Source organism: Alcaligenes sp. NLF5-7, assembly GCF_024266725.1.
GTDB lineage: Bacteria > Pseudomonadota > Gammaproteobacteria > Burkholderiales > Burkholderiaceae_B > Alcaligenes > Alcaligenes phenolicus.
Map to the genome: position 1 here is coordinate 691551 of NZ_CP100755.1, position 57671 is coordinate 749221.

The window sequence follows — 57671 nt, forward strand, 5'->3', positions numbered from 1 at the left end:
GCTGAGCAACAAATCCTCGGAGGCCAAGTAATGAATGCCTCCACGACACAGCCTTTGCTGATTGAACTGTTCACCGAAGAACTGCCCCCCAAAGCGCTGCAACAGCTGGGGCAAGCCTTTAGCGAAGGTCTGCAAAAAGTATTGGGCGAGCAAGCCCTGCTGGCCCCGAACTGTGAAGTGCGCGCCTATGCTACGCCTCGCCGTCTGGCGGCCTGGTTCAGCGCTGCGTACCAGCAAGCCGAAGACCAGCCTTATACCGAAAAGCTGATGCCCGCCCATATTGGCCTGGATGCCAATGGTGAGATCGCTCCGGCACTAGCCAAGCGCCTGGCTGCCAAAGGCCTGGAGCATCTGAAGGCCAGCGACCTGCTGCGCGAATCCGATGGCAAGCAGGATTACCTGTACGCCAGCGGCATTGCCACTGGCGCCGCCCTGAAAGACGGTCTGCAAGAGGCCCTGGAATGGTCCATTACCCACCTGCCCATCCCTAAAGTGATGCGCTATCAGTTGGCCGATGGTGTCAGCAGCGTGCGCTTTGTACGTCCTGCTCACGGTCTGGTCGCCCTGTGGGGGTCGGACATCGTTCCCGTCAGCGCCCTGGGCCTGCAAGCCGGTCGCCAGACACACGGTCACCGCTTCATGTGCGATGCCCCCTTCGACATCCGTGATGCCGATAGCTGGGCCGCACAAGTCCAGGAGCAAGGCTGGGTGGTTCCTTCCTTCGAAGTTCGTCGCGAACAGATTCGCACCGACCTGGAAGCTGAGGCCAAACGCCTGAACTCCACCTTGGGCAACGATCCCGAAGTGGAAGCCCTGCTGAACGAAGTCACCGCTCTGGTCGAATACCCCACCGTGTACGTGGGCCAGTTTGACGAGCAATTCCTGCAAGTGCCTTCCGAATGTCTGATTCTGACCATGCGTCTGAATCAAAAGTATTTCCCGCTGTTTGACCCCGCCACACAAAAGCTGACCAATCGCTTCCTGATCGTCAGCAATATGAAGGTGAACGATCCCAGCAACATCATCGAAGGTAACGAGCGTGTGGTCCGCCCCCGTCTGGCGGACGCCCAATTCTTCTTTGAAACCGATCGCAAGCAAACTCTGGCCGAGCGTGTTCCTACGCTGGCCGGTAGCGTGTACCACAACAAGCTGGGTTCGCAGCTGGACCGCATCGAGCGCCTGCAATCCGTGGCTGGCTACATTGCCAAGCAACTGGGCGCGAATGAAGAGCACGCTCGTCGTGCCGCTTTGCTGGCCAAGGCGGACTTGAACTCCAATATGGTGGGCGAATTCCCCGAGCTGCAAGGCGTGATGGGCGCTTACTACGCCCAAGGCGATGGCGAGCCCGAGGACATCGTGCTGGCTATTCGCGAGCAATACCGTCACCGTCTGGACCAGGCTGTCACAGATGCCAGCCTGACCCAAGCCATTCTGTTCCTGGCCGAGCGCGCCGAAGTTCTGGTCGGTATCTGGGGCATTGGTCTGGCTCCAACTGGCGAACGCGACCCCTACGCCCTGCGCCGTGCGGCTCTGGGCCTGATCAGCGCCTACGAACAACTGCAAGCCGGTTCCCAATTGAAGGCCAATAGCCTGAATCTGGATACGCTGCTGAACACCACCGCTTCCTTCTTCAAGGACGGGGTTCTGGCCGATGACACGGTCGATGCGGTTCAGACCTTCATCTACGAGCGCTACCGCAATCAGCTCTGCAACGATTACGAGCGCAGCGTGGTCGATGCCGTGCTGGCCCTGCGTCCACCGCTGGAACAGGTTCACGCCCGCATTCAGGCTTGCGCCTCTTTTGCCCAACGCCCTGAAGCCGAGAGCCTGGCTGCCGCCAACAAGCGCGTCAGCAATCTGCTCAAGAAAGCCGAAGGCGAACTGGCAACTCTGGACGACCAACTGCTGGTCGAGCCCGCCGAGCGTGAGCTGGCTGCCAAGATTCAGGAATTGCAGCCCGTTGCCCAGGCCCAGTTTGAAGCCGGTGAATTTGACGCTTCCCTGGCCACGCTGGCCCAGGCCCGTGGTGCCGTGGACAACTTCTTCCAGGACGTCATGGTCATGGCCGAAGACCCTGCCATCCGTGCCAATCGCCTGGCCTTGCTGGCCAAGCTGCATGCACTGATGAACCAGGTTGCGGATCTTTCCAGGCTGGCTAACTAGTGAAACTTGCCATCATTGATCGGGACGGTGTCATCAACCATGACAGCGATGCCTTTATCAAAAGCCCACAAGAGTGGGAGGCTATCCCAGGCAGTCTGGAGGCCTTGGCTCGCCTGACCGAAAACGGCTGGAAGGTGGTCATTGCCACCAACCAGTCCGGTCTGGCGCGTGGTTTGTTTTCCATGACCACGCTCAATGCCATCCATGCCAAGATGCGCCGTGAATTGGCCTTGCTGGGTGGCTTTATCGATGCCATCTTTATTTGCCCGCACGGCCCGGATGATGGCTGCACCTGTCGCAAACCGGCCCCCGGCATGTTTCGCGACATTGCACATCGCTATGAAGTGAACCTGCAAACCGTACCCTCGGTGGGCGATTCCTTGCGCGATCTGCAAGCGGCCAGCCAAGCCGGTTGTGCCCCCTGGTTGGTCCAGACCGGCAAAGGCATGCGTACCCTAGAGAAAGGCGGCTTGCCCGAAGGCACGCGCGTCGAGGCCGATCTGGCCGCTGTTGTCGACAAATGGCTCCACGGAAACTGATATGGGCATTATCCGCGCATCACTCTATCAACTCTTTTTGTTGATTACCGTTATCCCCTACGCCTTTGCCTGCCTGATTATTGCGCCACTGCCCCTGGATATACGCTATCGCTTTACCACTGGCTGGCCACGTCTGGCTGTCTGGGGTGCGCGCACGATCCTGGGCATACGCTGGCAGACCAAGGGCTGGGAAAACCTGCCCGATGGCAAGGCCATCATCCTGTCCAAGCACCAGTCGGCCTGGGAAACGCTGTTCTTTCCTTCTTACATGCCGCGTCAGGTGTGCTTTGTGTACAAACGTGAACTGCACAAAGTCCCTTTCTTTGGTTGGGGGCTGGCTTTGCTGCGCATGATTCCTATTGATCGTGCCAAAGGCCGGGATGCCTTTGAACAGGTCATCAAGATCGGGCAGCAGCGCATTGACGAAGGCCGCTGGCCCTTGTTGTTTCCCGAAGGCACCCGTACCGCCCCAGGCTCTACCGGCCGCTACAAGATGGGTGGCGCCTTGCTGGCCAGCCGTACTGGCACGCCCATTATTCCCGTAGCGCATAATGCGGGCGAATGCTGGCGTCGCAATGCCTTTATCAAGACGCCGGGCTTGGTTACTATCTCCTTTGGTCCTCCCATTGATCCTGCCGGGCTGACCCCTGAAGAAGTAAACCAACGCGTACAGACATGGATTGAAACCGAAATGCGCGTCTTGAATCCGGAACGCTATGACGGTCCCCCCACAACTGGCTCTGTTTCCTGACACAGCCTTTCCCCACCCGGCGAAGCGGCAAGAAAAGCCGCCCGCCGGTTCTGCTCTGCCCCCCAAAAGTGCCCTGACTGTCCGGCCCGAAAGCTTGCCGGAAGGTGTGCAATGGCAGCAGGTGGAGCTGGATGGCCACACCATTGGCTATCAGCTCAAACGCTCCCGCCGCCGTACCCTGGGCCTGACCATCAACGACAGTGGCCTGACCGTTGCCCTGCCCTCCTGGGTCAAGATCAGTCAGGCAGAACAAGTGCTGCACAGCAAAAGCGCCTGGATCCTGCGCAAGCTGCGCGAATACCAGCAACGTCGCGAACAACTGGCCTTGCAAAGCCTGCAATGGGTTGATGGCGATACCCTGCCCTTTATGGGGGTGCCCATCCGCCTTAGCCTGAACCCGCAGATTCAGCAGGTACATTTCGACGGACGAGCCGGTCAGGTTCAAGGAGGTCAACGCCTGTCACTCCCCCTGCCCGTCGAGGCCGAACCACAACGTGTTCAGGAACTGACTCAGGCCTGGCTGCAAAAACAAGCCAAACAGTGGTTTGAGCAGCGGCTGCAACATTATTTGAACCTGTCGGGCTTGAGTGCCAGCAAATTGCGGCTGGCGGCCCCCGCCAAACGCTGGGGTTCCTGCAACAGTGACGGCACGATTATGCTGAACTGGCGCCTGATACACTTTCACCCATCCATCATTGATTACGTCGTCGCTCACGAGGTCGCGCATCTGCAAGAGATGAATCACGGCCCACGTTTCTGGGCCTTGGTCGAAACGCTCTACCCTGATTTTGTCAATGCGCGCAATCAGTTACGACAATATGATCCAGGCACCCTGCCCCTGCTTTAAGGCAGGTTGAACTCTAGGAGCTCTACCTTATGCGTATCCTGCACACCATGCTGCGTGTCGGCAATCTGGACCGTTCTCTGGCCTTTTACACCGAAGTGCTGGGCATGAAATTGCTGCGCCAGTCCGACTACCCGGACGGCCGCTTCACCCTGGCTTTTGTTGGCTATCAGGACGAGTCCGAAGCCGCCGTATTGGAGCTGACCCACAACTGGGACACCCCCTCCTACGATCTGGGCGACGGCTATGGCCACATTGCACTGGAAGTGCCTGATGCCTACAAAGCCTGTGAGGACATCAAGGCTCGTGGCGGCAAAGTCGTACGCGAAGCAGGCCCGATGAAGCACGGCACCACCGTGATTGCTTTTGTAGAAGATCCGGACGGCTACAAGATTGAACTGATCCAGGCCAAAGGGCGCGTGGATTAAAGCAAACAGAACCGGCCTTAACTGGCCGGTTTTTTTTATGCTTCCCCCTAATTGTTCAACTTGGCACAAAGGTGCCTGAATCATATTTTGCGACTATTTGTGCCGCTACCCTTACATACCGTAGCCGCTAAAACCCGCCTGTATTCTGCGACAATCTAGCTTGGCTTTTCCCTGCCCTGTTTTCTGCCAACACTATGCTCAATACTCTTTGGCTGTTTTTCTTCCTGATTGCCGCCGTCAGCGGGTTTTACCAGTGGCTGGTCGGGGGAAATAGCGAAATTTTTGCGCAGATGGTGCGCAGCCTGTTCGATATGGCCGCCCTGTCCGTGCAACTGATGCTGCTGCTTTTTGGCACGCTCACCCTGTGGTTGGGTTTCTTGAAGATTGCCGAGAAGGCCGGGCTGATCGACACCCTGGCCCGCTGGCTAGGCCCCTTGTTCAGCCGCCTGATGCCCGGCGTGCCTGCCGGTCACCCCGCTCTGGGGCTGATCACTCTGAACTTCGCGGCCAATGGCCTGGGTCTGGACAATGCCGCCACGCCTATAGGCTTGCGAGCCATGAAGTCCCTGCAAACACTGAACCCGCATCCGGACACCGCGACCAATGCACAGATCCTGTTTCTGGTGCTGAATGCCTCGTCGCTGACGCTGATCCCCATCAGCATCTTCATGTACCGGGCTCAACAAGGTGCACCCGATCCTACAATGGTGTTCCTGCCCATTCTGCTGGCCACCACCGCCTCTTCCCTGGCGGGCTTGCTCAGCGTTGCCCTGGTTCAGCGCCTGCGTTTATTTGATCCCGTTCTGATGCTGTGGTTCGGCGTTTTTGCGCTGATCCTGGGCTCTTTCATGGCCTTGCTGGCAACACTCAGTGCGGCAGCCATCCAGTCGCTGTCCTCTCTGATGGGCAACCTGACCTTGCTGTCCATCATCTGGCTTTTCCTGCTGATGGGCTGGCGACGCAAGATTCCTCTGTATGAGGCCTTTGTAGAAGGTGCTAAAGAAGGCTTTGGCGTCGCCAGGGATCTGTTGCCCTATCTGGTGGCCATGCTGTGCGCTGTGGGCGTGCTACGCAGCTCTGGCGCTCTGGATATCGTGCTGGACGTGATCCGCTGGCTGGTGAACCTGACCGGACTGGATACGCGTTTTATTGATGCCTTGCCTACAGCTCTGGTCAAACCCTTTTCAGCCGGTGCCGCTCGTGCCCTGTTGATTGAAACCATGCAGCATCACGGCGTGGACAGCTTCCCGGCCCTGCTGGGTGCGACCGTGCAGGGCAGCACAGAGACAACTTTCTATGTGCTGGCGGTCTACTTTGGTGCGGTCGGCATCCAACGTGCCCGCCACGCGGTTTCCTGCGCCTTGATTGCTGATCTGGCAGGCGTGCTGGCCTCGATTGCGGTTTGTTATTGGTTCTTTGGCTAGAAGTCAGGGCTCTGCATGAGGGCAGGAAACTCTGCCACTGCAGACTCAACCAGGAATGGCCGATCATTCCGTATGGCCTCAACGGTGTCCCTCATAAAAAAACACCCCAAAACGGAATCTATATCCTGTTTTGGGGTGTCGTTCATTATGGAGTTTTGTCTATCAGGCGGCTTGGATAACGCCCTTATCCATCAGGTGATCGGCCAGGGCAATGTACTGTGCCAGGGACAAATCAGCCGGACGGCTGGTAGGTGCAATTTCCAGCGCCTCCCAGTCGATATGAGCCGTCCAGTCACCCAGGCCACCGCGCAACATCTTGCGTTTTTGCGAGAAGGCCCGCGCCACAACCTGACTGAATACACGCGCGTCACGCGCCTGGGGACGATCTGCCGCCAAAGGCACCATACGCACGACTGCCGACACAACACGCGGTGGTGGGTTGAATGCCTCGGGCGGCACTTCAAACAACTTCACCATGCGATAGCGTGCCTGCAGCATCACCGACAGGCGGCTGTAGTCTGAAGAGCCGGGTTTGGCGACCATGCGATCAATCACTTCGCGTTGCAGCATGAAGTGCTGATCCACCACGGCATCGGCATAGTCCAGCAAATGAAAGAGCAAGGGGCTGGAGATGTTGTACGGCAGATTACCCACAATACGCAGATTCGGGCCTAAAGCACCGAAGTCCACACTCAAGGCATCAGCCTCAATGATTTCCAGCTTGCTGGGCGAATAGTGATTACGCAGACGGGCAGCCAGATCACGGTCAATCTCGACCACACGCAAACGCTCCAGCGCCTGCGTCAGCGGTCGGGTCAGGGCCGAGAGGCCCGGACCAATTTCCACCATATTATCGACAGGCCGAGGGCCAATCGCACGGATGATCTGGTCGATGATGGCCTCATCTTCCAGAAAGTTCTGTCCAAAGCGCTTGCGCGCCTGATGCTGGGCCATACTTATCCTTAGCGACGGCGGGTGCTGGACTCGGGGTCCAAACGGTTATCAATGTAAGCGCGGCCGCGCAGGCTGTTCAGCCAGTCCTCGAAAGCTGGCTCGGCACGCTGCTGGAACAGAGCCTGACGGGCCTGCATGCGCTTGTACTCACCTTCCATATTGCGGGTACGGCGCTCGATCACCTGGATCAGGTGCCAGCCAAACTGGGACTCCACCACGGCGGTATCGTTGCCGGGTTGCAGCTTGTCCATGGCTTGCTCGAACGGAGGCACAGTCTCGCCAGGCGAGAGCCAACCCAAATCACCACCTTGTGGTGCGCTGCTGTCTTCCGAGTACCGCTTGGCCAGATCCTCGAAGGACTCGCCATTGCGCAAACGCACTTGCAGTTGCTCAATACGCTGACGAGCCTGTTCGGAAGTCATAACCTTGGACAGCTTGACCAGAATATGGCGAGCATGAGTCTGCGTCACCATCATGGGACCGGACTGCGCCGATGCCGCACTGGGCACAGGCGAAGTATTGCCAGGCGCAGCACCGCCTCGCTCCAGCACCTTCAGAATATGGAAACCTTGACCACTGCGAATCAGGTCGGAAACCTGGCCGGGGGCCAGGTTATGGACAGCTTGTGCAAATAAGTCAGGCCAGTCGGACAAGGAACGAGTTCCCAACGCACCACCGCTCAGGGCCTCTTGACCATCCGAGTTGGAGGCAGCCAAACCGGCAAAGTCTGCGCCGGAACGAACCTGGGCCAGCAGGCCCTCTGCTTTGGTCCGCAAACGCGCTTCTTCGCTGGAGTTCGCGCCTTCAGGCACTCGCACCAGGATCTGCGCCAGACTGACAGGTGCATTTTGCGCCTGTGCCGCCGATTGCCCCAAATTGCCCAAACCTGCGCCACCTTGAGAGCGCAGGTAAATATCAATGTCGGCGTCCGTAATATTGATGCTGCTGTCGACCGCACGCATGCGCAACTGATCCAGCAGGATTTCCTGCTTCAGATTGGCACGGTACTGCTCCCAGCTAATGCCATTCTTTTCAATCTCGGCTCGCAACTGGGCTTCGGTCATATTGTTGCGCGAAGCAATCATGCGCACACCTTCATCCACTTGCTGTGGACCGACTGAAATCCCCATGGCGCGAGCTTCCTGCTGCTCCAGGCGCTCATTGATCAGCCGTTGCAAAACCTGTTTGCGCAAGATGTCATGATCAGGAGCAGGAATTTTCTGCTGCTTTAACTGTTCCAGCACCTGTGCGGCTTCCAGATCAACCTGACGCAGGGTAATCACCTCGTCATTGACCACGGCAGCAATGCCATCCACAAACTGGGAGGAAGCAGCGGGTGCCGCCTTGGCTGCAGCGGGCTTGGACTGCGCCTGAGCCATTTGAGCCGTGCCCAGCCCCATGACGGCCATCAAAGCCAATGACAGGGTACGGTTTTTCAAGCTGAAACGCATATTATTCATACCTCTCATGAATCATTTTTTCCTGTACGGGATTGGTGACGGGTTCATAGCCAATCACACGGTCACGCAGCATTTTGATAGGGTCGTTGCCAATTCCGCCCAAACCGGATAGCTCCAGCTGGAAGAACAGGGCCTTATTGGTTTCCCTGGCCGAAACCGCATAGCGTTGCATCACCACACGAGCCGCCCAACAACAGTCGCCTTTATACTCCAGCCCCAGCACCGTTTGCGTGCCACGGCTTTCCTGGATGGAATAATCGTAACGTCCCACAGCGTACACCTTGTTGCTCAACGGCCATTGGCCCGTCATGGAGACGTATTCCTTGCCACGATGATCTTCATCAGTCGGCGTGAAGTTGGGGTCAACGACTTGACGGGGGTCACGCTCATAACGATAGTTCACACCCAGTGTTGCCAGGCGTTTAGGACGCCAACGAATACCGGAGGCCAGACGGTTGCGGCGTTTTTCGTCTGGATTGAACTGCGCATCGAAGTTGACCGAGAACGTATTGGTCAAAGCCGCACTGGCACCGACCAGATAGTCTGAGCGGGTGCTGGTACGCGCTTTTTCAGCGCCCAGTGTTACGGTTTGCTTATCAAAATACAAGCGCTGAGCAGCCTGCAGAACCAGACGCTCATAGCCCGTGTCAGCATCCAGCCAGCGGGACGTCAGGCCGACGGTGACCTGGTTTGCATTGGAGATACGGTCCCAACCACCGGAGAAAATGTTTTCACTGAAAGCCTGGGCAAAGTTGAAACTGGCCAGACTGGTGTCGTACAAGGGCAGCGAGGATTGGTCGCGATAAGGCACGTACAGATAGTAAACACGCGGCTCCAGGGTTTGAATGGAGTCGTTGCCAAACAAGGTGGTGTCACGCTCGAAGGTCATGCCGGTATCCAGGGACAGGATAGGCAAAACACGACTTTGCGTACGGGCCCGGTCCGCGAAACGCGCCATATTAGGATCACCCACATACCAGTCTGTCTGGTACTGGCTCATGTGCAGGCCCGCTTTGGGCGTGATGTACCAGCCTGGGCGAACGATAGGATAAGCCACCGTTGTGTAGGACGAGAAACGCGTACCATCTGGAGCCAGACGGGTACTGCGCATGCTGTCAAATTCGCTTAGATTGCCACTGTAAAACGGCAAACGGAAACGGGTTGCGTAGTTATCGCTGACTACATCAAAGCCACCCCAGTTATAACGGGATGCACCCAAATACCACTCAGGCAATTTGTCGTACTGTGGCTGACGATATCCAGTAGAAGAATCCTGCAGGGTCTGATACCGCGTCGCACTGACGTGAGAGCGGAAATACTTGGAACCGCCCCAACCCAGAGTCACCGTACTGGCCAGATCCTGAATGGTGGAATCGTTCAATCCAAAGCTGCTGAAGTCACGGAAGTAATCATCATCCGAGACACGGCGGATATCCGCATTCAAATAGAAGCTGGCAGGCAGGTTCTGGCGATATTGCCCCATGAACAGCCAACGCTTGTAACCCAGCTCCTTGTCATCAGGCAGATAGTTACCGGTCAACTCTCCGGAGAAGCTGTCACCCAGATAACGGAATTCTCCCCCCAACATGGCGCCGCGTTTAGCCATGAAGCGGGGCGTCAGGGTGGCGTCGTAATTAGGGGCCAGATTCAGGTAATACGGCACGCTCAGGTCTACACCACCCCGCGTCGTCATGCCGTAAGTAGGCAAGAGGAAACCGGACTTGCGCTCTTTACGGAGCGGAAAGGTCAGGTAGGGAGAATACAACAGGGGCATACCCTTGAAGTACAAGACGCCATTACGCGCCACCCCTTCGTTTTCCTTGGAATACAGATCAACCTTGGGCGACTGGATATACCAGGCAGGCTCAGGACATGGACAACCCGAGTAATTCACATCGGATAGCCGCATATGGTTGGAACTGAGAATATCAGCCTGCGTCGCGGTACCGCTACCGCCGGTGGCCCCCAGCCAGAACTCCGGGGACGACATGCGCCCTGTATCCGCGTCCAGGTTGTAATCAAACTCCGGGCTGCGCACCAGGGCCCCATCACGCATGATCAGGCCGTTGCCACGTACTTCCACCTGGCCGGTTTTTTCCTGATAGTCGATCCGGTCGCCTTTGACGACAGAATCAATGCGCCGGACCTGAGCACCGCCTTCCAGACGCAAGGTGCCATCTTCCAGTGTTTTCATCTGGTCGCCTATCAGATAGACGGCCATATCCTCTTCCTGGAGCTTGCGCACTTGCAAACCGGGGGACGTCTTTAAAGACGGACGCACGGACGACTGAGCCTGGGCGACCCCCATGCCTGTCATCATCAACACGATATACCACGCCGCAACTCGCACTAAGACTGCGCCTCCAGTTGTGTCCTGCATTTATGTCCTGCATTTGTTCCACCAGAGATGAAAAACCCTGGCGACCCGGTATTATAGTTAAGCCTGCCGTTTAGCGGCACTGCTAAACACTAATCCGTTACGATCTTCTGCTTCCCCTTATTTATGTCTGCTTCTATTTCTGCCGCTACCGACCCTCGTTTGCAGCAAGCAATTACCTGGCTGAACACCCTGAAGTCCCGGTTTGGACTGGATCTGGACAGCCTGCAAGCGGCCTCCAGCGACGCCAGCTTTCGTCGTTACTTTCGCCTGCAAGCCCTGGACCGAACCGTCGTTTTGATGGATGCGCCTCCGGCCACGGAAGACTGCAAGCCCTTTGTGCACGTTACCGAACTGCTGGCACCGACGGGCATCCACGTGCCCGAAATCCTGGCAGCAGACACTGAACAAGGCTTTTTGCTGCTCAGCGATCTGGGTCAGGACAATTTCCAGACCGCACTGAAAACCCCCATGCCGCAAAGCGAGCTGGACAAACTGTACCGCAGTACGCTGTTGACCTTGGTGAAATTGCAACAAGCCGACACCACGGGTTTGCCTCCCTACAACGAACAGCGTTTGCTGGAAGAACTACAGGTGTTCCCCGAGTGGTACATCCAAAAACATCGCCAGTTTGAACTAAGCGAAAAAGATCAGGAGATGTTGCGCAAAACCTTTGCCGAGCTGGTTCAGGCCAATGTGCAAAGCGCTACTGTACTCGTGCACCGGGATTTCCACAGCCCTAATTTGATGATGCCCCTGCCCGGCCAAAGCGAGCCCGGTGTTATCGACTACCAGGACGCCCTGGCTGGCCCCATCACCTATGACATTGCCTCCCTGGTGATGGACGCGCGTGTTACCTGGACGGAAGAGCAGCAACTGGACTGGGCAATTCGCTACTGGCAAGCCGCCATGGAAGCCGGCCTGGATGTGCCTGCCGACTTTGCCGTGTTCCACCAGCAATACGAATGGATGGGCCTGCAACGCAATCTGCGCATTCTGGGTGTGTTTGCCCGCCTCTCTCTGCGTGACGGCAAACATCATTATCTGGACCATATGCCCCGCCTGCTGGGCTATGTACATCAGGTGGCCAGCCGCTACGAGTGCTTTAACGGTTTGCTGCGCCTGCTGAACCGCCTGGAAGGTCGCCAAACTGTTTTGGGCATGACGGTCTGATGCGCGCCATGATTCTGGCGGCCGGTCGAGGCGAGCGCATGCGCCCCTTGACCGACACCTGCCCCAAACCCCTGATTCCGGCAGGTGGTCGGCCTCTCATCGTCTGGCACTTGCGCGCGCTGGCTAAAGCCGGCTTTCGAGAAGTCATCATCAACCACGCCTGGCTGGGTGAGCAGATTGAATCCACTCTGGGTGATGGCAGCCAATGGGGCCTGCGCCTGAGCTACTCGCCTGAATCATCTGCCCTGGAAACTGCCGGTGGCATTGCCAAGGCACTGGATTTTTTCCAGGGCCAGCCTTTCCTGTTAATGAATGGCGATATCTGGTCCGATTGGGATCCTGCCCAAGCCTTTGCCATGGCCGAACGTTTGCAAGCTGCCCCGGAGCAGGCCTGGTTGATCCTGACCCCCAATCCGCCCCACCACCCCGAAGGCGACTTTGGCATGCAAGAAGGACAATTGCACCTATGCGCCAAAACCCTTGCGGGTGCCCGCAGCGCCACCTTGAGCGGCATAGGGGTCTACAAACCCGAACTCTTTGCCCATCTGCCCAAAGATCAGCCTGCCAAAGCCGCCCCCCTGCTGCATGCCGCCATCGAGCGCCGGCAGGTGCTGGGCAGTCTGCATGAAGGTTTCTGGATGGATGTCGGTACCCCCGAACGATTAGCCCAGTTAAACCAACACTTGGAATCGTTAGCACCCTCACAGTAAACTGATATTTTCCAGGCTAGCTGGCAGACGTTTCCAAGCACAACAAAGGGCAACAAAGCCAGCCATCCCGCCTCCATAGCCCCAATGACGTCTATGCTAATGGGTTTTGTAATCGGGACTTGATTTGCTTTGAGTCCCTTGTCTGACAGGAACGTCTGTTCTCATGCTTGGTTCCTCCAAACGCACCGTATTCAAACCCACCGCCTACGGCTCCAGCCGTCGAAAACGCCGTATTCCACGCTGGTTTGTCCTGCTTTTGACAGGTATTACCCTAGGTGCTGGTGGCCTGCTGTTCTTGCAAAAAAGTTATGGCCCTACGCGCCTGACCGTGGAGCAGTCGGAACAACTGCACTATGACCTCAACAGCGCCAACGCTGACAAGCAACGCCTGCAGGCTCAGTTGAACCAGACCAGTCGCGAACTTGAAGATGTCAGCCAGAAGGAAGACAAGCTGGGCAAACAGACCAGCGATCTGCAAGCCATGGTCACCAAGCTGGAAAAGGATATCGCGCTATTTGCCGATGCCATGCCTCCTGACCCACGCGGCACCTCCCCGGGCATTCGCGCTGCCGAGTTCTCGGTTACGGACGGCCAACTGAACCACTTTGTGCTGCTGATGCAGGACAAGGGCAAAGACGCCGAATTCACCGGCACCATGGAGTTGGTTGCTGCTGGCCGCTACAGCAATGGTCGCAGCGGCAATGTGGACCTGCCCAGCCAGCCTGTCAGCGTCGGCCGTTATGCCTACATCAATGGCTCTGTAGAACTGCCAGCCGGCTTTACGCCCCGTCAGGTCACGATCCGCATCAAGCCGGATGGTGCGAACCGCGTCGTTGCCACGCGCACCATCTACGTGACGCCTTCCCGATAAGCACGAGCCTGTCACGCACAGGCTGGTAGTCACAAAAAAGCCCTTCAGGCCCTTGGCTTCATCGCCAGAATCCTGAAGGGCTTTTTTATAGCCGACGATCCAGCCAGACTCTTAAGCCACGTGCTGCAAAAAGTCTTTCAAACGTTGGCTAGGTGGATTACTCAGCAACTCCGCAGGTGGGCCATCGTGTGCCACCCTGCCCTGATCAATAAAGATCAGGCGGCTCCCCACGCGACGCGCAAAATCCATCTCATGTGTCACCACCACCATGGTCATGCCCTCTTCCGCCAGCAACTGCATGACCTTGAGCACTTCCTGACGCAGTTCCGGGTCCAGTGCGGAGGTAGGCTCATCAAACAGCATCAGCTTGGGTTTGATCGCCAGGGCACGAGCAATGGCGACCCGCTGCTGCTGGCCACCGGACAGCTCGTTAGGATAATGATTCATACGCTCGGCCAGGCCGACCTTGGCCAGCAACTCCGTCGCTTCCTCACGCGCCTGAGAGCGGCTGGTGCCACGCGTATGGATAGGCCCGAACATGACGTTTTCCAAAGCGCTCATCTGTGGAAACAGATTGAACTGCTGGAACACCATCCCTGCTTCCCGGCGCAAGTCGCGCACCTGAGCGGGCGTACCATTGACGCTCAAACCATTGACCACGATATCGCCAGCCTGAATGTCTTCCAGCTTGTTGATGCAGCGCAGGAAGGTGGATTTTCCCGACCCGGACGGGCCAACCACCACAACCACTTCGCCTTTATCAATATTCAGACTGATATCGTCGAGCACGATATTGTCACCAAAGCGCTTGGTTACCTTCTTGAACTCGACAATACTCATACAATCCTCATGCGATGTTCAATAAACTTCAGAGTCAGGGCAATCAGGCTGGTCAGGATCAGGTAGATCACCGCCACCGCTCCCCAAATCTCCACCGAACGGAAGTTGTTCGCAATAATTTCCTGGCCCTGACGAGTCAGCTCAGCAACCCCAATCACAATAAATAGCGAAGAATCCTTCAAGCTGATGATGCACTGGTTACCCATGGCGGGAATCATGCGGCGAAACGCCACCGGTCCAATAATGTGGCGCAAGATCTTGTGAAATGGCAGGCCCATGGCCTCTCCGGCCTCTTTCAGGCCCTTGGGCACAGATTGCAAGGCACCACGCACAATCTCGGAAATATAGGCCCCGGAGTTGATCATCAAGGTAAAGATCGCCGCGGTCAGCCCGTCAATTCGGATACTGGCCAGCATGGGCAGTGCGAAGTAGATGAACATCACCTGCACCACGATAGGCGTGCCGCGTATGAACAGCACGTAAAGCTGGCACAGGAAAGAGAGCACATACAACAGATAGCGTCTGAAAAAGCCCAATAGCGACAGAGCGATCAGCGCCTGTATGGAGCTCCAGATCCAGGCTGGCACAAAGCTCAGCCAATTGCTCATCAGCCAGGACAGGCCCTTGAGCGCAAAGCCCAGTGCAAACACGCCCAACACGAACAAGGCGGCTCGGCGCCAGGTGACCGGTACCCGAATATAGGTGGTAATCACCCCGGTCAGAAAACCCAATATAGCGCCACCCACCAACCCCAAAAGGGTAATGAGCAGCGTCATTTTTGTACCTTCCAGCAGGCTGGGTAAAGCCCCCCAGATAGCGTCCCATTCAAAAGTCACAGTGCTACCTTTGTCTTTGAATAAACGCCCACAACAGAGCGTCAAAAAATAAAAGCGGTGATCCCGTTACGACACGCGATCACCGCTTGGCATGCGCTTGGCTTTACGCCTGTTTATTCAGGCTGTTTACCAAACCATTTCTGGTAGATTTTGTCGTAGGTGCCATCAGCACGAATATCTTTCAAAGCCTGGTTCACGACCGGAACCAGTTCGCTGTCCTTGGGAAAGGCAATACCGTAGAAGTCACCACTTTTCACGGCACCAGTGACCTTCACACGATCTTTGCCGCCAGTCTGGGCGTAGTACTGCACGTTAGGCGTATCGTGCACCACCGCGTCCACACGGCCAGTTGCCAGCTCCAGGAAGGCATTGTCGATATTGGGGAACAGCTTGAGCTTGGCAGTAGGAACCGAGCGCTGCATGAAGTCCACCGTGGCGGTGCCGATCTTCACCGCCACAGTCTTGCCTTCCAGATCGGAGGCAGTCTTGATGGCCGAGTTATCGGTGTTGACCAGAATGGCCAGACCGCTTTCGTAGTAAGGATCGGAGAAATCGATCACTTGCTTGCGGTCATCACGAATGGTGATCCCGGCCAGCGCAGCATCCAGATTGCGAGTTTGCAGGCCCGGAATAATGCCGTTGAAATCCATGGGCTGGAAGCGGTAATTCAGATTGGCCTTCTTGGCGACCGCATCCCACAGGTCGATGTCAAAACCGGTGTATTTACCGTTTTGCTTGAACTCAAAAGGCACAAACGCCGTATCGGTTGCGACCACCAGCTCTTTGCCTTGTTGTGCCAGAGCCTGCCCAGCGGGCAAAGCCAAAGCCAAGGCCAAACCGGCCATCAGGGTTTTCATTTTCTTATTGAACATCCGTTACTCCTCTGTAGGGACTGACCAAAAACCAGCCAGTTCGATGTTTTACCCAAGTCAGCGCAGGCTCATGACCTGCCCCAGCGTTGATCTATCCTACCCGAAGCAGCACAACTGTTTGTATTTAATAGTTTTAAAAAAAGAAAAACCTCGGGAAATCCCGAGGTTTTTTCATACAGCGAGTCGTATCAACACTCAAATTCAGAACGCAGGAACAATAGAACCTTTGTACTTGTCAGCGATGAATTTCTTCACGTCTTCGCTATGCAGAGCCTGGATCAGCTTGGCCACGCGTGGGTCATCCTTGGACTTGGCAGCTACAGCGATCAAGTTGGCGTAAGGGGAGTCTGCACCTTCGATAGCCAAAGCATCCTTGGTGGGGTTCAGACCGGCTTCCAGCGCGTAGTTGGTGTTGATCAGGGCGATATCCACATCAGCCAGAACGCGAGGCAAGGTAGCGGCTTCCAGCTCCTTGAACTTCAGCTTCTTGGGGTTCTGGTCCACATCACGCGAGGTTGCCAGAATGTTGGAGGGATCTTTCAGAGTCAGAACACCGGCTTTTTGCAGCAGCAGCAAGGCACGGGCACCGTTGGAAGGATCGTTAGGGATCGCCACCAGCGCGCCTTCTTTCAGCTCATCCAGGCTCTTGATCTTGGTGGAGTAAGCACCGAAGGGCTCAACGTGAACCACAGCCACCGACACCAGATCGGTTTTGTGTTCTTTGTTGAACGTATCCAGGTAAGGTTTGTGCTGGAAGAAGTTGGCATCGATATGGCCGTCAGCCACTTGCTGGTTGGGCTGCACATAATCGGTGAACACCTTGATATCCAGGTTCACACCTTCCTTGGCCAAAGCAGGCTTCACAAACTCCAGCAGCTCGGCATGCGGCACGGGGGTAGCAGCAACCGACAGGGTCTCGGCAGCTTGGGCCACACTGGCCAGCAGAGCCGACACGGACAAGGCCAGCACGGGAACAAATTTCTTCAAAGACATGAGCGACTCCAGTTTCAGAAAGGCAAGACTATGACGATAGCTGCCAGGACTTATTTTCGGCTCAAGCGAGCCACCATGGCGTCTCCAAACACCTGCAGGAGTTGCACCAGCACCACCAGGATAGTCACGGTCACCACCATGACATCCGTTTGATATCGTTGATAACCAAAGCGCAAGGCCAGGTCACCCAGGCCACCGCCGCCGATCACACCGGACATGGCCGAATACCCCACCAGGGCAATGGCGGTCACAATCAGGGCCGCCACTATGCCAGTCGTCGCCTCAGGCAGCAAAGCCAGCAAGACGGTCTGACGGGAGTTCGCTCCCATGGCACGGCAGGCCTCATTCACACCGGGGTCCAGTTCACGCAGGACGTTTTCCACCAAACGGGCAAAAAACGGCGCGGCGCTCAGGACCAAGGGTGGAATAGCGCCCTGCACGCCCAACGACGTACCGGCCAGAATGCGCGTCAAAGGAATAATGACGATCAGGAGAATCAGGAACGGCACGGACCGCAAGATATTCACGATCAGGGACAAGCTCTGGTAGATCCAGGCATTGTCCAGCATCTGCTTGCGGCTGGTCAGAAACAGCAGCACGCCTAATGGCAAACCAATAATTGCGGTAAAGCCCAGCGAAATACCCGTCATCAACAAGGTATCAATCGTGGCTTCACCAATCAGCGCCCAATCCAGGTTGCTAAAGTTCATGGTCGCAATACCTCAAATTGGACATTCAATTCAGTCAGCAAGGCATCCAGCCCTGCTTTAGCCTGCGCATCGCCTTCCACGGCCACGACCAGTTGTCCGTAAGGCTCGGTCTTGATGCGGCCAATGGCCCCCTGCAAGATGCTGACATTCAGCCCCAGCTGGCTGGTAATGCGGCTGATCAAAGGCTCCGTTGTCGCCACACCGCGCACGCTCAAGCGCAGGACACTACCGGGCACACCTTCTGCCAAGGCATGCCAGTCGTCAGCGTTCACGCCGCTTTCACTGAGCAAGGACTGCGTAGTGGGATGATGCGGGTGCAGAAACACATCCAGCACTTCACCACACTCCACGATCTTGCCGGCATCAATCACGGCAACCCGATCACAGACAGAGCGAATCACGTCCATGCCGTGCGTAATCAGGACAATCGTCAGCCCCAATTCCTGATTGATCTCACGCAGCAAACGCAAGATCGACTGGGTGGTTTCTGGATCCAGCGCCGAGGTCGCTTCGTCGCACAGCAAAAGCTGCGGCCGATTGGCCAGGGCACGGGCAATACCGACGCGCTGCTGTTGTCCACCCGATAACTGACGGGGATACTTATTGGCATGGTCCTTCAAGCCCACCAGCTCCAGCACTTCCAGAGCACGAGCGTGACGTTGGGCGCGATCCACCCCTGCCAGGCGCAGAGGAAAACAGACATTATCCAGAACCGTGCGGGAATGGAGCAGATTGAAATGCTGGAACACCATACCCACGCCCTGTCGGAACGCGCGCAACTGCGCACCCGAAAAGCGTGTGATGTCCTGATCCTGTACCCAGACCTGACCTGAACTGGGTTGCTCAAGCAGATTGAGCATGCGGATCAGCGTACTTTTCCCAGCACCCGAGCGACCAATAATACCGAAGACCTCTCCTTGGTGAATCTGCAAGGAAACGTCGTTCAAAGCATGAACGGTCTTGCCTGCCAGGGAATAGGTTTTTGAGATGTGTTCAAGACGAATCAAGATGAACTCAGCCTAGTTAGTCAGTCGAGTTATAAAAGCCTGAGCTGTAAGCGAAATTTACCATAAAGCAAATTTGACTATGACCAGATAGATATAACCCAAGGAAATATTGAAACCATACTGAGGGCTGCACTGTATAGCAAGATTTCCGACCGGCCAATGCGCGGATGTGACCTTGGCTGTGCAAGGCAAGCGCCCAAAGAAAAAGGCCGCTAAGAGCGGCCTTGTTTCTACGTTTCAGTTTAGTGGTGGGTCGTGCGCGACTCGAACGCGCGACCAACGGATTAAAAGTCCGCTGCTCTACCGACTGAGCTAACGACCCCCGACTGAAAGATGAAATTATGGCCTGATTAGAAGGAGCCGTCAAGCACTAAATGCAAAATAATTGGAAAAAAGGCGTTTTTCTTTAAAAAACCTGAAAACAGCGTCTTGCCAAGGCCCCGCCCCTGCCCTTTTCCCTGTTTCAGAAACAAAATCGGAACATCTATCCAGGAGCATTTACTGCTGAAAATAGAAAATGCCTCCCGAGACTGAGGACAGACCCCAATGCCGGGAGGCATTCAAAGACGATCAGGTTCGTCTAGCGCTTAACGGGCACGAGAAATACGGACCTCGGCACCACGGCGTTTGACCTCCAGCCCTTCGGACGGCAGGATCTTCAATCCTTCCAGACCCTTGATGTAGCTGGAACCCTGCATCTGCATGACGCGAATCTTGTTGCGCATCACAACCGGGCTGTGCTCGGGCATGCCAAACATCCAGACTTCATCCAGCAAACGAGCCGAGTTGAACTCGGATGTATGCTTGACCACCGGTCCCAGACACAGCATATGACCTTCACGGCCAAAGACCGGCAAGCGATCCAGACCCACAGTCATTTTCAGGATGGTGCCGCCTTCATAGCGCCAGCCCGTGCTCAGATCCCACCAGGCATCGCCTTCAGGCAGATAAACCTCGATATCCTGGCCGGGCTGCAAGACAGGAGCCACCAGCAAGGCAGGACCCAACAAATACTGGGTATCCCACAAGCGAGCCTGGGCATCTGCCGGGAAGCTTTGAGCCATGGAGCGCTGTACCGGCAAGCCAGTACGCACGGCGTCTTCAATAATGCCCAATACATAAGGCACCAGACGGAAACGCCACTCCAGCCAATGAGCAACCTGAGCCTGGGTTTCTTCATCAAACGCATCAGGACGCAAGGCAGGAATACCTTGCAGACTGAAGTTTGCCGAGAAAACCGACATGGCCAACCAACGCAGATACAGTTCTGGCGTCATTTCGCTAGTCGATGCAGCCGCATTACCCCAGCCATGAATCTGGATAGGCACGCCGCTATTACCGGTAGCCAAGGCGGACTTCAAGGATTGCGTCAGACCTGCCCAGGTGTTTTCCACCTGCGGGCCCAACTGCCAGGCAAAGCGCTGGGAAGATGGGCTCAAGTCACGGCTGGCAACCACGCCTTCTTGCGGTGTCTTGTGACCGGCAACAGCATCAAACAGGGCCTGACGTGCCAGCACAGGGTAAATCGCACGCAACAGGGCGCCCGACTCGCCACCACGGCTGGTGATGGCATCCGGAATATCAAAGCGGGCATTGCACAGCACGGCACCCAGACCATCGTCGACCATCTGACGCTGGCGCTCGGTCCACATGCGGAACACGTCTTTGTGGGTCAGGTCCAGCAAACCGTAGTCGCGTCCACCGCTTAGCTCATCGCCAGGGAAGACATAGGCGCAGCCGTCGTCATCATTGATAAGCAACCAACCGCGATCTTCCCACTCTTCGAACAAGCTGGTGCCCGCCAGTACGCAAGGACGAGTCCAGGCGGCCAGCTGCAACTGATCATTCTGCAAGGCAGAGAAAGCGTCGCGAGGGTCAGCCATGCGGGCGGCATCCCACTCCAGCGTAGGCTTGTCCTGCTGAAAATCGTAAGGCTCCGGTGGCGGCAAGACGGCCACATCCAGCGCAATACCCCGCTCGCGGCACTGATTGGCCAGCTCACGCAAGGACGTTACATCCTGCGCCTGAGCGCCATCCAGCCACAAGCCCATAGGCGTGACACCGGGCTGACCGGCACGACCCGTCAAGGCCGAGTACTGATTGATGATTTCGCTGGGATCACCCAGGAACAGGAAGAAATCCAGTTCGGCAGCGTGTACACGAGCGCGGTACGCATCCAGGTCTTGCTGACCCAGATCATGTTCAACCCGCTCGAAGGTATTGATGTATAAACCCCAGCCTTGGGTGCTCCAGAGCAAAGGCAGGCTGCGGTCGTCCGGACGATCGGTATCAACCGTTTCCTCGCGGCGGTCCAGTTCGCCCAGGGTTTCGCCCAAACCATACAGGGCGTCTTCCTCGGCCAGGGCCAGAACCAGCTGCCAGCAACTATTGGGCTCCTGCTCGAGCATCAATGGCTGATCGCCACTGCTCAAGAGCAGTTGCTCGCCACGCCGGACCTCAAAGCGCCACGGATTGGCCTGAATGTGCAGGGCAAGCTCGCCCTGCTCAATCCGCCAGCCCGAATCGGCTGCTTCCAGTTGAAATTCGCTGACCGCCTCATGGCGGGCCAGCAGCATATCGCCCAAAGCTTTGGCACGGGTACTGAGCTTTTCATTATCGAGCCGGGTAGCCGGCATACAGCGGAAACGAAAAACACCCGGCGCATGAGCTTCGATGCGCAGCGCAAAATCGGTTTCGACAAAAGCGAAATCGGCCTGGGCCGGTTTCGTCGTCAACAAACTCAGATGATTAAACAATTGTGTCACGTCGTCAGAGTGGAGCGAACGGCACGATGCTGATCGCAGGGTCACGCTCAAGATTACTTAACAAGGCCACTATTTTGACGTATTTGCGCTACAAAGGAAAATGTTGCTTCACATTTCGCCGAAATAATTCGAAAAAAGGGCCTTAGCGAGGTATTAAGGCTTGCTCCAAACGCCGCTCCAAAGGAATGGGTTCCTCCAGACAATAAGCGGCAAACAAACTGGCTGCCAGCAGGCTCCAACTCAAACCACGTGAGCCGTAAGCCGCAGCCATAAACACACCGGGCAGGCCCGGCACAAAACCCATCACGGGCAAATGATCACTTAAAGCACAGCGCCAACCGGCCCATCCTTGTGCAGGTGTTGCCACCGTCATAGCGGGATTGGCCAGCATGACAGAAACTTTTTCTATATTTTGCTGATGGCCCTGGCGGCTGACCTGGGCAGATTCACCAAAACGTTCGTAGGTGCTGCCGATAACTTGCCCCTGCGGGTCTACAGGCAGGATATAGCCCTGACCACTTAAAGTCACTTCACCACGAGTCAAAGCCTGGTCGGCAGGCAAGTATGTCACCTGCCCGGCCAGACGTTGCATGGCCGCCAACCGTGGTAGAGGATGCTGGGCCAAGAACTCGTCGGGCAGCAAACTCAGGCTTTGGGCTGCCGCGGCTATCACTACACGATTGCTGCTTTCCAGGCGCTCCCCCTGCTGATTGCAGATATCCCACACCCCCGGCTCCTGGCCGGCTCGCAAGGACACCTGCTCTGGCAGACATTGAATCAAGGGGTGATCCAGCAGATGAGCCACCAGTGCACCGGGATTCACTACCATGCCTTGCGGAAAATACAGGCCACCGCCTTGCAGCGGCACCCCAGCCAAGGCCGAGCCCTGCTCACGATCCAGCCATTGCACCCAATCCTGGTCCAAGGCCAAACGCTCCAGCGCCTGCTGAATTTCGGCATCACTATTGCCCGCCTGCCCAAACACCAAGGTTCCGACTCGACGCGGGCGAGCCGCTTCCGGCAAGTCTTTCCAGCCCTGCCAGGCATGCAGAACAGCATTACGGCTCAAGCGGGCCAAGGGGGCATCATCCAGGGCGAACACGGGGGAGATGGCAGCCAGACGGTGACCTTGATGCGTCGCATCCAGGCCCTGGCTCAGTGCCGGATCACAAACCAGAACGGGCACACCTTTGCGGGCCAACTCCCAGGCACAGGTCGCCCCCGCCAAACCGGCACCAATCACTACCGCCCGCCCTTGCTGTAGTGGCAAATTGCTGCGTCGTCCCAGGTGGGGACGCAAGCGAGCGCGAATGGTGCACCACTTCCCCCCGGCACCGGGGACTTTTTCCACTTCAAAACCTACCGAGGCCAGATCACGTCGCACCTGCCCGGCACAGCACCAGGAAGCCGCTGTCGCCCCCGGCGCAGCCAGACGCACCAGTTGCCCCAGGACCGACCGCGACCACATGGAAGGATTGCCACGGGGCGCAAAGCCATCCAGGTAAAACGCGTCCGCATGGCAGTGCAACTCGCGCATCATGGTTTCGGCTTGCCCAAAGGCCAAGGTCAGTGTGACTTGTCCCCTATCCAGCTCCAGCCTGTGTATGCCCGGCACCAGTATGGGCCAGGCTGCCAGCAGTTCCTGGGCTTGGGTCTGCAACTCCTCGGGCAAGCGGGCGTACAGAATCGCCAAATCTGAATGGCGGAAAGGATGAGCCTCAACCGACACGAAATGCAGCCGCTGGCTGCGCTCCGGGTCCTGACGCCAGGCCTGCCAGGTAGCCAGAAAGCTGGCCCCCAGTCCAAAGCCGGTTTCACAAATCGTAAATTGGGATCGCCCCCGCCAACGCTCGGGCAGACCATTACCGTGCAGAAACACCCGTCGTGCCTGCCCCAAAGGGCCATCTGCCGGGTGATAGCTATCCTGATACACCGCGCTGACAGGCACGCCACGCTCATTGAATTCCAGAACAGCCGGGACCAGGGGCTCAAACGCAGAGGCAGCCATTAATTTTCTTGCCCATAACAACACTCACACACGCTCTAACCCCTTAAACTGGCCTTAATCAAACTGACACCAACAAACACGTACAATGAAAAGTCTCAGCTTCAGACTTTTCTTTTTTAAAACCGGATTGCCATGCCATTGTCACGTTTACCGCTCAGCGCCTGCCTGGACGCTGCTGTTACCGCAGCCCATGCCGCCGCCGCTATTTTACAAGCCTATGCGTCGGACCGTAGCTCTCTGGTGATCAGCAACAAAATGCACAACGATCTGGTGTCGCAAGCCGATCACGAAGCCGAGCAGGCCTGCATCAGCGTGCTGATGGAACGCACCCCGGACATTGATATCGTGGCCGAGGAAAGCGGCGGCGTGAATACAGGCCGTCCCACCTGGTATATCGACCCGCTGGATGGCACGACCAACTTCCTGCACGGCATTCCTCATTATGCCGTCTCAGTTGCCCTGATTGCCCCGGCCGGCACGCAAATGGATAACGGCGTTCTGGCCCAGGACACGCCGGTCATTGCCGTGGTCTACGACCCCAATCGCGAAGAGCTGTTTACCGCCATGTACGGTGTGGGCGCCTGGTTAAATGGCAGCCGTATTCAGACATCCTCATCGAAAAAACTGGCGGACTCGGTATTGGCCACAGGCTTTCCCTTCCGCGACTTCTCTTTTTCCGACCAATACATGCCCAGCCTGAACGCCTCCATTACAGTCAGCCGTGGTGTGCGCCGCATGGGTGCCGCCGCGCTGGATCTGGCCTGGGTGGCTTGTGGGCGTTACGACGGTTACTGGGAAATGGGCCTGGCCCCTTGGGACGTTGCCGCTGGCACCTTGCTGGTGCGTGAAGCCAAGGGTGTGTGTCAGGACCTGTATCAGGAAGAGCCCTGGCCCGTCAGCGGTCACGTCTACGCAGGCAATGCCCACATTGCCGATGAGTTGCTGGGCATGGTGCGTCCGTCGCTGACACAGCGTCCGACCAAACCCAAGCCTTAACGCCTTATTCGGGGCCAGTTGCCAAACCTCCTGCTCTGATCTTCATCGCCCGATAAAAAAGCGAGCCATTTAAAACGGCTCGCTTTTTTCATACAGATCAGGTTGCAGGCCAGGTTTAGCGATTTGCTGAGTAATCGTCCCGCCAAATCAAGCCTGCGCCTCAGGCTTGACTTGCTCATCCCGCAGGACGCGGCGCAAGATCTTGCCCACATTGCTCTTGGGCAGTTCATCACGGAACTCAATAATGCGGGGACGCTTGTACGCCGTCAGACGCTCTTTGCACCATTGCTTGATATCGGCTTCAGTCAAGGACGGATTACGTTTGACCACGAACAGCTTGATGCTTTCACCACTGTGCTCGCTGGGCACCCCCACCGCCGCCACTTCCAGCACATCAGGATGCGCCGCCACCACGTCTTCAATTTCATTCGGATAGACGTTGAAGCCCGACACCAGAATCATGTCTTTCTTGCGATCCACTAGACGAATACGTCCCTGCTGATCCATGACACCGATATCACCCGTCTTCAAGAAACCATTAGGCGTAAAGACATTGGCGGTTTCCTCCGGCTGGTTCCAGTAAGCCGACATAACCTGCGGCCCTTTGACGGCCAGCTCGCCTTGTTCGCCCATGGCAACCGGTTGCCCCTGTTCGTCCAGCAAGAGCACATCGGTTGAAGGCAAGGGAAATCCAATCGTGCCACTGTAATCGCGTGAATCCGTCGAGTTCACCGCCACCACCGGGGAGGTTTCCGACAGACCATAACCTTCAATCAAAGGGCAGCCCGTCACAGCCAGCCAGCGCTCGGCCACGGCTTTTTGCAAGGCGGCACCACCGGCCAGACACAGTTTGAGCTGCGCAAACGGCAAGGTACGGAATTTTTCGTGATTCGCCAGCGCATTGAACAAGGTATTCACCGCTGGAACGACTTCAGGCGGATTGCGTTTCCAGGCCTTGTAAACCGAATTGAGATCGCGCGGATTCATCACCAGCACCATATGCATACCTGCATACATGGCAAACAGACCGCAAACCGTCAGCGCAAAGATGTGATACAGCGGCAAGGCCACCATCATGGTGTAAGCCGGACCTTTAAAGTCGCCCAAAGCGGGAAAGCCCACGGCCTCCACCTGCAAGACGTTTGCCATCAAATTGCGCTGGCTCAACATGGCGCCTTTAGGGCGGCCCGTTGTACCGCCCGTGTATTGCAACAGCGCCAAATCATCCGGTTTGGCGGGCTGACGGCTCAGGCTCAATTTGCTGCCCTGCTCCAGCACGGCCTTCAGACTGTGCGAACCCGGCAAAGAATAAGACGGCACCATGCGTTTCAAATAACGCACGGCGAAATTCACCACGCTGCCCTTGAGCCCCATCAGATCACCCACGGTACTCAACACCACGTGGGCAGGCTTCACATTGTCAGGAACTTGCTGCAGCACATGCGCAAAGGTTTCCAGAATCACAATGACCTGAGCCTGGCTATCGGCCAGTTGGAACTCCAGTTCGCGTTCGGTGTATTGCGGGTTGGTATTGACGCCCACCATGCCCGCCCGCATGGTGCCCAGCAAGCAAATCAGGAAGGGCAAACCATTGGGCAGCATCAACATCACACGGCTGCCACGCTCCAGACCCTGTGCCTGTAACCAAGCCGCGAAGGCATCCGCGCTGCGGTCCAGATGTTCATAGGAAATGTCATGCCCCATAAAGGTCAGCGCAGTCCTGTCCTTATGCTTTTTCATGGCGGCATCCAGACAATCGATCAAGGTCTGCTCGGCGCCTAACTGAATCTCATGGGGCACGGAGGCCGGATAATGCTCGAGCCAAGGTTTTTGCTGAGTATCCAAGGGCTTGTCACCTAATACGTGTTTATTTATGGTTAACTCTACTCTACTTTATTGTTCAAACCCAAGGACAAGCCCGCATCATGAAGCTGTTTGAACCCATTTCCGCCTGGTCGCATGAAATTGCGGCTATCCGGCGCGATCTCCACACCTACCCCGAACTGGCTTTCGAGGAAACCCGGACGGCCGATCAAGTCGCGTCCTGGCTGGAGAAATGGGATATTCCGGTACATCGTGGCCTGGGCGTGACAGGCGTTGTCGGTATCCTGAAGGGTACGGGCGGCGAAGGTCCATCCGTGGGGCTGCGCGCCGATATGGACGCCCTGCCCATGCAGGAGCTGAACGAGTTCGAACACAAAAGCCGTCACGACGGCAAGATGCATGCCTGTGGACACGATGGACATACCGCCATGCTGCTGGGTGCAGCGCGCTACCTGTCCGAGCACCGTGATTTTGCGGGCACCATCTATCTGATTTTTCAGCCTGCCGAAGAAGGTTTTGGCGGCGCACGCGAAATGATCAAGGATGGCTTGTTCACGCTGTTCCCCATGCAAGCTGTTTTTGGCCTGCATAACTGGCCCGGCATGCCTGCCGGCACCTTCGGGGTTTTGCCAGGCGGCATGATGGCCTCCAGCAATACCTTTGAAATTCGCATTGAAGGCAAAGGCGCCCATGGAGGCATGCCCCATCTGGGCGTGGACCCCATCATGGCGGCCGTGCAACTGGCGCAAAGTCTGCAAACCATTGTCAGCCGCAATGTGGACCCCCTCGAACCCGTGGTGCTGAGCATTACCCAGATTCATGCCGGCTCTGCCGATAACGTTATTCCCAACGAAGCCGTCATGCGCGGCACGGTACGCACCTTCTCCACCGAAGCCCTGGACCTGGTCGAGACCCGCATGCGCGAACTGTGCGAGCAAAGCTGTGCCGCCCAGGGTTGCAAGGCCGAGTTTGACTTTGACCGCCGCTACCCTCCCACCATCAATAATCCCGAGCAAGCGGCCTTTTGCGCACAAGTCATCAAGGAGCTGGTTGGCCCCGACAAGCTGCGTCAGGACATCCGCCCTTCCATGGGCGCCGAAGATTTCTCCTTCATGTTGCAAGAAGTCCCCGGCTGCTATGTCTGGCTAGGCAATGGCGATGGCGACCACCGCAGCCAGGGCCACGGCATGGGTCCGTGCATGCTGCACAACGGCAGCTACGACTTCAACGACGCCCTGATTCCTATTGGTGCCAGCTATTGGGCCAAATTGGCTCTGGACTGGCTGGCACAACACCGTTGATGCTTTAACAAATGTTTCATAGCGGAGCCAAAGCTGGCCGTTACAATGGCAGGTTCTATTGTTGACGGCGTGCGCTCCGCGCGACGGGCATCTGTCCCACCACCCTTTCTTCCAATACGGGAGTATTTGTGACTACTTCAAGCAACATCTCTTCGCTCCCGGACGGAGCCCCCACCCTGCGCGTCATGCCCATGCCCACAGACGCCAATATTCACGGTGACGTGTTTGGTGGCTGGATCATGTCCCAGGTGGACATTGCCGGAGCGATTCCTGCAACACGACGCGCCCAAGGCCGGGTTGCCACCATTTCCGTGAATGCCTTCACCTTCAAGCAGCCCGTGTTTGTGGGTGATTTGCTCAGTTTCTACACAGAAATCATCAAAACAGGCCGCACCTCCATTACGGTTTCGGTGGAAGTGTATGCAGAACGCAAACGCCTGCAACTTGAAACGGTCAAGGTAACGGAAGCCACGCTTACCTATGTGGCTACCGATGACGAGCGCCGCAGCCGCCCGCTGCCCCCTCTCTAAGTATTCGTGACAGGCAGGCCTATGCAGGAAAACCTGGTACCCCCTACTTCGCCCAGTGACACTCCCAAGCCACGCCGCCTGGAGCCCGAGGATGCGCAGCAGGCACTTTATCGCCTGAAAAACATCCTCAAGCGCCAGGAAGTGGTGGAATCGCTGGCCCAGCGCCAGTTCGAGGACGACGACCGCTCCAACCTGCTTGAGGGCTTGATCCATCGCCAGCATGAAAGCGAGATCAAGGCCATCCTGAACGATCTGCACCCGGCCGACATTGCCTTCATTCTGGAGTCCTTGCCCGAGCTGGAGCGCCAGGCCATCTGGCAATTGGTGGATGCCGAGCACGACGCCGACGTGCTGCTGGAAGTAGCCGACTGGGCACGTGAATCGCTGATTCGTTCCATGGACGCCGCGGACCTGATCGCGGCCGCCGGCAATATGGATGCCGACGAAATTGCCGATCTGGTCCCTGACCTGCCGCCCGATGTGGTGGCAGCCGTGCAGCGCGGCCTGACGGACGAGGAGCGTGCACAGTTGATCGAAGCCATGGGCTACCCCGAAGACACCGTGGGCGCCATCATGGACTTTGACATGGTGCGCGTGCGCGAGGATGTCACCCTGGAAGTGGTCCTGCGTTACCTGCGTCGTTTGCAGGAACTGCCAGACCACACTGACCAGATTTTCGTGGTGGACCGGGCCGATAAACTGCAAGGCACACTGTCCCTGACCCGCATGTTAGTCAGCGAGCCTGAAACCCTGGTGTCCTCTGTCATGTCAACCGATTATCTGACTCTGAATCCACTGGATTCGGACTCGGATGCGGCCGGGGCCTTTGAGCGTTATGACCTGGTGTCTGCTCCTGTGGTGGACGATATTGGCCGCCTGATTGGCCGAGTCACCATTGACGAAGTAGTGGACGTGCTGCAAGAGGACTCGGAAGAACAGGCCCTGTCTCGTGCCGGTCTGCAAGAGGACGATATTTTCTCGCCCATCCGTACGGCTATCCGCAACCGGGCTCCCTGGCTGCTGATCAACCTCTGTACAGCGGCAACGGCTTCCTTCATTGCCTCGCGCTTTGAGGATACCGTCAGCCACATCGTGATCCTGGCTTTCCTGATGTCGATTGTGGCCGGTATTGGTGGCAACTCCGGCAACCAGACCATGACCATGATCATTCGTGCCATTGCCACCGGCCGAGTCACAGGTTCCAACGTCCTGCCATTGATCAAGCGCGAACTGCTGGTGACCTTTCTGGTTGGTGTCTGTGGCAGCGCGGTAACGGCATTCTTTGCCTGGTTTATCTCCGGCTCGATCGCCATTGCTGCCGTGATGATGGCCGCCATGATCGGCAATATGTTGATTGGCGCAGCGCTGGGCGTGATGATCCCGATTCTGCGTGATCGCTTTGGCAATGACCCTGCTGTGGGCTCCTCGGTATTGCTGACCTTTGCGACGGACTCACTGGGTTTCTTGCTGTTCCTGGGACTGGCGACGGTGTTCTTGCTGTAAATCACCTGCAGGCATGATTAAAAAAACCGGCTCCTGGCCGGTTTTTTTTAATCATCACAAGGAATAGATCAAAATCAGCCTTCCAAACAACTAAGATCGTGAGGACGACTGTCGGGCCTCTTCCAAGAACACCTCCAGACTTTCCTGTGTCCCCACGGCCTGAGCTCTTTGCAAAGACTCGGTCTGCGCCGTGTGCTCAAAAAAATCCAGTACGCCATTGGTCACTCGCGGCGCAATGCCTGCCAACTCCAGCTGACGACGCACTTGCAGAACCTCGTCACGGCGGCGCACGCCGTGCACCAGATGGCTGCGCAGGCAGGACTCCATGAAGTCCTGCAAGCCCCGCTGATTCAAATCCTCCAGGACTTCATACAGCTCGGCCCGCAAACCCATGCGCTCGGCCAGCATCAAATTTTCAATTCCCAAGGCCTCCAGCCCCTTGGTCATCAAACTGCGCAGCAGCTTCAAGCGCATTGCATCCCCCGCCTGTCCCGGCAAGATACGCACAGAAGCGCCCTGAGCCTGCCAAAACGCCGCAGCCCTGCCTGACCCTTGCCCTGCCGCCAACAAGGCCGTCTGAGCGCCTGTAGAGGGCACAGAGCCCATAATCGCCAGGTCAGCCAGCTCGATTCCGTGCTCTTGCGCCAAAACGTCCATGCTCTCCATGTCCTGGGGCTCGGCCGTACACAAATCCATGTACAGCGCTCTCACAGACAAATGCGGCATGACGGCCTTGGCCACTATGTATGCCTTTGTTCCCGTCACTGCCGACAACACGCCGTCAAGACTCCGCCAATCCGTATCCGCCTGCAAACACAGTTTCGCTCCCAATTGCTGCGCCAGTTCGCTGGCTGCGGCACTTTCCCGGCGCACCAGGATAAACGGCACCTGCACACCAGCCGACTTCAAGGCAGCACCATAAAAACGCGCGACTTCGCCCGCCCCGATCAGGGCAACACGATGTAATAAGGGAGATGTTGTCATAGAAAAACACACAGAAGAAACGATCAGCCGCAGCCGGTAGCACCAAGCTGCGTCCCGTAGCTTACAGGGAAAAACGGCCCTGCATGAGCGGGATATAACCATTCACAGATCAGTTCGCAGCAACAAAGCTGGCATCCAAGAAAAAACCCCATGCGCCAGGGGCTCATGGGGTTTGATCTCGCAGCCTGCAGGCTGGGCAGCTTGAGTCAGAATCAATTCAAGCGGCCATGGCACTGCTTGTATTTCTTGCCGCTGCCGCATGGGCAAGGATCGTTACGGCCCACACGTGGCACTTCGCCCTTGGCCGCTTCGTCCAGACCAGGATCTTCACCGCTCAAGGCAGCATCGTAGTCCGAATGATGGAAACGGACATTGGAGTTGGCAGGAACCTCAACCGCGGCTTCCTCGACCTGCTCCGGAGTCTGAATACGCACGGTCATCAGCACTTTGACCACTTCATCACGCACACGGTCCAGCATGTCGGAGAACAGCTCGAACGCTTCGCGCTTGTATTCCTGTTTGGGGTCTTTCTGGGCATAACCGCGCAGATGAATCCCCTGACGCAGGTGATCCAGGGCCTGCAAATGGCCACGCCATTGCGTATCAATGGACTGCAAGAGCACGGAGCGCTCGAAGTTGCCCCAGTTAGGCTGCCCCACCAGATCAATCTTGGCTTGCAGCAGACGCTGGGATTCTTCGATAACGCGATCATGCAAGTCATCGTCGGTCAGATTGGATTCTTTCTCCAGCATTTCAGCCAAAGGCAGCTCAATCTGGAAGGTGCTTTGCAAAGCGGTGGTCAGGCCAGGGATATCCCATTGCTCTTCCATGGTGTCTTGCGGCACGTATTCACGGAACAGACGGCTAACGGCGGCTTCGCGCAGGCTGCTGATGGTGTCGGAAATATCAGCCGACTCCAGCACTTCATTACGCTGGGCGTAGATCACCTTGCGCTGATCGTTGGCCACGTCGTCATACTGCAGCAGCTGTTTACGAATATCGAAGTTGCGTGCCTCGACCTTGCGCTGAGCGGATTCGATGGAACGAGTCACCATGCGGGCTTCGATAGGCTCGCCTTCCGGCAAACGCAGACGCTCCATGATGGCGCGCACACGATCACCGGCGAAGATGCGCATCAGCGAATCTTCCAGCGACAGGTAGAAACGCGAGGAACCTGGGTCACCCTGGCGACCGGCACGACCACGCAGCTGGTTGTCAATACGGCGGGATTCGTGACGCTCGGTACCAATAATGCGCAAACCACCAGCCTGTTTGACCTGCTGGTTCAGCGGTTCCCAAGCAGCACGAATAGCCTGGATCTTGGCTTCTTTTTGCTCGGCACTCAGGGACTCGTCTTCACGCACCTGAGAAATTGCACGTTCGATGCTGCCACCCAAGACAATGTCCGTACCACGACCGGCCATATTGGTGGCGATGGTCACGTGACCGGGCATACCAGCTTCAGCCACGATGTCGGCTTCACGGGCGTGTTGCTTGGCGTTCAGCACCTCGTGCTTGACGCCAGCGGCATTCAGGCGTGTGGAGATCAGCTCGGAGTTTTCAATGCTGGTGGTACCCACCAGTACAGGCTGACCACGTTCGTGGCAGTCCTGAATGTCTTTCAGAATGGCATTGAACTTCTCGTCATCGGTTTTGAAGACCTGGTCGTTTTGGTCCTTACGGGCCAGCGGACGATTCGGTGGAATGATGACGGTTTCAAGACTATAGATTTCCTGGAACTCGTAGGCTTCGGTATCGGCCGTACCCGTCATGCCCGACAGCTTGTCGTACATACGGAAGTAGTTCTGGAAAGTAATCGAAGCCAGCGTCTGGTTTTCGTTCTGGATGCGAACGCCTTCCTTGGCTTCCACAGCCTGGTGCAAGCCATCCGACCAGCGGCGACCAGCCATCAAACGGCCAGTAAATTCGTCCACAATCACCACTTCGCCGTCCTGGACCACGTATTGCTGGTCGCGGAAGAACAGGTTGTGGGCGCGCAGAGCGACCATCAGGTGGTGCATCAGGGAAATGTGGCGCGGTTCGTACAGCGACTCGCCTTCGGGAAGCAAACCGATTTCGGTCAGGATCTGCTCGGCACGTTCGTGACCGGCTTCGGAAATATGAACCTGCTGGCCCTTTTCATCGACCCAGAAGTCGCCTTCGGGCTCGGGCTCGTGTGGACGAGGCTCTTGCGTCATGCGGGTCAGCATGGGCGGAACCACGTTCATGCGCACGTACAGCTCGGTATTGTCTTCGGCCTGGCCGGAGATGATCAGCGGTGTACGGGCTTCGTCGATCAGGATGGAGTCAACTTCGTCGACAATCGCGTAGGACAAACCGCGCTGGCGGCGATCCTCGGCGCGGTATTCCATATTGTCGCGCAGGTAGTCAAAACCAAATTCGTTGTTGGTACCGTAGGTAATGTCAGCCTGGTAGGCGGCAATCTTCTCGGCATTGTCTTGCTGGGGAACTACGACGCCCACGCTCAGACCCAGGAAGTTGTACAGACGCCCCATCCAGTTCGCATCGCGTCGAGCCAGGTAATCATTGACGGTCACCACGTGCACGCCTTTGCCGGACAGTGCATTCAGGTACACGGCCAAAGTCGCGGTCAGGGTTTTACCCTCACCCGTACGCATTTCGGAAATCTTGCCGTTGTGCAAGGCAATCGCACCGAGCATCTGCACGTCAAAGTGGCGCATGCCAAATACACGGACACCCGCCTCGCGCACTACAGCAAAAGCCTCGGGCAGGAGCGAGTTAAGCGAGGCGCCATCCTGAACACGTTGGCGCAGCTCCTGCGTCTTGGCTGCCAAGGCCTCGTCGCTCAGGCCCTGAATAGTAGGCTCAAGAGCATTAATCTGGGCGACCTGCTTACGGTACTGTTTGAGCAGTCGGTCGTTACGACTGCCAATAAGCTTTTTCAGCAATGAAACCATTCTTGTGTCGTCAATGTAGGCGAGGCCGCAAGGGCTTGAATCTGTGCCTCGAGCCTATCTCTGGTTAAAAGGGATGCGCAAGCAAACAATCAGTTTAACGCACATGCTGCAAGACGGAACTACTTGTCCGAATCCAATTGCGCGATCTGCTGTTCTACATACTCACGCGCCGGCAGAAAAAGCTTGGGATCCAGAGCATGTCCGGCCATGCGCACTTCAAAGTGCAGGTGCGAACCTGTGGACTGCCCGGTAGATCCGACACGGGCGATCAACTGCCCTTTTTCTACTACGTCGCCTAATTTAACAACGATTGATGACGCATGGGCGTATCGCGTGCTCATGCCATTGCCATGATTGATTTCCACCAGCTTGCCGTAGCCGGTCATATAGCGGGCTTCCGACACCACCCCACCGGATGCGGCATAGATAGGCGTCCCCTTGGGTGCTGGAAAGTCCAGGCCTTCGTGCAAGGCATGACGGCCCGAAATCGGGTGACGACGCCAGCCAAAGGAAGAAGCTACCTCGTCATAATCCACCGGACGGTAATTGGGCAGACGGGCTTCGTTGCCGGTACGCTCGGTCAGCACGGAATCCAGCATCTGAAACCAGTCCTGTTGCTCGGACATCTGTTTGGCCAGATTATCCAGCTGCTCGCCCAGACGGTCGGCGTTCCAGACCAGATCGGCTCCATCCATGCTGTCCATGACGGCCAGATCCTGCACGGGCATGGCACCGGCCAGCTCCGGATCGGTGTACTCAATGCCGGCCGCCTTGGCCACGCGCTTGCTGACACCGTCCATCTCGATCAGTTTGGCCTGCAAACCGCCGACTTTTTCGGCCAGGCGGGTCACGTTGTCCTGCATGGCAGCGGCCTGGCTCTGGGCCATATCCGCGTCCAGCGACACGCCACCGCGTTCACCCCAGTGCGACTGCACCAGAGCTCCCGCCGCTGCGGAAACGCCCAGCGATACCAGAGCCACCAGGGCGATCACCGTACGGCGCACCCCTTTGGCTTTGGCATCTAAGGACGTATAGTCTTTATGTTGATCCACTATCGTATAACCTCGAACATGACCTGGAAGCCTCCTTTTTCCTCATCCGCGCCAAAACGCAGTAGCGGGCAAAGCCACGCTTTGGGTTGGCTGGCCAGCGACCAGCAAGGTTCCCAGGTACTGGAAATGGCCCGGCAGCTGATGGCGGCGCAGACCCATGTAAGCAAAGCCTTGCCACCTGCTTTGGGCAAGGCTTGTAAAGTAGCCCGTATAGACAGACAGCAATTGACGCTGGCAGTTCCCAGCGCCGCACATGCGGCCAAGCTGCGTCAGCTGTTGCCCACTGTCACACGGCAGATGAATGCCACTGGCTGGAACATTAGCGAGGCGCTGGTGCACGTGCAAGCCCATTTGTTTGCAGCTGTGACAGAAAAGCCCGCGCGCCAGGTACAAGTCCTGGACGAACGGGCCTTGGAATCATTTGAAAAGCTGCATGACTCATTGCCGCAAGGTCCCTTGGCGCAAGCCATCGAACGCTTGTTGCGTCATCATCGCGGCTAAGCAAAGCACCAGGAGCGGGACCCTAAACAAGTATCAAGCGAATTTCCACTCGCTGGAAAAAGCGTGGGGTGCACTGGCAGCCGACTCGAAAGTCACCAGTTCCCAGCTATCCTGGGCGGCCAGCAAGGCACGCGCCAGCTGGTTATTCAAACCATGGCCGGATTTGCACGCCACATAGCGTGCAATCAGGGGGTGGCCAATCAGGTACAAGTCACCAATAGCATCCAGAATCTTGTGCTTGACGAACTCGTCCTCGTAACGCAGACCGTCGCTGTTCAGGACACGGTACTCGTCCATGACGATGGCATTATCCAAACTGCCGCCACGGGCCAGACCGGCCGCACGCAAAGCTTCCACTTCGCTGGCGAACCCGAAGGTGCGCGCACGTGAAATAGTCTTCACGTACGAGTCATGCGCAAAATCCACCTCGGCAAAATTGGCCGTTGCATCAATGGCCGGGTGGTGAAAATCGATAGAAAACTGAAGGGCAAAGCCTTCGTAGGGCTCCAGACGGGCCCACTTGATGTCCTTCCCCTCGCCTTCAGAGACTTCGATGGGTTTGAGGACACGCAAAAACTTCTTGGCGGCTTCTTGCTCCTGCAAGCCCGCCGAACGCAACAAATACACAAATGTGCCGGCGCTGCCATCCATGATGGGCACTTCTTCAGCCGTCAGGTCCACGTGCAGATTATCAATGCCCAGGCCAGCGATGGCCGACATCAAATGCTCGACGGTTGAAACCCGAACATTATCCTTGATTAGCACCGAAGCCATACGCGTACCACCGACCTTGTCTGCCTGTGCGGGCAAATCCACGATTTCGGGCAGATCGATACGGTGAAACACAATACCCGTGTCAGGCGCAGCAGGGCGCAGTGTCAGTTCGACACGACGGCCAGAGTGCAAGCCGACTCCTTTGGTACTGATGACATTCTTGATGGTGCGCTGACGAAGCATGGCTGTTCTTGTATTTGTAAAGTGTTGTTCGCAAAGACTATTGTAACCGTAATACGGGTTATCCACTATACGCTTTCTAAAAACATAAGCAATTGTCAAGCGTCAAACACCCCGACACAACAAAGCACTTACGCCCCCTGAGCGCGAACGCCCAGGGGGAGTCGTGGGAGAAATCAAATTGGCGACTCGGGTAATCGCCGAACCTGATTTTTAATCAGCCTGCTTGCGCAAGAACGCCGGAATGTCGAAGTGATCCATGCCAGCAGTCTCCAGCGCACGCACCTGGGCCGAAGCCTGGCTGCGTGGATTGCGGATGACGGCAGGCACGTCGGCGTTGGCGTAATCCGCACCGATGACAGGCATGTTGTCCGTACCTGTACGTAACACTTCTTCGTTGTTTTGTACCAACTGTGGGCGCGCTTGCTTGCGACCCAGGCCAGTAGCAACAACAGTCACACGCAGGCTGTCGCCCATGGACTCATCGTAAGCCGTACCGAAGATAACGGTTGCGTCTTCTGCTGCGTAGCCACGGATGGTGTCCATGATTTCGCGCGTTTCGCGCATCTTCAGGGACGACGAAGAGGTGATGTTCACCAGCATGCCGCGGGCACCGTGCAGGTCCACACCTTCCAGCAATGGGCAAGCGATGGCGCGCTCAGCCGCTTCACGAGCGCGGTTCGAGCCGGAAGCCACAGCGGTACCCATCATGGCCTGGCCTTGCTCGCCCATGATGGTTTTCACGTCTTCGAAGTCGACGTTCACGTTACCTTCAACATTGATGATCTCGGCAATACCGGCGCAGGCATTGTGCAAGACATCGTCAGCTGCCTTGAAGCAATCGGACTGTGTTGCGTCCTCATCCATCAAGTCGTACAGGTTTTCATTCAATACAACGATCAGGGAGTGAACGTGCTTGCTCAGTTCCTCGATCCCTTCCTCGGCCATGCGCAGACGGCGATTGCCTTCAAAGGAGAAAGGTTTGGTGACGACACCCACGGTCAAAATGCCCAATTCCTTGGCCACTTCGGCCACAACGGGGCTGGCACCCGTACCGGTGCCACCGCCCATACCGGCTGTAATAAACACCATATGGGCGCCGTTCAATGCTGCGCGAATTTCTTCGCGAGCGGTTTCCGCTGCTGCACGACCTTGATCAGGCTTGGCACCGGCGCCCAAGCCGCTGCGGCCCAGACGAATCTGAATAGGTGCCTCGCTACTGGCCAGCGCCTGCGAGTCGGTATTGGCGCAAATGAAATCAACGCCCTGAACACCAGAGTTGATCATATGCGTCACAGCGTTACCGCCTGCGCCGCCCACGCCCACGACCTTGATGACCGTGCCGCTACCGCTGGTATCTAACATTTCAAAGTTCATCATGATTGACTCCCACTCAAACACTTAATTAGTCAAGTTTCTACGTACTTCCCCGATACAACTGAAATTTGGAATCAGCTCAAAACATCTGCCAACCAAAGGGTTCGCACCCGGTTTGAACTGCCTCCTGGACAGCCCTTTCAGGCTGCCCGACCTGAGCGTCTTGCAACGCCCTTAATTCATGAACCATTCCTTCATGCGTGCCATCAGCCCTTTCACACTGCCTTTTTGCTGGGCCACTTTGCGGCCACGAGCGCTTTGCAGGCGAGCTTCGGTCAACAGACCCATCACGGTCGAAAAACGGGGGTTGCGCATCACATCAGCCAGGCTGCCTTCGTAGCTGGGCACCGCGATACGCACAGGTTTCAGGAACACGTCCTCGGCCAGCTCCACGATGCCCGGCAACATGGCCGTACCACCAGTCAGCACCACGCCAGAGGACAGCAAGTCTTCGTAGCCCGATTCGCGCAGGCTTTGCTGCACAAAGGTGAACAACTCCTCCACACGCGGCTCGATCACGGCACCCAGGGCCTGGCGCTTGACCTGGCGGTTGGGACGATCACCCAGACCGGGCACTTCAATCATTTCTTCCGGATGGGCCAGCGATTGCTTGGCCACACCAAAACGCAGCTTGATCTCTTCCGCATCCGGCGTAGGGGTGCGCAACATGGCGGCAATGTCGCTGGTGATCTGGTCGCCCGCGATCGGGATCACGTCGGTATGACGAATCGCACCGCCGGTGTAGATGGCGATATCGGTTGTACCGCCACCAATGTCTACCAGCACCACGCCCAGCTCTTTCTCGTCCGCCGTCAGGCAAGACAGGCTGGAGGCCAAAGGCTGCAAAATCAGGTCCTGTACTTCCAGACCACAACGACGCACACACTTGACGATGTTCTGCGCTGCGCTGACGGCACCGGTCACAATGTGTACCCGCACTTCCAGACGCAGACCGCTCATGCCTATGGGTTCGCGAATATCTTCTTGCGAATCCACGATGAACTCCTGCGTGAGCACGTGCAGCACTTGCTGGTCGGTGGGGATATTCACGGCCTTGGCCGTTTCAATCACGCGTGCCACATCGGTCGCCGTGACTTCCTTGTCTTTGACCGCCACCATGCCGCTGGAGTTAAAGCTGGTGATGTGGCTGCCTGCAATTCCGGTGTAGACCTCACGGATCTTGCAATCGGCCATCAACTCCGCCTCTTCCAAAGCGCGCTGGATAGAATTGACTGTCGTCTCGATATTGACGACCACCCCTTTGCGCATGCCCTGGGATTCATGCTGTCCCAGACCAAGCACTTCAAACCGGCCTTCCGGCAGCACTTCGGCCACCACCGCAACCACTTTGCTGGTGCCGATGTCCAATGCAACGATCAGGTCTTTGATGTCACGAGTCATATGTTCTTTACTTCACAGGGGTAGATGAAACCGGAGCCAGCGTTATCGCAAAGCCATTCGGGTAACGTAAGTCGGCACTTTGCAAAGCACGGTCGCCAAGCCGTTGCATCAAGGCAGGCCAAGCCTGCACAAATCGTTCAACACGTACCGCAAAGGGCAATGCACCTTTACGACCGTGCGGGTCGGCAATATCAGCAGCCGGGTCACGCCCCAGGCTTAGCTGCATGCCGTTGGACAACACTACATCCCAGGCGTAGCGCGGGCTCAGCGTCACTTCACTGACCTGTACATCCAGCGGCCCAAACCAGCGTGCCAACTCGGCATACCGTTGCACCACCAGACGCTCCGAATTCGGAGGACCGCTTAGCTGGGGTAAATCCACATCATCAGGCACCACGGCTTTATTGGCCGAAAATGATTCACCCCAGGTGTTGATCATTTCGTCTTCGTTCCAATAGGCCAGCGGCTGCTGTTCTTCAATCCGTACCGACAAGCTATTGGGCCAAACGCGGCGGATCTGCGCGCGACGTACCCAAGGAGCCGTTTCAATCAGAGCGCGGGACTTGTCCAGATCTACTGTGAAGAAGTTGCCTTGCAGGCGACCGGCAATCGTGGCTTTCACCCCTTCAGGAGTCACATAGGCCAGACGTTCGCCTTGCGAGGACTCGATCTGAATGCGTTCGATATTGAAGTACGGACGACGCACAGCCCAAACCACAACACTGATCACCAATGCCGATACCGCTAGCAAAGCCAGCGTATTGGCGATCAGGTTGGTCAGACGTGCATCGGAAAACATGAGTCAGGCTCCCCGTTCTATAGGCTGCGAGCAATGGCCTGCACCTTGCAGCGCGCCGTTGCCAAAATGTTCACGCACAACTGGGCGTAGCTGGTGCCCTCTGCTTTGGCTGCCATGGGCACCAAAGAGTGGCTGGTCATGCCCGGAGAGGTATTCATCTCCAGCAGCCAGGGGCGGTTTTGCCCGTCCAGCATGAAATCGGCACGGCCCCAGCCTTCGCAGCCCAGTGCATTGAACGCACGGACGGAAAGGTCCTGGATATGTGCCGTCAATTCGGGCGACAGATCTGCAGGACAGAAGTACTGGGTTTCGTCCGAGTAATACTTGTGTTCGAAGTCGTAATTGCCTTGTGGGGCCACAATATCGATCACGGGCAAGGCACGTGCCTGGGCGCCAACGCCGATGATGGGTACAGTCAATTCGCGACCACGAATGAATTGCTCAGCCAGCACGACGGTGTCGTAATGCATGGCGGTTTCAAAGGCGGCAACAGCCTCCTCGGCGCGGTCCACACGCACCACCCCCACGGTGGAACCTTCATGGGGCGGCTTCATGATCAGGGGCACACCCAGACGTTCAACCGCAGCGGCAACCTGGCTGACATGATCCAGCTGCGCAAAACCGGGAGTGGGCAAACCCAGGTGCTGCCAGATGTGCTTGGTCATGATCTTGTCCATGGCCAGGCCGGAGGCCATCACACCGCTGCCGGTGTAAGGAATGCCCATCCACTCCAAAGCACCCTGCAAGGTGCCGTCTTCGCCGTAACGACCATGCAAAGCAATAAACACGCGGTCAAAACCGGCCTGAGCCAGTTCGGTCAGTCCTTTCTCGCCCATATCGAACAAATGCGCATCCACGCCCATGCTGCACAGCGCTTCATGCACGCCTGCGCCAGACATCAAGGACACTTCACGTTCGGCGGACTTGCCGCCGTACAACACGCCGACCCGACCAAAATCCGCTGTCATGCCATTTCTCCCAATTGAGCAGGAATCCGGCTGATGGACCCTGCACCCATTACCAACACCACATCGCCGTCACGGACAAAGTCCAGAACGGCTTGTGCCATATCGCTGATTTCGGCCACGAAAATGGGTTCGACCTTGCCGAGCACACGCACTGCGCGACTCAAGGCTCGGCCATCGGCGGCCACAAGGGGAGCCTCACCGGCGGGATAGACCTCTCCAAGGAGGACCGCATCGGCCTGGCTAAGTACCTGCACGAAATCTTCAAAGCAATCACGGGTGCGTGTGTAGCGGTGCGGCTGGAATGCCAGCACGATGCGGCGATCAGGCCAAGCACCACGTGCGGCCGCCAAGGTAGCAGCCATTTCGACAGGATGGTGACCATAATCGTCAACAACAGTAAACGTGCCACCACCCTGCGCCTGGGAAACCGGGAAGTCACCCACCATGGAGAAGCGACGCCCCACGCCGGTGAACTCTTTCAGACCACGGGCAATGACCTCGTCACTGACACCCAGCTCAGTGGCAACCGCAATGGCAGCCAAGGCATTGAGTACATTGTGCTTTCCGGGCAGATTCAGGCACACGGACAGCAGGGGAAGATCGCCTGTGGCCCCTTTGCGCTGCACATCAAAACACATGGTGGTGCCACGGCTTTCGATGTTGATCGCGCGGACCTGGGCATCGGTATCAATGCCGTAAGTCGTGACAGGACGCGATACAAAAGGAATGATTTCGCGCACATTCGCATCGTCGTTGCACACGATGGCGCTGCCGTAGAACGGCAGGCGGTGCGTGAAGTCGATGAAGGCGCTTTTCAGTCGGGCAACGTCATGGCCATAGGTGTCCATATGGTCGACGTCGATATTGGTGATGATGGCCATCACCGGCAACAGGTTCAGGAAAGAAGCATCGGACTCATCCGCTTCCACCACGATGTAATCGCCCTGCCCCAAGCGAGCATTGGCACCGGCCGAATTCAGGCGACCACCGATCACAAAGGTGGGGTCCAGATCAGCCGCGCCCAGCAGGCTGGCTACCAGGCTGGTGGTGGTGGTCTTGCCATGCGTACCAGCCACGGCAATGCCGCGCTTCAAGCGCATCAGCTCGGCCAGCATCAGGGCACGTGGCACCACCGGAATGCGGGCGGCACGCGCGGCCAGCACTTCGGGGTTGTCACCCGCAATGGCGGTGGAGGTGACGATCGCGCCCATGCCAGCGACGTTTTCGGCTTTATGGCCGATCACGATACGAGCACCCAGCTGCTCCAGGCGACGAGTCACCGCCGTTTCCTGAATATCCGAGCCACTGATGGCAAAGCCCAGGTTCAGCATGACTTCGGCAATGCCGCTCATGCCCGAGCCGCCAATCCCTACAAAATGAATATGTTGAATGCGGTGTTTCATCCCACCCTCCTTGCCGCCTGCTGACATGCTTCGGCAATCTGCTGCGTGGCATTCAACTGTGCATGTTCTTGCGCGTGGCTGGCCACACGACTTAGCTCTTCACGGTTCAGTCCTTGCAACCATTGCGCAAGCCACTGAGCCGTCAACTCCGATTGTTTCTTGAGCCACGCACCCGAGCATTCGCTCAGGTAGCGGGCGTTGGCTGTCTGGTGATCGTCAATCGCATGTGGCAGCGGCACGAACAGAGCTGCTACGCCGATTGCAGCCACTTCAGCTACCGTCATGGCACCGGCGCGGCAAATCAGCACATCGGCCTCTTTCATGGCCTGCGCCATATCGCCAATAAAGGCCTTGCAGTCGGCCTGCACCTGATTGTCCGCGTAGCTTTTCTGCAAGCTTTCCAGATGCTGCTGGCCGGACTGATGGGTTACATGCGGGCGCTGCTCGGCAGGGATCAGCGCCATGGCCTCAGGCACCACTTTGTTCAGCGCTGCAGCCCCCAGGCTGCCGCCCACCACCAGAATGCGTAGCGGTCCGCTGCGTTTGGCATAACGCTCGGCAGCCGAACCCTGGCCTACGAAAGCATCGCGCACCGGGTTGCCCACAGTTACTGCACCAGGCAAGGCACCGGGGAAGCCGGTCAACACACTGGTCGCCATTTTGGCCAGGTAGCGATTCGCCGTACCGGCCACCGCATTTTGCTCATGCACTACCAGCGGGCAGCGCGACACAAAAGACATCAGGCCACCGGGGAAAGCCACGTAGCCGCCCATACCCAGTACCACATCCGGCTTGGCTTCCTGCAGGCAGCGATGCGCCTGCCAGCAGGCACGGATCAAAGTAAAGGGTAAGGAGAGCAATGCCTTCACGCCTTTGCCTCGTAGTCCGGAAAATCGCAGAGGCAGCATTTTAATCCCATGCTGTGGGACCAAGCTACCTTCCATGCGCTCGGGATGACCCAGCCACAACACTTGCCAGCCGCGTTGCTGCATGGCTTCAGCCACGGCCAGCCCGGGCATGATGTGCCCGCCTGTACCGCCTGCCATGATCAGGATGGTTGGAGTGCTCATGTGCGCTTACCTCGCATCATTTGCCGATTCTCAAAATCCACCCGCAGCAACAAGGCAAAAGCCACCAGATTCATCACAATGCCCGAACCACCGTAACTGACCAAAGGCAAGGTCAGACCCTTGGTAGGCAACAAACCCAGCACCACACCAATATTGATAAAAGCCTGCACGCCAAACCACAGCGCCACACCTTGAGCGACGACACCGCTGAACAAGCGATCCATGGCGCAGGCCTGACGACCAATATTGAAGCTGCGCCATACGACAAAGCCAAAGGTCAGGACTAGAGCGGCCACGCCAACAAAGCCCAGCTCTTCGCCAATTACCGCGACGATGAAGTCGGTATGGGCTTCAGGCAGGTAATGCAGTTTTTCCACGCTGGAACCCAGACCCACGCCAAACCATTCGCCTCGGCCCAAAGCAATCAGCGAGTGCGACAACTGATAGGCACTGCCATAAGCATTGTCAGGATTCCAGGGGTCCAGATACACGAACAAACGTTCACGACGCCACGGTGAGAGCCAGATCAGCAAAAGGAAGCTGCTGACCATAATGCCCAGCAAGGCAGAGAACAACTTGCCGTTAATTCCGCCAATGAACAAAATGCCCACCGCAATGGCCACGATGACCATGAAGGCGCCCAAGTCAGGCTCCATCAACAGCAACACACCAACCAGACCCAGGGCCACCGCCATAGGCAGGAAACCTCGAATAAAGGTATGCAGGTGCTGCTGCTTGCGCACGGTGTAATCAGCGGCATACAGAACCATGGCTACTTTCATCAGCTCCGAAGGCTGGAAGTTGATGATGCCCAAAGGCAACCAGCGGCGTGCACCGTTTACTTCACGGCCAATGCCGGGAACCAGCACCACCAGCAGCAAGAAAATAGCCAGAGCAAACAGAGGCACGGCCAACTTCTGCCACACACGCAGCGGCACGGTAGCAGTAAACATGGCCAGCACCACACCCACCACAATGAACAAGGCGTGGCGAATTACAAAGTAGTAACGACCGTAGCTTTCATAGCGCGGTCCGTCTGCCAAAGCGATCGAGGCCGAATACACCATCAGCAAACCAAACAGGGTCAGCATCAGTGTGGCGGCCAGCAAGGGGCGATCAAACGCAGGCAATGCCGTGCGTCCGGGGCGTACGGCATTGACACCCGAGGTCAGCTCAGCAAACAGACTCATGCCGGCTCTCCTCTATCCAGTGCCATCTCGGTCACGGCGGCGACAAAACACATGCCGCGATGGTGATAGCTTTTGAACATATCCATGCTGGCGCAGGCCGGAGACAGCAAGACCACATCGCCCGAACGCGCCTGCTCGGCAGCAGCGTGCACAGCAGCTTCCAGACCCTCGCAGAAACGATGACGGACATCATGAGCGTCCAGAACAGAGGCAATCAGCTTGGCGTCCTGCCCAATCAAGAATACTTCGGCCACATTCGAGGCAGCCGCAACGGCCAGCGGCTCAAAATCCTGGCCTTTGCCCAAACCACCGGCAATCAGCCAGACACGCTGATCAAAACCGCGCAAGGCGGCAACAGTCGCGCCGACATTAGTACCTTTGCTGTCATCCAGATATTGAACACCGTCCAGCACACGCACCAGTTCGACTCGGTGCGGCTCCCCTTGATAGGTGCGCAGACCATTGAGCAACTCAGCCCAACCCAGACCCAGACAACGAGCCAGCAACATGGCTGCTTGGGCATTCAAGGCGTTGTGACGCCCCTTGATCTGCAAAGCCTCAACCGGCATCAGGCGTTTCAAGCCACCTTTACCGCGCACGGCAGGCTCAGCCGGTGCATTACGTTTTTTCAGGCCTGTTGCCGGCAGCTCAAAATCGGTAGGCTCATTGGTCACCAACCACTGCATACCGCCATCCGTCAGCAAGCCCATATCGCCCAGCAAAGCGGGCTGGTCCAAACCGAAGCTGCGCACCGACTCCTGGCTGGCATCGGGAATCATGGCCATAACGGCTGGATCATCACGATTGACCAAGGCCACATCACACATGCTGTACATGCGCTGCTTGGACTCGACGTAAGCGTCCATGCCGCCATGCCAGTCCAGATGGTCCTGGGAGATATTCAGTACAACGCCAGCATCTGCCTGCAAGCTAAAGGTGCTGTCCAACTGGAAGCTGGACAACTCCAGAACCCAGACCTGAGGCAAGGCATTGTTTTCCAGAGCGTCGCACAGGGCGGTCAGCGCAGCAGGGCTGATATTGCCCACGGCCAGTGCAGAAACACCTGCCTGCTCCAGCAAGTGGCGCGTCATGGCCGTGACGGTAGTCTTGCCATTGGTGCCGGTAATGGCCACCACACGGCTTTCATGGCCTTGATCAGCCAAGTCTTTCAAGGCACGGGCAAATAGCTCGATCTCGCCAATGACTTCGATTCCACGATCTCGTGCCTGGCTTAAAAAGCCGGCCAGAGCAGGCTCCAGAGGCGACAAGCCGGGGCTGATCACCAGGGTATGCACGTCGTTCAGGCTATCGGCCTGCAGGGCATTTTGCCCCAGACGCGTATCCAGAGCCGAACTGCTCAGGGCCTGAAGCTTGTCCAGACCCTGCACGTTCTCGCGTGTATCCGCCAAACGAATGCTGGCCCCCTGGGCCAAAGACCAGCGAGCCGCAGCAAAGCCTGTCTCGCCTAACCCAAGGATAAGCATGAGGCCGTCTTTACGGATCGAAGGAAAACTCAGAGCATTCATCGCAATTTCAATGTAGACAGACCAACCATGACCAGCATCATGGTGATGATCCAGAAGCGAACCACCACCTGTGTTTCTTTCCAGCCGCCAACTTCAAAGTGATGGTGCAGCGGCGCCATGCGGAACATTCGTCTGCCCTGCCCGTAGCGTTTCTTGGTGTACTTGAACCAGGTCACCTGCAGCATCACCGACAAGGTTTCCACCACAAACACGCCACCCATAATGAACAGCACGATTTCCTGGCGAACGATCACCGCGATCGTGCCCAGCGCACCGCCCAGGGCCAGCGCACCCACATCACCCATGAACACTTGGGCGGGATAGGCGTTGAACCACAAAAAGGCCAGACCCGCACCGGCAATGGCTGCACAGATCACCATCAACTCGCCCGCGCCGGGAATATAGGGGAACAAGAGATATTTGGAGTAGTCGACCCGGCCAACCACGTAGGCAAAAATACCCAAGGCAGCGCCCACCAGCACGGTAGGCATGATGGCCAGACCGTCCAGGCCGTCCGTCAGGTTGACGGCGTTGCTGGAGCCAACAATCACTGCCCAGGTCAGCACCACAAAGCCCAGCACACCCAGCGGGTAGCTGACGGACTTGAAGAACGGCACGATCAGGTCAGCCTGCGCAGGCAGGGGCATGGTGAAGCCGCTCAGGACCCACTCTTTGAACAAGGGCCACAGCTCGGTATTGGCAGGCACCGAAACGGCAAAGCTCAGGTACACGGCCGCAACCATACCGATCAAGGCTTGCCAGAAAAATTTCTGACGCGAGGACATGCCTTCGGGGTCACGATTGACGACTTTCTTGTAGTCGTCTGCCCAACCAATCCAGCCAAAACCAAAAGTCACCAGCAGAACGACCCACACAAAACGGTTGGTCCAGTCTGCCCACAACAAGGTACTGATACCGATAGAAATCAGGATCAGGACACCGCCCATGGTGGGGGTGCCATTCTTTTGCAAATGCGATTCAGGGCCGTAAGCGCGCACAGCCTGACCGATCTTCAGTTCGGTCAGCTTGCGAATCACCCAGGGACCTGCCAACAAGCCAATTGCCAGCGCAGTGGCGCTGGCCAAAATAGCACGCAGGGTGATGTACTCAAACACCCCAAAGGCGCGAATATGATCGTCCGATAGCCAACGTGCCAGTTCAAGAAGCATGAGTGGCCCCTTCGTTATGGGAGAAGTGGTTTTCCAGGGCGGCAACCACACGCTCCATACGGGCGCTGCGCGAACCCTTGATCAACACATGGGATGGCTCCAGGGCCAGCAGATAAGCCACCATGTCTTCCAAAGTCTCGAATTGATGCGCACGCGTACCAAAAGCCTGGGCAGCATGGCTGGCATCGCCACCCAAGGTCAGCAATTCATCCATGCCACGCTCTTTGGCGTAGGCACCCACTTCAGCGTGCAATTCGGAGCTGTTATCACCGATCTCGGCCATATTGCCCAGCACCAGCACCTTGCGGCCTTTCAGCTGTGCGAGCACATCAATGGCAGCACGTACCGAATCCGGATTGGCGTTGTAGGTGTCGTCAATCAACTGGTAACCGGAAGACAGTTGCTTGGGCTGCATACGGCCCGTGACAGGACGGAAGCTTTCCAAACCCTGCACAATCGCGCTCAACGGCGCACCGGCGGCATGTGCGCAAGCGGCAGCGGCCAAGGCATTGCGCAGGTTGTGGATACCGGGGCTGTTCAAGGTCAGGGCAGCAGACTGGCCTGCCACATGCAACACAAAACGGGTTTGAGCTGGCTCGACAAACATATCGGCCGCAAAGACCGTTTCCTGACCGCTCAGGCCAAAGCGCAATACGGGACGCTGACCAGCCTGCTCAGCCCACATGGCGCTGAAGGCATCATCATCAGGAATCACCAGCGCGCCATCTTGTGGCAGCGCGTCAATCACGGCACCGTTTTCACGAGCCACTGCTTCCACACTGTGCATGAACTCCTGGTGTTCACGCTGTGCGTTATTGATCAGGGCGATCGTGGGGCGAGCCATGGACGCCAGCACGGCGATTTCGCCGGGATGGTTCATGCCCATTTCCAGAACGGCGGCTTTGTGCTCGGAGCTCAAACGCAGGATGGACAGGGGTACACCCAGATCGTTGTTCAAATTACCGCGAGTTGCCAGGCTTTCTGCTTCGCCCAACCAGGCGCGCAAGATCGCGGCAATCATTTCCTTGGTCGTGGTCTTGCCATTGCTGCCGGTCACGCCGATGACAGGGATGTCAAAGCGCGAGCGCCACTCGGTCGCCAAGGTCATCAGCGCACGACGCGTATCGCCCAGCACAATTTGTGGCAGTTCGACTTCGGCATCACGCTGAGCCACGAGGGCCGCCACAGCGCCCTGCTCTTTCGCTTTTTCCAGATAGCGATGACCATCGAACTGCTCGCCGCTCAGGGCCAGGAACACATCACCTTTGCTCAGGCTGCGGGAATCGGTGCTCAAACGCACGCCACGCAACCACAGCAAGGAGGCTTTGGCCCAGTCGGAATCGTCAAACACAGAGCGCTCGCCCTGGACTTCCTGATAGGTTTCGTGGCCCTTACCGGCCAGCAAAACAATATCTTCAGGGCTGGCAGCCCAGATCGAAGACAGGATGGCGCGAGCCCGATCCATCTGCACGGCCGGCGCTTCAGGCATACCAGCCACGATCTGACGAATGATTTCGGCAGGATCTTCAAAACGTGGGTTGTCGGTCGTAACCAGAACGCTGTCGGCCAGACGGGCCGCCACTTCACCCATAATGGGGCGCTTGGCCGTGTCGCGGTTACCGCCGCAACCAAATACGCAAATCAGCTTGCCGCCACGTACGCTGGCCACTTCACGCAAGGCTTGCAGGGCGCGTTCCAGTGCATCGGAAGTATGAGCGTAATCCACCACGACCAAAGGCAAGGGCTGACGACCTGCGGTGCTCTTGGGCGTCACAATTTGCAAACGGCCAGGCACGGACTCCAGCTTGTCCATGATGCGGGCGATCTTGGACACAGGCCAGCCCACTTCTTGCAGTACACCCGCCACCAACAGAAGGTTGGCCACGTTATGCTCGCCCAGCAAGTGGGTCAAAATTTGTGCGGTGCCGTGAGCGGTCACCAGATTGAATACCTGGCCGTCGGCACCGGTATGCACGTCCTGAGCCAGCAAATCTACCTCGGGCTGGCTCATGGAGTAGGAAATCACACGGGCAGCCAGACCGGCCTGCATCAATTCACGGCCCGTTTCATCGTCAGCGTTCACGACGGCGCTACGCAGACCAGGCCAACTGAACAGGCGCAGCTTGGCCTGTTTGTACTCTTCCATGCTGTGGTGATAGTCCAGATGGTCATGCGTCAGGTTGGTGAACCCGGCAATATCAATACGGACACCATCCAGACGGCCTTGCTCCAGACCAATGGACGAGGCTTCCAGGGCCACGGCATTGCCACCTTGGGCGCGAATAGCAGCCAGGCTACGGTGTACGGTCAGCACGTCCGGCGTGGTCAGAACGCCACCCAGATTGGAGCCATCAGGCAAGGTCACGCCCAGCGTACCGATCGTGCCGCAAGGCACTTGGGAATGATTCAAGGCCGACGCCACCCACTGCACGGTGGACGTCTTGCCATTGGTGCCGGTCACCGCCACGACAGTCATGGCCTCGGAAGGACGGCCCCACCATTCGTGGGCCACTTCACCCAGCAAGGCACCCAGATTGGGAACCTGCAAAACAGGCACACCGGGATCAACTGCTTGATCGCCCTGCTCGCGCACAATGGCCACTGCACCTTGCTGCACAGCCTGAACTTCGTACTCACGACCATCACCCTGATGGCCGCGGCAGGCGAAAAACGCATCACCCGCCTTGATCTGGCGGGAATCCAAACACAGATTAGCCGTGGGCGCTACATGCTGCGCCAGCCACTCCAATATTGCTGCGGCGTTCATCGTACATTCTCCGCACCGGGGCCAACGGCCACCAGCGAATCTATGGGCGCATCAGGCTGGACACCTAGGCGTCGCAAGCTCCGGGCCACAATTTCTGAAAAAATCGGCGCGGCAATACGCCCGCCGTAATAATTGGAACTATGTGGTTCGTCAATCGTGACGGCCACCACAATGCGAGGGTCGGAGACAGGCGCGAAGCCGACAAAAGAGCCGCGATACAAGGACTTGCTGTAACGACCATCCACAATCTTGCGGGCCGTGCCGCTCTTGCCAGCGACGCGATAGCCTTGCACCTGAGCCAGACGGGCACCGGCTGGGCCCGCCGCAGCTTCCAGCATGGCGCGAACTTCCGCGGCCACTTTAGGGGTGTAAACCTGAACGCTGGCGGGCTTGCCTTCGCGCTTGAGCAAAGTCATGGAAACCATGTCGCCATTACGCGCAAACGCCGTGTAGGCGTGGGCAATTTGCAGCAGGGAAACCGACAGGCCATAGCCATACGACATGGTGGCGCGCTCGATGGGACGCCAGCGCTCCCAGGGGCGCAGTCTTCCGCTGGCAATACCGGGAAAATCGGCCTGCGGAGAACGGCCAAAACCCAGCTCGGTAAACTTGTTCCACATTTCCTGCGAAGTCAGGCGCTCGGAAATCATGGTCATGCCAATATTGCTGGACCGACGCAAAATACCGGCAGCATCCAGCATGCCATTGTTGCGACTAACGTCACTGATCACACTACCTTGGTAGCGGTACTGACCATTGCCCGTGTTGAACTGGGTGGCGGTGGTGATGCGGTTGATATCCAGTGCCAGAGCCACGGTAAACGGCTTCATGATGGAACCGGGCTCAAAGGTGTCGGTCAAGGCACGGTTACGCAGGGCCGGACCCTTGCGATCGTCCCGGTCGTTGGGGTTGTAGGTAGGCAAGTTAACCAGGGCCAGAATCTCCCCGGTTTTCACGTCCATGACCACGGCCGCAGCGGCATTGGCCTTGACGTCTTCCATACCTTTTTTCAAGGCGGTGTACGCGTCGAACTGCAAGCCGGCATCAATGGACAAGTGCAAGTCCTGACCGTGGGTAGGCGGGATGATGGCGCGCACGTCCTCCACCACACGTCCCAGACGGTCACGAATTACGCGGCGCGAACCGGGCGTGCCGGACAAGGCGGAGTTGAAGGCAAGCTCAATGCCCTCGATGCCCTGGTCTTCAATATTCGTAAAGCCCACAATGTGCGCCATGACATCCCCTTCGGGGTAGAAACGACGCATTTCTTCTTGTTGGTGGATACCAGGGATCTTCAGTTCAGCGATTTGAGCGGCCACATCCACATCCACCTGACGCTTGATGTAGACGAAGTTACGATCTTCAACGGACAGACGACGCTCGATATCGGACTGCCCCATACCAAGGAGCTTGGCCAACTGACCGATCTGCTCGGGTTTGGCATTCCGAGCATCATCAGGAATAGCCCAGATGGCTTTGACAGGCACACTGGAGGCCAGCACCACGGAACCACTACGATCAAAAACCTTGCCACGCATGGGCGGCAGCACCTGGGTGCGCTCGTAACGGCGCTCGCCTTGCTGCTGCAGAAATTCGGTAGACAGGCCCTGCAAATACAAAGCCTTGACGATCAGGGCGCCAAACCCCAGAAACAAGAGGACCAGCACCAAACGCGAGCGCCAGAATGGAATCTGGACGCTCAGGACGGGATTTTCGTGATAGCCGAATCGTTTCATGGCCGCCCTCCGGACTGCACCTGGGTCGAGCTCAGCTCACCCCCTTGCAAATAGAGAGTGCGCTCGGGAGAGCTCAGCACCAGGCCCAATTCGTTGCGACCAATATCGTCCACGCGGGCGTTACGGGCCAGCTCGGCCCGTTCCAGTTGCAGACGACGCCAGTCCGTATCCAGTTCACCGGCTTTGGTGACCAGACGATCGGTTTGCACAAACAGCTCGCGCGCCTGATAGCGCGCCGTCACCAAAGAGATGGCCGAAAGCATCAACACCAAAGAGAGGGTGATGACCAGGCGCATCATCGGCGGCCTCGCTTGCCGGCGGGCTGTCGGCTATAGGCGGCCTGTTGCAGCAGACGCTCGCTGGCGCTGCGCATCCAGTCCTGGGGGATGGGGGTGTCGGTGCGTTGCACCACACGTAATACCGCCGAGCGGGCTCGGGGGTTGTCGCTGGACTCCTCGTCGGTGGGCAAGATTCTGCCCAAAGACTGCACCAGAGGCTGGGGCAAGTCTTTTTCCAGGATAGGTAGACGTGACTGTTCCTGCGCGGGACGCGCAGCTGCGTTCATGAACTGTTTGACCATGCGGTCCTCCAGTGAATGAAATGCAATCACCGCAAGCCTGCCCCGAGTCGCCAATCGACTCAGAATTGACGGAAGCGCGTGCGCGAGCTCTTCGAGCTCACGATTGAGGTAAATCCGTATAGCCTGGAAGGTCCTGGTTGCCGGATGTTGACCCTTTTCGCGCGTGCGGACGACACCGGCGACGAGCTCGGCGAGATCACGCGTTGTATGTAGCGGGCGGGATTGGCGGCGATCAACAATCGCCTTTGCAATCTGGAAAGCAAACCGTTCTTCGCCATATTCTGCAATGACCTCCTTTAAAACTTCTACGCTGACCTCGGCCAGCCACTGTTCAGCGGTCAAACCACCGCTGGTATCCATGCGCATGTCCAACGGACCTTCGCGCATAAAAGAGAAACCTCGTTCTGCGTCGTCGATTTGTGGCGAGGAAATGCCCAAATCCATCATGACGCCTTGCAATGGCCCCACATCCAGCTCGTCCAGAGCCTGGGCCAAATCACCAAAACCACTATGTACAACCGTCACACGACTATCTTGTGCTGCCAGCTCCTGGGCCACGGCGATCGCTTGCGGATCCTTGTCGATCACGATCAGGCGCCCCTGGGGACTCAAGTGCGACAACAACAGACGGCTGTGACCACCACGACCAAAAGTGCAATCGACGTACACACCATCGGCCAAACCCTGGATTTCAGGGTTTTGCGCCCAGCGCCGGGCCTCAAAGGACGGATCCACGAGGGCCGCCACCGTAGGCTCCAGCAGCACGGATCGATGTACCAGCGTCATGACTTACTCAGAAAGAAAAAGTGTCGAATACGTCTGTGGAGTTTTCAGCCAGATCCTGGGCCTGTCGGCGTTCCAGTTCCTGCGCATTCCACAACTCAAAATGGGTGGCCATACCCAGCAGCATGGCGTCGCGCTCCAACCCCACTGCGGTGCGCAGTTCGGGAGCGATCAATATCCGACCAGCGGAGTCCAGATCAACGTCCTGAGCACTACCCAGCAGCAGGCGTTGCAAGAAACGGGCACTCATGGGGAAGCGGGCAATTTGTTCGCGCTTTTCTTCCCACACACTGCGCGGATACACCAGCAAACAGCCGTCGGGATGGCGAGTGAGGGTCAAGCGGCCTTGTTCCTGCTGCAAAAGCGCGTCACGGTGCCGAGTCGGAATGGACATCCGACCCTTAGCATCCAGTGTGAGTGCGCTGCTGCCTTGGAACACTATTTTCCCCCACTTTTTTACACTATTTCCTACTTTTCCCCACTCTACGGGGGAAAGCCTTTGCGGTCAAGGCAGTGGTTGCAATTTTTTCAATCACAACAAGCACTTAGCGCACTATCCTAGAAGTGACTAAAAAAAAATACTGTGTGAAATCAAGAAATTGCAGGGCGCATTAAAAGTGAATTGTTATAAAAATGCACGCAAGCGACTCTTGCCAAGGATTCAACATCCTTAACAATTGCTTTCAAATGTACGAAATCGGTGCAATTGGTGGCGAACGCCGGGAGAAGTGTGAGACAGGCCTATAGGCCGGATTCTGTATGCCAGCGGGAACCCGCTGGCCGGCAATCATTCCTCTGGACCGACCATTACTGGCCGGTTCTAGCTACCTACCCGCATACTGAGACGAGCCGCCTCTCGGGCTAAAAGCCTGCGTATGCCTATTTGGTATTGCTCCGGGTAGAGGTTACCGCGTTTCACCCCACAGCACTTTGCACCGAAGTACAAGAAAACACGGAAGTCGCCGTATCTGTGCCTGCTTGCGCAAGCCCTTGCTGTGGTCTCGTCTCTGTGGCCCTGGTCCTCGGCTCGTCTGGCGTGATGCCACACTTGCCGGACGGCTGTTAGCCGCTACCCTGCTCTATGGAGTCCGGACCTTCCTCGATACTTGCGTACCGCGACTGCCCAGCCTGCCTCACAGATGCATTGTAACCTGCGACAATAGAGAAATTCGCAGGACGCGCTGATTTATCTGGAGTCTTATGTCCACCAATCTGATTTCCCTGACCGATGCCCAATTGGCATTCGGCCACCATGCTTTGCTGGACCATGCCGATCTGGTCATTCAAAGCAATGAACGTATCGGTCTGATCGGGCGCAATGGTGCTGGCAAATCGTCGCTTTTGAAAATTCTGGATCAACGTCAAGCTCCTGACGATGGTCAGGTCAAACGACTGGGCGGGCTGAAAGTAGCCACCGTCGAACAAGAACCGGAGCTGGATCCGAATCTGAGCATTTACGATTTGCTGTGTGGCGATTTCACCGAAGCCGAAGACTGGCAACGCCCTGCCCGCGTCAACGCCCTGATCGACAAGCTGGGCTTGAATCCGGATGCACGGGCTGGCAGCTTGTCGGGCGGACAGCGTAAACGCGTCGCCCTGGCCAATGCCCTGGTGAACGAACCCGACCTGCTCTTGCTGGACGAACCCACCAACCACCTGGACTTTGACGGCATTCTTTGGCTGGAACAATTGCTGCTGGATTTCCGTGGCAGCGCGGTCATCATTACCCACGACCGCCGTTTCCTGGATGTGGTGGCAACGCGAATTGTCGAGCTGGACCGCGGCAAGTTGTTCAGTTTCCCCGGCAACTTCAGCCAATGGCAGGAACGCAAGGCTGAGTACCTGGAAGCGGAAAAGCAGCAGAATGCCAAATTCGACAAATTTCTGGCCCAGGAAGAGGTCTGGATTCGCAAAGGCGTGCAAGCCCGCCGCACCCGAGATGAAGGTCGTGTTCGCCGCCTGGAACAATTGCGCCGTGACCGTGCCGAGCGACGCGAGCGCTCGGGCGACGTCAAATTCGCCATTTCCGAAGGCCAGCGCTCCGGTAAGCTGGTCGCTGAACTGCAAGATGTCACGCACGGCTACGACGACCGCATTCTGATCAAGGATTTCTCCACCGTGCTGATGCGTGGTGACCGTATTGGCCTGATCGGCCACAACGGCGCTGGCAAAACTACCCTGCTACGCATCATGCTGGGCTTGCAAGAGCCTAACTCTGGCACCGTGCGCCACGGCACCAAACTGAACATAGGCTACTTTGACCAGATGCGCAGTCGCCTGGACGAAAACGCCACTCTGGCGGACACCATCAGCCCCGGCAGTGAGTGGGTAGAAATTGGCAATCAGCGCAAGCACATCATGAGCTACCTGGAAGACTTCCTGTTCCCGGCAGCCCGCGCTCACTCCCCGGTACGCAGTCTGTCTGGCGGTGAACGTGCCCGACTGGCGCTGGCCCGCATGTTTGCCCAACCGACTAATGTATTAGTACTGGACGAACCGACCAACGATCTGGATATCGAAACTCTGGAACTGCTGGAAGACCTGATTCAGGATTACACAGGCACCGTGCTGCTGGTCAGCCACGACCGTACCTTCCTGGACAACGTGGTCACCCAGGTGATTGCAGCCGAAGGCGACGGCCATTGGGGCGAGTATGTAGGTGGTTACGACGAGTGGCTGGCACAACGCCCGCAAGCCAAAGCCGAGACACCGGCAGCCAGCACTCCAACTCCCGCCGCCACTGAAAAGCCTGCTGCTGAGCGCAACAACAAGGCTAGCAAGCCTGGCCGTCTGGCCCCATGGGAAGAAAAGGAGCTGGAAGCTTTGCCCGAGAAGATTGCGGCTATAGAAAGCCAGCAAGCCGAACTGGCAGAACAGCTGAGCGCACCGGATCTGTATAAAGATGGCTCTGCTCGAGCCGACGAAATCAACCAACAACTGGATCAGCTCAACACTGACCTGGAGCAGTTATTTGAGCGTTGGGAAAAGTTGGAAGAAAAGCGCTTGGCCAGCTAAAGGGAGACAGGGGAATCAGGGATTCAGCCCGGTAAAGCCGAACTGATCCTCCGGTTCCTCATCAATCCGGGCAATGCGCTGACAATCGACCATGATCGGTTCGAGTACCGTGCAACAACACGGCAGAACCTCGCCTGGGCCGACATACGCTAAAGGCTGCTCTTTATAAGCAACCTTTCCATACACAAGAGGAATACGGCAGGAGCCGCAATAGCCGCTCCTGCATTGATACTCAACCTGATGGCCGGTTCGTTCCAAACCTTCCAACAAAGTTTCGCCGTCCCGCAACTGAAAGTCATGATCAGTTGTCCGGACTTGACTCATAACTCGATACCGTCGAAGTCGCCAGCCGACACGGCCGAGTCGATCTGACCGACCAGGTAAGAGCTCAGTTCCACCTCTTGAGGTGCCACCTGCACGGTGTCCGAGGACAGCCAGGTGTTGATCCAGGGAATGGGGTTGTGTTTGACGGACTCAAACGCAGGCTTCAGGCCCACGGCACCCATACGGATATTGGTGATGTATTCCACGTACTGTCCCAGAATGTCCTTGTTCAGACCAATCATGGAACCGTCGCGGAACAGGTAATCCGCCCACTGTTTCTCCTGCTCGGCTGCGTCTTTGAACATATCAAAGCAGACCGGCTCCAGTTCGCGGGCAATCTGAGCGAACTCGGGATCATCGCTACCGGAACGCAAAATATTGATGATGTGTTGCGTACCAGTCAGGTGCAACGCTTCATCACGCGCAATCAAGCGAATGATCTTGGCATTACCTTCCATCAACTTGCGCTCGGCAAAAGCGAAGGAGCAGGCAAAGCTGACGTAAAAGCGGATGGCCTCAAGAATATTGACGCTCATCATGCACAGGTACAGCTTCTTCTTCAGCTCGTAGACGCTTAGCGTGCGGGTTTCACCGTTGATCTCATGATCGCCCGCGCCCAGTTGGGCATACAGCATGGTGTCGCTGATCAGATCGTCGTAGTACGAAGAAATATCGGCCGCACGCAGCTGAATGTTTTCGTTACGCACGATGTCGTCAAAAATAACGGACGGATCATTGGCAATATTGCGAATGATGTGCGTGTACGAACGCGAGTGAATCGTCTCGGAGAAAGCCCAGGTTTCAATCCAGGTTTCCAGCTCCGGAATCGATACCAGAGGCAGGAAGGCCACGTTGGGGCTGCGACCCTGAATGGAATCCAGCAAGGTCTGATATTTCAGGTTGCTGATGAAAATATGCTTTTCGTGGTCAGGCAGGTTCTGGTAATCGATTCGATCCTGGGTGATGTCCACTTCTTCTGGACGCCAGAAGAAAGACAACTGCTTTTCAATCAGCTTTTCAAAAATCGGATATTTTTGCTGATCGTAGCGAGCCACGTTAACCGGCTGCCCAAAGAACATGGGTTCTTTGAGCTGGTCGTTATCCGTTTTGGAAAAAGTACTATAGGTAGTCATGATGCTATTTACCCTTGCTTAGATCTTGCACGCGCCGCCTGCGCAACCGTCATCCTCTACTTCGCCATGCGAATCATCGGCACCGTCGCGGGTGTTGTGGTAGTACAAGGTCTTCACACCG

49 protein-coding genes, 1 tRNA gene and 1 other RNA gene (2 of these 51 cut by a window edge) are annotated in these 57671 nt (G+C 57.1%); 16 read left to right on the top strand and 35 right to left on the bottom strand.

What is annotated here, in order from left to right; all coding sequences use genetic code 11:
- The 7 genes from glyQ to MID00_RS03325 all read left to right on the top strand — a co-directional run.
- On the top strand, nt 1-31 hold the end of the coding sequence (glyQ, locus tag MID00_RS03295; RefSeq protein ID WP_026485201.1) for a glycine--tRNA ligase subunit alpha. Its footprint begins 875 nt before the window's first position; the window shows 31 of its 906 coding nt (coding positions 876-906); the start codon falls outside the window, past its left edge; the stop codon is at nt 29-31.
- The gene (gene glyS / locus MID00_RS03300; protein WP_254499690.1) at nt 31-2163 is read left to right on the top strand and encodes a glycine--tRNA ligase subunit beta; all 2133 of its coding nucleotides are present in this window, start codon (nt 31-33) and stop codon (nt 2161-2163) included. Before glyQ ends, glyS begins: the two co-directional genes overlap by 1 nt.
- Complete coding sequence (gene gmhB / locus MID00_RS03305; protein WP_009454972.1) at nt 2163-2702, top strand: D-glycero-beta-D-manno-heptose 1,7-bisphosphate 7-phosphatase; 540 nt, start codon at nt 2163-2165, stop codon at nt 2700-2702. Before glyS ends, gmhB begins: the two co-directional genes overlap by 1 nt.
- Before the next feature lies 1 nt (nt 2703).
- Nucleotides 2704-3453: a 1-acyl-sn-glycerol-3-phosphate acyltransferase gene (locus MID00_RS03310; protein WP_009454973.1), complete on the top strand. Its 750-nt coding sequence runs from the start codon at nt 2704-2706 to the stop codon at nt 3451-3453.
- On the top strand, nt 3419-4300 hold the full coding sequence (locus MID00_RS03315; protein ID WP_226348910.1) for a M48 family metallopeptidase: 882 nt from the start codon (nt 3419-3421) through the stop codon (nt 4298-4300). Before MID00_RS03310 ends, MID00_RS03315 begins: the two co-directional genes overlap by 35 nt.
- A gap of 29 nt (nt 4301-4329) precedes the next feature.
- Complete coding sequence (gloA, locus tag MID00_RS03320) at nt 4330-4725, top strand: lactoylglutathione lyase (RefSeq protein WP_035271035.1); 396 nt, start codon at nt 4330-4332, stop codon at nt 4723-4725.
- Between the two features lie 194 nt (nt 4726-4919).
- Nucleotides 4920-6149 carry a nucleoside recognition domain-containing protein gene (locus tag MID00_RS03325; protein ID WP_250756772.1) on the top strand — a complete coding sequence of 410 codons (1230 nt, stop codon included), beginning with the start codon at nt 4920-4922 and terminating at the stop codon, nt 6147-6149.
- A 162-nt stretch (nt 6150-6311) separates the two neighbouring features.
- Here MID00_RS03325 and rsmA read toward each other — a convergent pair whose 3' ends face one another.
- Genes rsmA through MID00_RS03340 form a run of 3 tightly spaced genes read right to left on the bottom strand, consistent with a single transcriptional unit; the run spans nt 6312 to nt 10943 of the window.
- The gene (gene rsmA / locus MID00_RS03330) at nt 6312-7103 is read right to left on the bottom strand and encodes a 16S rRNA (adenine(1518)-N(6)/adenine(1519)-N(6))-dimethyltransferase RsmA (RefSeq protein ID WP_250756771.1); all 792 of its coding nucleotides are present in this window, start codon (nt 7101-7103) and stop codon (nt 6312-6314) included.
- An 8-nt stretch (nt 7104-7111) separates the two neighbouring features.
- Nucleotides 7112-8563, bottom strand: coding sequence for a peptidylprolyl isomerase (locus tag MID00_RS03335; protein ID WP_319002403.1), 1452 nt, complete (start codon nt 8561-8563; stop codon nt 7112-7114).
- A complete protein-coding gene (locus MID00_RS03340; RefSeq protein ID WP_254499691.1) occupies nt 8556-10943 on the bottom strand; it encodes an LPS-assembly protein LptD in 2388 nt (795 codons plus the stop codon). The genes MID00_RS03335 and MID00_RS03340 overlap by 8 nt, the downstream gene beginning before the upstream one ends.
- Nucleotides 10944-11066: 123 nt before the next feature.
- On the opposite strand from MID00_RS03340, the gene MID00_RS03345 reads away from it, so the two are divergent.
- The 3 genes from MID00_RS03345 to MID00_RS03355 all read left to right on the top strand — a co-directional run bounded on the left by MID00_RS03345 (nt 11067) and on the right by MID00_RS03355 (nt 13694).
- Nucleotides 11067-12113: an aminoglycoside phosphotransferase family protein gene (locus MID00_RS03345; RefSeq protein WP_250756769.1), complete on the top strand. Its 1047-nt coding sequence runs from the start codon at nt 11067-11069 to the stop codon at nt 12111-12113.
- Nucleotides 12113-12823 (top strand): N-acetylmuramate alpha-1-phosphate uridylyltransferase MurU, encoded by a 711-nt coding sequence (gene murU / locus MID00_RS03350; RefSeq protein WP_254499692.1) that lies wholly within the window; start codon nt 12113-12115, stop codon nt 12821-12823. The genes MID00_RS03345 and murU overlap by 1 nt, the downstream gene beginning before the upstream one ends.
- A 163-nt stretch (nt 12824-12986) precedes the next feature.
- Nucleotides 12987-13694 carry a hypothetical protein gene (locus MID00_RS03355; protein WP_250756767.1) on the top strand — a complete coding sequence of 236 codons (708 nt, stop codon included), beginning with the start codon at nt 12987-12989 and terminating at the stop codon, nt 13692-13694.
- Nucleotides 13695-13805: 111 nt separating this feature from the next.
- Here MID00_RS03355 and glnQ read toward each other — a convergent pair whose 3' ends face one another.
- The 9 genes from glnQ to mnmC form a co-directional block, all read right to left on the bottom strand.
- Complete coding sequence (gene glnQ, locus MID00_RS03360) at nt 13806-14534, bottom strand: glutamine ABC transporter ATP-binding protein GlnQ (RefSeq protein WP_009454997.1); 729 nt, start codon at nt 14532-14534, stop codon at nt 13806-13808.
- Nucleotides 14531-15370, bottom strand: a complete 840-nt coding sequence (locus tag MID00_RS03365; RefSeq protein WP_226348914.1) for an ABC transporter permease subunit — start codon at nt 15368-15370, stop codon at nt 14531-14533. Before MID00_RS03365 ends, glnQ begins: the two co-directional genes overlap by 4 nt.
- Before the next feature lie 113 nt (nt 15371-15483).
- Entirely contained in the window at nt 15484-16242 is a 759-nt protein-coding gene (glnH, locus tag MID00_RS03370) for a glutamine ABC transporter substrate-binding protein GlnH (RefSeq protein ID WP_009455006.1), read from the bottom strand.
- A 201-nt stretch (nt 16243-16443) separates the two neighbouring features.
- Nucleotides 16444-17235 carry a MetQ/NlpA family ABC transporter substrate-binding protein gene (locus tag MID00_RS03375; RefSeq protein ID WP_009455007.1) on the bottom strand — a complete coding sequence of 264 codons (792 nt, stop codon included), beginning with the start codon at nt 17233-17235 and terminating at the stop codon, nt 16444-16446.
- 50 nt (nt 17236-17285) lie between these two features.
- Nucleotides 17286-17945: a methionine ABC transporter permease gene (locus MID00_RS03380; RefSeq protein WP_022983463.1), complete on the bottom strand. Its 660-nt coding sequence runs from the start codon at nt 17943-17945 to the stop codon at nt 17286-17288.
- Nucleotides 17942-18952 carry a methionine ABC transporter ATP-binding protein gene (locus MID00_RS03385; RefSeq protein WP_254499693.1) on the bottom strand — a complete coding sequence of 337 codons (1011 nt, stop codon included), beginning with the start codon at nt 18950-18952 and terminating at the stop codon, nt 17942-17944. The genes MID00_RS03380 and MID00_RS03385 overlap by 4 nt, the downstream gene beginning before the upstream one ends.
- A gap of 246 nt (nt 18953-19198) precedes the next feature.
- Nucleotides 19199-19274, bottom strand: a tRNA-Lys gene (locus MID00_RS03390).
- Nucleotides 19275-19539: 265 nt separating this feature from the next.
- Nucleotides 19540-21708: a glycoside hydrolase family 31 protein gene (locus tag MID00_RS03395; protein WP_254499694.1), complete on the bottom strand. Its 2169-nt coding sequence runs from the start codon at nt 21706-21708 to the stop codon at nt 19540-19542.
- A 151-nt stretch (nt 21709-21859) separates the two neighbouring features.
- Nucleotides 21860-23725 carry an FAD-dependent 5-carboxymethylaminomethyl-2-thiouridine(34) oxidoreductase MnmC gene (gene mnmC, locus MID00_RS03400; protein ID WP_254499695.1) on the bottom strand — a complete coding sequence of 622 codons (1866 nt, stop codon included), beginning with the start codon at nt 23723-23725 and terminating at the stop codon, nt 21860-21862.
- Between the two features lie 132 nt (nt 23726-23857).
- Here mnmC and MID00_RS03405 point away from each other — a divergent pair, with 132 nt between their 5' ends.
- Nucleotides 23858-24721 (top strand): inositol monophosphatase family protein, encoded by an 864-nt coding sequence (locus tag MID00_RS03405; RefSeq protein ID WP_254499696.1) that lies wholly within the window; start codon nt 23858-23860, stop codon nt 24719-24721.
- Between the two features lie 147 nt (nt 24722-24868).
- On the opposite strand, the gene MID00_RS03410 is transcribed toward MID00_RS03405, so the two are convergent.
- Entirely contained in the window at nt 24869-26566 is a 1698-nt protein-coding gene (locus MID00_RS03410; RefSeq protein WP_226348919.1) for an AMP-binding protein, read from the bottom strand.
- A gap of 80 nt (nt 26567-26646) precedes the next feature.
- Between MID00_RS03410 and MID00_RS03415 the strand changes: the two genes are divergently transcribed.
- The 3 genes from MID00_RS03415 (at nt 26647) to mgtE (ending at nt 29879) form a co-directional block, all read left to right on the top strand.
- Complete coding sequence (locus tag MID00_RS03415; RefSeq protein WP_088451031.1) at nt 26647-27846, top strand: M20 aminoacylase family protein; 1200 nt, start codon at nt 26647-26649, stop codon at nt 27844-27846.
- 185 nt (nt 27847-28031) lie between these two features.
- The gene (locus MID00_RS03420; RefSeq protein ID WP_003803527.1) at nt 28032-28376 is read left to right on the top strand and encodes an acyl-CoA thioesterase; all 345 of its coding nucleotides are present in this window, start codon (nt 28032-28034) and stop codon (nt 28374-28376) included.
- Nucleotides 28377-28397: 21 nt separating this feature from the next.
- Nucleotides 28398-29879, top strand: a complete 1482-nt coding sequence (gene mgtE, locus MID00_RS03425) for a magnesium transporter (RefSeq protein WP_026485182.1) — start codon at nt 28398-28400, stop codon at nt 29877-29879.
- Between the two features lie 90 nt (nt 29880-29969).
- Here the strand turns inward: mgtE and MID00_RS03430 are convergent, their stop codons facing one another.
- The 3 genes from MID00_RS03430 to MID00_RS03440 all read right to left on the bottom strand — a co-directional run bounded on the left by MID00_RS03430 (nt 29970) and on the right by MID00_RS03440 (nt 34854).
- Nucleotides 29970-30863, bottom strand: a complete 894-nt coding sequence (locus MID00_RS03430) for a DUF1932 domain-containing protein (RefSeq protein WP_254499697.1) — start codon at nt 30861-30863, stop codon at nt 29970-29972.
- 212 nt (nt 30864-31075) lie between these two features.
- Complete coding sequence (secA, locus tag MID00_RS03435) at nt 31076-33802, bottom strand: preprotein translocase subunit SecA (protein WP_009455031.1); 2727 nt, start codon at nt 33800-33802, stop codon at nt 31076-31078.
- Nucleotides 33803-33921: 119 nt separating this feature from the next.
- Entirely contained in the window at nt 33922-34854 is a 933-nt protein-coding gene (locus MID00_RS03440) for a M23 family metallopeptidase (RefSeq protein WP_009455033.1), read from the bottom strand.
- Between the two features lie 18 nt (nt 34855-34872).
- On the opposite strand from MID00_RS03440, the gene MID00_RS03445 reads away from it, so the two are divergent.
- Complete coding sequence (locus MID00_RS03445; RefSeq protein WP_254499698.1) at nt 34873-35355, top strand: DciA family protein; 483 nt, start codon at nt 34873-34875, stop codon at nt 35353-35355.
- Nucleotides 35356-35388: 33 nt separating this feature from the next.
- Here the strand turns inward: MID00_RS03445 and lpxC are convergent, their stop codons facing one another.
- From lpxC to rnpB, 16 genes are all read right to left on the bottom strand, one after another.
- Complete coding sequence (gene lpxC, locus MID00_RS03450) at nt 35389-36312, bottom strand: UDP-3-O-acyl-N-acetylglucosamine deacetylase (RefSeq protein ID WP_022983456.1); 924 nt, start codon at nt 36310-36312, stop codon at nt 35389-35391.
- 210 nt (nt 36313-36522) lie between these two features.
- On the bottom strand, nt 36523-37689 hold the full coding sequence (ftsZ, locus tag MID00_RS03455) for a cell division protein FtsZ (RefSeq protein ID WP_022983455.1): 1167 nt from the start codon (nt 37687-37689) through the stop codon (nt 36523-36525).
- Between the two features lie 171 nt (nt 37690-37860).
- Nucleotides 37861-39087 (bottom strand): cell division protein FtsA, encoded by a 1227-nt coding sequence (gene ftsA / locus MID00_RS03460; RefSeq protein WP_009455039.1) that lies wholly within the window; start codon nt 39085-39087, stop codon nt 37861-37863.
- Nucleotides 39088-39094: 7 nt separating this feature from the next.
- Complete coding sequence (locus tag MID00_RS03465) at nt 39095-39886, bottom strand: cell division protein FtsQ/DivIB (RefSeq protein ID WP_009455041.1); 792 nt, start codon at nt 39884-39886, stop codon at nt 39095-39097.
- Between the two features lie 17 nt (nt 39887-39903).
- The gene (locus MID00_RS03470) at nt 39904-40854 is read right to left on the bottom strand and encodes a D-alanine--D-alanine ligase (RefSeq protein ID WP_022983454.1); all 951 of its coding nucleotides are present in this window, start codon (nt 40852-40854) and stop codon (nt 39904-39906) included.
- Nucleotides 40851-42257, bottom strand: coding sequence for a UDP-N-acetylmuramate--L-alanine ligase (gene murC, locus MID00_RS03475; RefSeq protein WP_022983453.1), 1407 nt, complete (start codon nt 42255-42257; stop codon nt 40851-40853). Before murC ends, MID00_RS03470 begins: the two co-directional genes overlap by 4 nt.
- The gene (gene murG, locus MID00_RS03480; protein WP_009455043.1) at nt 42254-43327 is read right to left on the bottom strand and encodes an undecaprenyldiphospho-muramoylpentapeptide beta-N-acetylglucosaminyltransferase; all 1074 of its coding nucleotides are present in this window, start codon (nt 43325-43327) and stop codon (nt 42254-42256) included. Before murG ends, murC begins: the two co-directional genes overlap by 4 nt.
- Nucleotides 43324-44517, bottom strand: a complete 1194-nt coding sequence (gene ftsW, locus MID00_RS03485; protein WP_026485176.1) for a putative lipid II flippase FtsW — start codon at nt 44515-44517, stop codon at nt 43324-43326. The genes murG and ftsW overlap by 4 nt, the downstream gene beginning before the upstream one ends.
- Nucleotides 44514-46043 carry a UDP-N-acetylmuramoyl-L-alanine--D-glutamate ligase gene (murD, locus tag MID00_RS03490; protein WP_254499699.1) on the bottom strand — a complete coding sequence of 510 codons (1530 nt, stop codon included), beginning with the start codon at nt 46041-46043 and terminating at the stop codon, nt 44514-44516. Before murD ends, ftsW begins: the two co-directional genes overlap by 4 nt.
- Nucleotides 46040-47212, bottom strand: coding sequence for a phospho-N-acetylmuramoyl-pentapeptide-transferase (mraY, locus tag MID00_RS03495; RefSeq protein ID WP_009455045.1), 1173 nt, complete (start codon nt 47210-47212; stop codon nt 46040-46042). The genes murD and mraY overlap by 4 nt, the downstream gene beginning before the upstream one ends.
- Nucleotides 47202-49979, bottom strand: coding sequence for a bifunctional UDP-N-acetylmuramoyl-L-alanyl-D-glutamate--2,6-diaminopimelate ligase MurE/UDP-N-acetylmuramoyl-tripeptide--D-alanyl-D-alanine ligase MurF (gene murF, locus MID00_RS03500; RefSeq protein WP_254499700.1), 2778 nt, complete (start codon nt 49977-49979; stop codon nt 47202-47204). The genes mraY and murF overlap by 11 nt, the downstream gene beginning before the upstream one ends.
- A complete protein-coding gene (locus MID00_RS03505) occupies nt 49976-51715 on the bottom strand; it encodes a penicillin-binding protein 2 (RefSeq protein WP_022983449.1) in 1740 nt (579 codons plus the stop codon). The genes murF and MID00_RS03505 overlap by 4 nt, the downstream gene beginning before the upstream one ends.
- Entirely contained in the window at nt 51712-52014 is a 303-nt protein-coding gene (gene ftsL, locus MID00_RS03510) for a cell division protein FtsL (RefSeq protein WP_009455049.1), read from the bottom strand. The genes MID00_RS03505 and ftsL overlap by 4 nt, the downstream gene beginning before the upstream one ends.
- Nucleotides 52011-53081 carry a 16S rRNA (cytosine(1402)-N(4))-methyltransferase RsmH gene (gene rsmH, locus MID00_RS03515; RefSeq protein WP_009455051.1) on the bottom strand — a complete coding sequence of 357 codons (1071 nt, stop codon included), beginning with the start codon at nt 53079-53081 and terminating at the stop codon, nt 52011-52013. Before rsmH ends, ftsL begins: the two co-directional genes overlap by 4 nt.
- Before the next feature lie 7 nt (nt 53082-53088).
- Nucleotides 53089-53517, bottom strand: coding sequence for a division/cell wall cluster transcriptional repressor MraZ (mraZ, locus tag MID00_RS03520; RefSeq protein ID WP_009455053.1), 429 nt, complete (start codon nt 53515-53517; stop codon nt 53089-53091).
- Between the two features lie 289 nt (nt 53518-53806).
- Nucleotides 53807-54213, bottom strand: an RNA gene (gene rnpB, locus MID00_RS03525) — RNase P RNA component class A.
- Between the two features lie 65 nt (nt 54214-54278).
- Here rnpB and MID00_RS03530 point away from each other — a divergent pair.
- Nucleotides 54279-56093: an ATP-binding cassette domain-containing protein gene (locus tag MID00_RS03530; protein WP_254499701.1), complete on the top strand. Its 1815-nt coding sequence runs from the start codon at nt 54279-54281 to the stop codon at nt 56091-56093.
- 15 nt (nt 56094-56108) lie between these two features.
- On the opposite strand, the gene yfaE is transcribed toward MID00_RS03530, so the two are convergent.
- The 3 genes in view from yfaE to nrdA are tightly spaced (at most 18 nt apart) and all read right to left on the bottom strand, a layout consistent with a single transcriptional unit that may run on beyond the window.
- Nucleotides 56109-56417, bottom strand: a complete 309-nt coding sequence (yfaE, locus tag MID00_RS03535) for a class I ribonucleotide reductase maintenance protein YfaE (protein ID WP_254499702.1) — start codon at nt 56415-56417, stop codon at nt 56109-56111.
- A complete protein-coding gene (gene nrdB / locus MID00_RS03540; RefSeq protein WP_009455059.1) occupies nt 56414-57550 on the bottom strand; it encodes a class Ia ribonucleoside-diphosphate reductase subunit beta in 1137 nt (378 codons plus the stop codon). Before nrdB ends, yfaE begins: the two co-directional genes overlap by 4 nt.
- Before the next feature lie 18 nt (nt 57551-57568).
- On the bottom strand, nt 57569-57671 hold the final stretch of the coding sequence (nrdA, locus tag MID00_RS03545; protein WP_031232983.1) for a class 1a ribonucleoside-diphosphate reductase subunit alpha. It continues 2177 nt past the right edge of the window; the window shows 103 of its 2280 coding nt (coding positions 2178-2280); its start codon lies beyond the right edge, outside the window; it ends in the stop codon at nt 57569-57571.

Bases quoted from the DNA above. Each gene is read 5' to 3' on its own strand.
- MID00_RS03340 (WP_254499691.1), bottom strand. From the start codon at position 10,943: ATGCAGGACACAACTGGAGGCGCAGTCTTAGTGCGAGTTGCGGCGTGG.
- MID00_RS03505 (WP_022983449.1), bottom strand. From the start codon at position 51,715: ATGAAACGATTCGGCTATCACGAAAATCCCGTCCTGAGCGTCCAGATT.
- mraY (WP_009455045.1), bottom strand. From the start codon at position 47,212: ATGCTTCTTGAACTGGCACGTTGGCTATCGGACGATCATATTCGCGCC.
- MID00_RS03375 (WP_009455007.1), bottom strand. From the start codon at position 17,235: ATGTCTTTGAAGAAATTTGTTCCCGTGCTGGCCTTGTCCGTGTCGGCT.
- MID00_RS03345 (WP_250756769.1), top strand. From the start codon at position 11,067: ATGTCTGCTTCTATTTCTGCCGCTACCGACCCTCGTTTGCAGCAAGCA.
- MID00_RS03315 (WP_226348910.1), top strand. From the start codon at position 3,419: ATGACGGTCCCCCCACAACTGGCTCTGTTTCCTGACACAGCCTTTCCC.
- MID00_RS03310 (WP_009454973.1), top strand. From the start codon at position 2,704: ATGGGCATTATCCGCGCATCACTCTATCAACTCTTTTTGTTGATTACC.
- MID00_RS03430 (WP_254499697.1), bottom strand. From the start codon at position 30,863: ATGACAACATCTCCCTTATTACATCGTGTTGCCCTGATCGGGGCGGGC.
- MID00_RS03530 (WP_254499701.1), top strand. From the start codon at position 54,279: ATGTCCACCAATCTGATTTCCCTGACCGATGCCCAATTGGCATTCGGC.
- MID00_RS03380 (WP_022983463.1), bottom strand. From the start codon at position 17,945: ATGAACTTTAGCAACCTGGATTGGGCGCTGATTGGTGAAGCCACGATT.
- mgtE (WP_026485182.1), top strand. From the start codon at position 28,398: ATGCAGGAAAACCTGGTACCCCCTACTTCGCCCAGTGACACTCCCAAG.
- gloA (WP_035271035.1), top strand. From the start codon at position 4,330: ATGCGTATCCTGCACACCATGCTGCGTGTCGGCAATCTGGACCGTTCT.
- murU (WP_254499692.1), top strand. From the start codon at position 12,113: ATGCGCGCCATGATTCTGGCGGCCGGTCGAGGCGAGCGCATGCGCCCC.
- ftsL (WP_009455049.1), bottom strand. From the start codon at position 52,014: ATGATGCGCCTGGTCATCACCCTCTCTTTGGTGTTGATGCTTTCGGCC.
- MID00_RS03445 (WP_254499698.1), top strand. From the start codon at position 34,873: ATGACCTGGAAGCCTCCTTTTTCCTCATCCGCGCCAAAACGCAGTAGC.
- nrdB (WP_009455059.1), bottom strand. From the start codon at position 57,550: ATGACTACCTATAGTACTTTTTCCAAAACGGATAACGACCAGCTCAAA.
- ftsA (WP_009455039.1), bottom strand. From the start codon at position 39,087: ATGACTCGTGACATCAAAGACCTGATCGTTGCATTGGACATCGGCACC.
- murD (WP_254499699.1), bottom strand. From the start codon at position 46,043: ATGAATGCTCTGAGTTTTCCTTCGATCCGTAAAGACGGCCTCATGCTT.
- rsmA (WP_250756771.1), bottom strand. From the start codon at position 7,103: ATGGCCCAGCATCAGGCGCGCAAGCGCTTTGGACAGAACTTTCTGGAA.
- MID00_RS03465 (WP_009455041.1), bottom strand. From the start codon at position 39,886: ATGTTTTCCGATGCACGTCTGACCAACCTGATCGCCAATACGCTGGCT.
- yfaE (WP_254499702.1), bottom strand. From the start codon at position 56,417: ATGAGTCAAGTCCGGACAACTGATCATGACTTTCAGTTGCGGGACGGC.
- secA (WP_009455031.1), bottom strand. From the start codon at position 33,802: ATGGTTTCATTGCTGAAAAAGCTTATTGGCAGTCGTAACGACCGACTG.
- murG (WP_009455043.1), bottom strand. From the start codon at position 43,327: ATGAGCACTCCAACCATCCTGATCATGGCAGGCGGTACAGGCGGGCAC.
- glyS (WP_254499690.1), top strand. From the start codon at position 31: ATGAATGCCTCCACGACACAGCCTTTGCTGATTGAACTGTTCACCGAA.
- MID00_RS03415 (WP_088451031.1), top strand. From the start codon at position 26,647: ATGAAGCTGTTTGAACCCATTTCCGCCTGGTCGCATGAAATTGCGGCT.
- glnH (WP_009455006.1), bottom strand. From the start codon at position 16,242: ATGTTCAATAAGAAAATGAAAACCCTGATGGCCGGTTTGGCCTTGGCT.
- rsmH (WP_009455051.1), bottom strand. From the start codon at position 53,081: ATGACGCTGGTACATCGATCCGTGCTGCTGGAGCCTACGGTGGCGGCC.
- MID00_RS03325 (WP_250756772.1), top strand. From the start codon at position 4,920: ATGCTCAATACTCTTTGGCTGTTTTTCTTCCTGATTGCCGCCGTCAGC.
- MID00_RS03335 (WP_319002403.1), bottom strand. From the start codon at position 8,563: ATGAATAATATGCGTTTCAGCTTGAAAAACCGTACCCTGTCATTGGCT.
- murF (WP_254499700.1), bottom strand. From the start codon at position 49,979: ATGAACGCCGCAGCAATATTGGAGTGGCTGGCGCAGCATGTAGCGCCC.
- mnmC (WP_254499695.1), bottom strand. From the start codon at position 23,725: ATGGCTGCCTCTGCGTTTGAGCCCCTGGTCCCGGCTGTTCTGGAATTC.
- MID00_RS03420 (WP_003803527.1), top strand. From the start codon at position 28,032: ATGCCCATGCCCACAGACGCCAATATTCACGGTGACGTGTTTGGTGGC.
- ftsW (WP_026485176.1), bottom strand. From the start codon at position 44,517: ATGAGTCTGTTTGCTGAGCTGACCTCGGGTGTCAATGCCGTACGCCCC.
- MID00_RS03470 (WP_022983454.1), bottom strand. From the start codon at position 40,854: ATGACAGCGGATTTTGGTCGGGTCGGCGTGTTGTACGGCGGCAAGTCC.
- lpxC (WP_022983456.1), bottom strand. From the start codon at position 36,312: ATGCTTCGTCAGCGCACCATCAAGAATGTCATCAGTACCAAAGGAGTC.
- glnQ (WP_009454997.1), bottom strand. From the start codon at position 14,534: ATGAGTATTGTCGAGTTCAAGAAGGTAACCAAGCGCTTTGGTGACAAT.
- murC (WP_022983453.1), bottom strand. From the start codon at position 42,257: ATGAAACACCGCATTCAACATATTCATTTTGTAGGGATTGGCGGCTCG.
- MID00_RS03405 (WP_254499696.1), top strand. From the start codon at position 23,858: ATGCCATTGTCACGTTTACCGCTCAGCGCCTGCCTGGACGCTGCTGTT.
- MID00_RS03355 (WP_250756767.1), top strand. From the start codon at position 12,987: ATGCTTGGTTCCTCCAAACGCACCGTATTCAAACCCACCGCCTACGGC.
- ftsZ (WP_022983455.1), bottom strand. From the start codon at position 37,689: ATGATGAACTTTGAAATGTTAGATACCAGCGGTAGCGGCACGGTCATC.